The sequence below is a fragment of the Streptomyces sp. AK08-02 genome, assembly GCF_033795085.1.
Classification (GTDB): domain Bacteria; phylum Actinomycetota; class Actinomycetes; order Streptomycetales; family Streptomycetaceae; genus Streptomyces; species Streptomyces echiniscabiei.
This window is the reverse complement of the sequence record NZ_JARAZV010000021.1, coordinates 113,694-170,422: the sequence shown is the minus strand read 5'-3', so window position 1 is coordinate 170,422 and position 56,729 is coordinate 113,694. Positions and strand designations below refer to the sequence as shown.

Here is a 56,729-nt window from a genome sequence, read left to right as displayed (position 1 = left end):
GGATGATCGCGAACATGACGAGCAGCGGCATGGTCTTCTCGGAGGTCTTCACCAAGGAGGAGATGACCAGACCGAACATCATCGACGAGAAGCCGAGCGCCATGATCGGGATGGAGAGTTCGAGCAGCACGAACTTGCCGAAGATCAGGCCCTCGTCGGGAATCGTGCGGCTGGAGAAGCCGATCGCGCCGACCATGAGCCCCTGCAGCACCGTGATGAAGCCGAGGACGATCACCTTGGACATCAGATACGCGGAACGCGACAGGCCGGTCGCGCGCTCCCGTTCGTAGATGACCCGTTCCTTGATCAGCTCACGGACGGAGTTGGCGGCTCCGGCGAAGCAGGCGCCGACCGCGAGGATGAGGAGAACGGTGGTGGCCGTGCCGTTCGGGACGTTGAGGCCGCTTCTGTTGATCTTGCCGGGCAGCAGTGTCTTGTCCGGGTCGATGAGCAGGCTCACCGCGCCGAGCACCGCGGGCAGGATCACCGTCAGCGCCAGGAAGCCCTTGTCCGAGGCGATGACCGTCACGTACCGCCGGATCAGGGTCATCAGCTGGGAGCCCCAGCCCTGTGGCTTGGGCGGGCGCATGGCCTGTGCGGGCGGCATGTCTACGGACTGCGGGGCGACGGCGTCGATGTCCGCGGCGTACATCTGGTAGTGCTGCGAGCCCTTCCAGCGTCCCGCCCAGTCGTAGTCGCGATAGTTCTCGAAGGCGGAGAAGACGTCGGCCCAGGTGTCGTAGCCGAAGAAGTTCAGCGCTTCCTCGGGCGGGCCGAAGTACGCCACGGCGCCGCCCGGTGCCATCACCAGGAGTTTGTCGCAGATCGCCAGTTCGGCCACGGAGTGCGTGACGACCAGGACCGTACGGCCGTCGTCGGCGAGGCCGCGCAGCAGCTGCATGACGTCACGGTCCATGCCCGGGTCGAGGCCGGAGGTCGGTTCGTCCAGGAAGATCAGCGACGGCTTGGTGAGCAGCTCCAGGGCCACCGAGACGCGCTTGCGCTGGCCGCCGGAGAGGGAGGTGACCTTCTTCTCCTTGTGGATGTCGAGCTTCAGCTCGCGCAGCACCTCGCCGATGCGGTGCTCGCGCTCCTCCGTCGTGGTGTCGGCGGGGAAACGCAGCTTGGCCGCGTACTTGAGGGCCTTCTTGACGGTCAGTTCCTTGTGCAGGATGTCGTCCTGCGGGACCAGACCGATGCGCTGGCGCAGCTCGGCGAACTGCTTGTACAGGTTGCGGTTGTCGTAGAGGACGTCGCCCTGGTTGGCGGGCCGGTAGCCGGTGAGCGCCTTCAGGAGCGTCGACTTGCCGGAGCCCGACGGGCCGATGACCGCGATCAGCGACTTCTCCGGGACGCCGAAGGAGACGTCCTTGAGGATCTGCTTGCCGCCGTCCACCGTGACCGTCAGATGGCGGGCCGAGAAGGAGATCTCGCCGGTGTCGACGAACTCCTCCAGACGGTCGCCGACCAGGCGGAACGTGGAGTGGCCGACGCCGACGATGTCGCTCTGGCCGAGCAGCGCCGTGCCGCCCTTGGCGATCGGCATACCGTTGACGTACGTGCCGTTGTGCGAGCCCAGGTCGCGGATCTCGAAGCGGCCGTCGGGCGTCGCGTGGAACTCGGCGTGGTTGCGGGAGACCTGGAGGTCGGAGACGACCAGTTCGTTCTCCAGGGCGCGGCCGATGCGCATCACCCGGCCGAGGAGCAGTTGGTGGAAGGTGGTCGGGCTGCGGTCGCCGTACACCGGCGCCGCCCCTGCCCCTCCCCCCGCCGCCTCCGCGCCGGGGCCCTGCTGCTGCGGGATCGCGCCCGCCTGCTGCTGCGGTTCGGACTGCGGCCAGCTCTGTTCCGGCGTCTGCTGCTGGGGCGGCTGGGCCCAGCTAGGGCTCGCACCCTGAGCCGCGAGCGGCTGCTGCCGCACCTGCGCCACCTGTGGCGTCGCCACCGAGGCGGCACTGCTGGAGAGGCTCAGACGCGGACCGTCGGTCGCGTTGCCGAGATGGACGGCCGAGCCCGGCCCGATCTCCATCTGGTGGATGCGCTGCCCCTGCACGAAGGTGCCGTTGGTGCTTCCGTGGTCCTCGATGACCCAGCTGCGGCTGCCCCAGCTGATCGTGGCGTGCCGCCAGGAGACCCTGGCGTCATCGAGCACGATGTCCCCCTGCGGATCACGTCCGAGGGTGTAGGGCCTGGACGAATCGAGAGTCCAGGTCCGTCCGTTCAATTCCAGTACGAGTTCCGGCACTCCATGCCCCACTGAGTTGTCCCCCGATATCTGCCCCAACACGGGGAGTCTAGGGATGTCGAACATCGTGGGGAACTATTTCAGGCTCAGCCCCCTGACCGAAAGTCGGGCCTTGCGCGCGGGGCGTGGAAGCGGACGGCGACGCGCCGTTGACGGGGTGGAAACCGGCCCGGAGAGTGGTAATCCCACGCGAGGGGGGACACGCGCGGTGCACCGCCGTCGCGCGGATCGGGGGCTGACGATGAACATCGAGACGGCCGAGCAGCGCGGGAGGGTGCCGTGGGGGAACGTGCTGCTCTCCGCGATCTCCGCTGTGAGCTGGGCGTTGATCGCAATGGCGGGCACGGCGGCACTCGGTCTGCATCTGCTGGAGGCGGACGCCACCGCCTCGCTCGGGCCGATGACCGCGGCGGTTGTGGTCCTTGGGGCGGGTGGTTCGGTCACACCGTCCGGTGATGTGTCGGCCTTCGGCCTGAAAGGAGCGGAGGCGGCCACCGCCGTCGAGATCGCGCCACTGGGGGTCGGCCTGGTGGGCGCGGTGCTTCTGTCGTGGTTCTTCCTACGGTCCCTGCGCGGGGCGGGGGCGGTGATCTCCCCGTCCGAACTACTCGCGCGCGCGGGTGCGGTGACCGCCCTCTTCGTGGCCACGCTGGGCGGGCTGGCCTGGGCGGGGCACGACGTCATCACGATCGACGGCGGCGCTCTGGGCCTCGACGACCTCCCGGGCACGGGCGGCGGCGGGGGCTCGGGGGGCGGCGGTATCGACATCCCGGGGCTCGGTGACATCAGCGGGCTGCTGCCCGACCGGGTCGGCGACCTGATCGACGCGAAGGCGGCGGTCGGCTTCACCGTCGACACGCTCCCCACGCTGCTCGGCGGCCTGGTCTGGGCGGCCGGAGTCCTGACGATCGCCCTGCTGGCCTCACGCCGCACTCCCCTGCCGCGCGGCTGGGAAACGGTCCATCGCGTCGTACGTCCGGCGGCTTCCGCCCTGGTCACCGTGGCGCTGGTGGCGGTCGCGGCGGGGTTCGCGGCTGCCGGGTACGCGGCGATCGGCGACGCCCACCCCAAACGCATCGCGGGCGCGGCCCTGCTCGGCGCCCCCAACGGGGTCTGGCTGGGTGTCACGATCGGTCTGTTCGTCCCGTTCGACGGCAGCGCGTCCGGGGTGCTGGTGAACGTCCTCCCGGATCCCCTGGACCGGCTCCTCAGCTCGGCGGACGACCAGTCGGTCAGCCTCGGCAGACTGGCGGAACTGGACAGCCGGGTGTGGCTGCTGGGGGTCGCGGCGGCCTTGATGATGCTGCTGGCGGGCATCCTCGCGGCGGCACGGACACCGCTGGCCCGGGGTGTCGCGCCGGACGACGTCGGGGCGCGGGTGCCCCTCGCCGTACGGGATCCAGGTGCCCTGCGTTTCGCCGGCCGGTGCGCGTTGCGGCTGGGGGTGGTGACCGCGGTGGCGCTGCCGCTGGTCGCCTGGCTGGCGGAGGTGTCCGTGGACGCCTCGATCTCGGTCCTGGGCTTCGACGCGTTCGGCGCCGGAATCGAACTGCGCGGGCAGTTGGTCGCGGCCGTGCTGCTGGGTGCGGTGTGGGGGGCGGGAGCGGGAGCCGTCGGAGCGCTGCTGGCGTATGTGAGCGGGGCGGCCGGGTGGCGGGCGGTGCCGTTGGCTCTGGGTGATGTGTGGACGGGCGGTGACGTGGGGGCGGGCGCGCACGGGGCGGGGGCGGCGAGGGGGCTGACAGTCGCGGCGACCGGGGAAGGGGAAGCGGGGTACGGCGTTCACGAGCAGGTCGGTGGCCGGGGTCCGTATGCCGGCCCGTACGCACCCGGTTCGCCGTACCGGCCGCCCAACCGCGACACCAATCCGTATCTACGGCTGCCCGGCGGGCTTGTGGAACCCGAGGACGCGCGGCCGGCCGAGGCCGGGCAGCCCTACGGAAGCGGGTGGGGCCCGGACGGGCGGTCGCCCTACGAGGGCGGCCGGGCGCCCGATGCCCCGTCCACGGAGGCGCGGTCGCCCGACCGGAGCAGCGCACCCGAATCGGCCGGTTCCGGCGAGGGAGAGGGCGAAGGAGAGGGACCGCCGGAGAACCTGTACGGGCTTCCCACCATGGCCAGGCCGCTCTCGCCGCCTCCGCGACGGCCCGGGCGGCGTGGAGGGAGTTCGTCGGGGCCCGTACCGGAGAAGCGGACTCCTCCCCCGCCACCGCCACCGCCTGCACCGCCCCCGCCGGGCACACCCAAGGGACGGCGCTGACCTGCCCGTAAGGTCTTCGCCATCCTCACGAAACGTACTGTTCGCCGTCCGTCAGGCGGACCGCATGCGCGGGAGGCACTGGGTGCCGGATACGGTGGAAACACCATGAACGCTACGCAGACCGCTGACGTACCCACCCTTCTCGTCAAAATCTTCGGCAAGGACAGGCCGGGCATCACCGCCGGTCTGTTCGACACCCTTGCCGCCTACTCCGTGGACGTCGTCGACATCGAGCAGGTCGTCACGCGTGGCCGCATGGTGCTGTGCGCGCTGGTGACCCAGCCGCCCGCCGGTATCGAGGGTGATCTCCGGGCCACCGTCCACAGCTGGGCGGAGTCGATGAAGATGCAGGCGGAGATCATCTCCGGCCTCGGCGACAACCGGCCGCGTGGGCTCGGGCGTTCCGTCGTCACCGTGCTCGGGCATCCGCTGACCGCCGAGTCGACCGCGGCGATCGCCGCCCGGATCACCCGCACCGGCGGCAATATCGACCGTATCTTCCGGCTCGCCAAGTACCCCGTGACAGCGGTCGAGTTCGCCGTCTCCGGTGTGGCGACCGAGCCGCTGCGCACCGCTCTGGTCACCGATGCGGCGGCACTCGGTGTCGACGTCGCGGTGGTCGCGGCCGGGCTGCACCGGCGGGCGCAGCGTCTGGTCGTCATGGATGTGGACTCGACACTCATCCAGGACGAGGTGATCGAGCTCTTCGCCGCGCACGCGGGCTGCGAGGACGAGGTGGCCGAGGTGACCGCCGCCGCGATGCGTGGGGAACTGGACTTCGAGCAGTCGCTGCACGCGCGTGTGGCGCTGCTCAAGGGACTCGACGAGTCGGTGGTGGAGAAGGTGCGCAGCGAGGTACGGCTCACGCCGGGTGCGCGCACGCTGATCCGTACGCTGAAGCGGCTCGGGTTCGAGGTCGGCGTCGTCTCGGGTGGGTTCACCCAGGTCACGGACGATCTCAAGGAGCGGCTCGGGCTGGACTTCGCCCAGGCCAACACGTTGGAGATCGTCGACGGGAAGCTGACGGGCAGGGTCGTCGGCGAGATCGTGGACCGGGCGGGCAAGGCCCGGCTGCTTCGGCGGTTCGCGGCGGCGGCCGGGGTGCCGCTGGATCAGACCGTGGCGATCGGCGACGGGGCGAACGATCTGGACATGCTGAACGCGGCGGGGCTCGGCGTCGCCTTCAACGCCAAGCCGGTCGTGCGGGAGGCCGCGCACACCGCGGTGAACTTCCCCTTCCTCGACACCGTGCTGTATCTGCTGGGTGTCACTCGGGAAGAGGTCGAGGCGGCGGACACCCACGAGTAGCCCTGGGTACGGGCCGCAGGCTGTGAGACGGCCCGTTCCCCTTCGTTCTTGCGGAACGTCTGCCCACAGCCTGTGCCGCCCGTTGTCGCCGGGGCCTACTCCGTCGGTGCCCAGAAGTCGAGCAGGGTCGCCGTTTCCGGCTCCAGTGCCTTCCAGGAGCCCGTGAAGGAGAGCACCGCGAAGGCCGCCGCCGGGAAGCCGCGGTCGGTCAGCCTGGTGCGGGGGTCGTCCTCGGATTCGCCGGCCAGGATGTCGGTGAGGGCCTGCACTCCTGGGTTGTGGCCGATCAGGACCACGTTCCGCGTGTCGTCCGGCGTTTCGTTGAGCAGGGCGATGAGCTCGCCGGGTGAGGCCTCGTAGATCCGCTCCTCGTAGACGGTCTTCGGCCGTTGCGGGAGTTCGTGGACTGCGAGTTTCCACGTCTCGCGGGTCCGGGTGGCGGTGGAGCAGAGAGCCAGATCGAGAGGGATACCGCTGTCGGCCAGCTTGCGTCCGGCGACGGCGGCGTCCTTGCGGCCCCGGTCGGCTAGTGGCCGCTCGTGGTCGGTCACCTGCGGCCAGTCGGCTTTCGCATGCCGGAAGAGGACGATCCTGCGGGGTTCTGCGACGCTCATGGCATCCAGCTTCGCATGAAACACGCCATCGGGCGCAGGGAGTTGACGTGCGGCTCCGCAGGTGGGAATGGGGCGTTCACGGCGCTCAGCGTGTCACCAGATCCCGGGCGCGCTCAAGGAAGTGGGCGATCAGGGAGCCGCCCGTCGCCGCCTGTGCGTCGGTCGGGTTCAGCATCAGCGCGAGCAGCGCGACGAACGCGAGCGTCGGCAGGGCCAGGGCCCACCACGGCAGCCGTATGTCGACTCCACGCGTGGTCGCCGGAAGGGGCCGGGAGTGCGTGCGGGCGGACATAGTGCCTCCGTGGGTCCTCGAGCGGTCCGTGGCCCGCGTCTCGCGGCCACACCTCGAAGTTACGGAACCGGGGGGCCTCAACCCATCCGGCGATCCACCCACTTGACCCTGAGACTCGCCCCCTAGGGGATGGTGGGGATACCCCCACCAACGGCTCTCATGGTGAGGCGATCGTCGCGACGACGGCGATGATCACGAAGATGGCGAAGAACGAGCCGAAGACGAGCAGCATCTTCTTCTGGCCGTTCTGGGGATTCGGGTCGAGCACTGGCATACGGGCAGTCTCGCACCCGTGCCGCGCGCCCATCGCCTCGGGGTGCCGGCACCCGGCGGCCGGGGATCCGCATCAGGCGGAGGTGAGGTCAGCGGGCGGACGTGGGGTCAGTGGGCCGCCGCCTCGTCCTCCACGGTGCGGTCACGTCCCGCCAGTACGCCCACGACCATCTGCGGCAGCATCAGGCCGGCCATGAGCGCGAGCGGGAGCCCCCAGCCGCCGCTGTGCTGGTAGAGGACGCCCACGACGAGCGGCCCGGGGATGGATATCAGATAGCCGGCGCTCTGGGCGAAGGCCGACAACTGGGAGACGCCCGCGCCCGTCCTGGCTCGCATCCCGACCATCGTGAGGGCCAGCGGGAAGGCGCAGTTGGCGATGCCGAGCAGTATCGCCCAGGCCCACATGCCGCCGGCCGGCGCGAGGTACAGGCCCGCATAGCCGAGAAGTCCGCAACCGCCGAGCGCGATCACGATGGGCCCCTGACTGGGCAGGCGGGTGGCGACGCGCGGGATGACGAAGGCGAGGGGCACGCCCATCGCCATGGTCACGGCGAGCAGCAGTCCGGCGGTTTGGGCCGGGACTCCCGCGTCCCGGAAGATCTGCGCCATCCAGCCCATGGTGACGTAGGCGGCGGTGGCCTGGAGTCCGAAGAACACGGCGAGCGCCCAGGCGGTACGGCTGCGGGTGATACGCAGTGCGCCGGCCCCCTCCCCCCTGGAGGGTGTCCCGCGCGCGGGGGACGCCTCGCGGCCCGGCCCGGCCGCGCTCCGGTCCCGTAGCAGGGGGACCCAGGGGATCACGGCCGCCGCCGCGAGTACCGCCCATACGGTCAGTCCCCGCTGCCAACTCCCGCCCAGCGCCTCGGTCATGGGCACGGTGACCGCCGCCGCGGCGGCGGTGCCGAGGGCGAGTGCCATCGAGTACAGGCCCGTCATGGAACCGACCCGGTCCGGGAACCAGCGTTTGACGATGACCGGCATCAGGACGTTGCTGACCGCGATGCCCATGAGGGCGAGCGCACTGGCGGCCAGGAAGCCGGCCGCGGTGCCCGCCCAGGGCCGGATCGCCAGGCCGGCGGCGATGGCGACCATCCCCGCGCAGACGACCGCGCCGGCGCCGAAGCGGCGGGCCAGGCGCGGTGCCATGACGCCGAAGAGGGCGAAGCAGAACGGGGGTACGGAGGTGAGCACGCCGGCCGTGGTTCCGCTCATGCCGAGTCCGTCGCGCACCTCTTCGAGGAGGGCGCCGAGGCTGGTGATGGCGGGGCGGAGGTTGAGGGCGGACAGCACGATGCCGACGACGACCAGCCGTGTGACCCACGCGCGCGTGCCCGCGGTCCCGGTATCGGCCCCGGCCTCCTTCCAGGCCTCGTTCCCGGCCTCGTTCTCGTTCTCCGGCTCGGATGTACCGCGTACGGGCCCGGTCGTGGACGTCGTCGTCCCGGTTTCGTCGCTCACCATGACACCCAGCATAAAATCATAGGATGATTGGTTGTAATCCCCCGTGCGAAAATGGGCCATGCCGCCGCTGAGTCATCCCCGCCGATCGGCCCTGTCCGAGCAGGTCATCGCAGCACTGCGGAACCAGATCACCTCGGGCGAGTGGCCCGTCGGCTCCCGGATTCCGACCGAACCAGAGCTGGTCGCGCAGCTCGGAGTGGCCCGGAACACGGTCCGTGAGGCGGTCCGGGCCCTCGCGCACAACGGGCTGCTGGACATCCGTCAGGGCTCGGGCACCTACGTCGTGGCGACCAGTGAGCTGGCCGGTGTGATGCACCGCCGGTTCGCCGACGCGGACCGCCGGCACATCGCCGAGCTGCGGTCCACGCTGGAGTCCGGCGCGGCCGAGCTGGCGGCGCTGCGGCGCACCGAACGTGACCTCAAGCAGTTGGACGCGCTTCTGGCACGCCGGGAGGAGGCCTGGGCGTCCGGCGACGCGGAGGCGTTCGTGACGGCCGACGCGAGCCTGCACATGGCGGTGGTGGCCGCGTCCCACAACGACGTCATGACGGCGATGTACGCGGACCTGGGCGAGGTGCTGCGGGACTGGCTGCGCGACGACGTGGGCGGAAAGCTGACCCCTCAGTCGTACGTGGACCACGCCCCGCTCGTCGAGGCGATCCGCGCGGGCGACGCGACGGCCGCCGCCAGGGAGGCGGCCGGCTATCCGTTCGTGTGCCGGCTCAGGGCGTCCGCTTCTGGTGGCTGACCCACACCGAGCGGACCTCCTTCCAGCAGCGGCCGGTGAGCCGTACCGTCTGGGCGGGCCCGGCCTCGACCGAGGAACCGTCGCTGTCGAGGTCCCACCAGCGGTCGCACTCGATGTGCAGACGTACCCGGTCGGCGGCCACGTAGGGGTTGTGGCAGTACGCGGTCACCTTGGAGCCGGTGACCTGGGTGTAGCAGGTGGAGCCGAAGGGCTCGGGCCGCTCCCCTTGTCGTTGCTCCACGCGCGCGTGCGAAACGGCCGGAACGGCCTCGTAGGGAAGCGTCGTTATGAGAGCGACGGCGACGAGCAGCGGGGCGAAGCCGCGGGACAGACGCACAAGGGGACCTCCTCGTGCTGGGGAGGGAACGCGAGGTGAACGCGTAATCCAGAGTGCCCGGTTACCCCGCTCCCCCGCCCGGCCTGATGAGCCGAACGGGTGATGACTCAGCGGCATGCCGAGGGCCCGCGCCGGAACGGAACGCGGGCCCTCGGAATGTCGGCCGAGCCTGGACGGCGGCGGCAGCGGTCACGCGCCGATCGCGTGCAGCCCGCCGTCCACGTGGATGATCTCGCCGGTGGTCTTCGGGAACCAGTCGCTGAGCAGGGCGACGACACCGCGGCCGGCCGGCTCGGGGTCCTTGAGGTCCCACTCCAGGGGTGACCGGGCGTCCCACACGGAGGCCAGCTCGCCGAAGCCCGGGATGGACTTGGCGGCCATGGAGCCGAGCGGGCCCGCGGAGACCAGGTTGCAGCGGATGTTCTGCTTGCCCAGGTCGCGTGCCATGTAGCGGCTGGTGGCCTCCAGTGCGGCCTTGGCCGGGCCCATCCAGTCGTACTGCGGCCAGGCGTACTGGGCGTCGAAGGTGAGCCCGACGACGGAGCCGCCGTTCTGCATCAGCGGCAGACAGGCCATGGTCAGCGACTTCAGGGAGTACGCCGAGACGTGCATGGCGGTGGCCACGGACTCGAACGGGGTGTTGAGGAAGTTGCCGCCGAGGGCGTCCTGCGGGGCGAAGCCGATGGAGTGGACGACGCCGTCGAGGCCGCCGAGCTCCTCACCGACGAGGTCGGCCAGCCGGGCCAGGTGCTCGTCGTTCGTGACGTCGAGCTCCAGGACCTTGGTGGGCTTGGGGAGCTTCTTGGCGATGCGCTCGGTCAGCGTGGGCCGGGGGAACGCGGTGAGGATGATCTCCGCGCCCTGCTCCTGGGCCAGCTTGGCGGTGTGGAAGGCGATGGAGGCCTCCGTGAGCACACCGGAGATCAGGACACGCTTGCCCGCGAGAATTCCGCTCATGGTGATCAGTGACCCATTCCCAGTCCGCCGTCAACAGGGATGACGGCTCCAGTGATGTACGAGGCGTCGTCCGAGGCGAGGAACCGCACCGTTGCGGCGATCTCCTCCGGCTGCGCGTACCGGCCGAGCGGCACCTGCGAGACGATGCCCGCGCGCTGCTCGTCGGTGAGGATCTTGGTCATGTCGGTGTCGACGAAACCGGGCGCGACCACGTTGAAGGTGATGTTGCGCGAGCCCAGCTCACGCGCGAGGGAGCGGGCGAACCCGACCAGGCCGGCCTTGGAGGCGGCGTAGTTGGCCTGCCCCGGCGAGCCGTACAGCCCGACGACCGACGAGATCAGGACGACGCGGCCCTTCTTGGCGCGCAGCATCGCGCGGTTGGCCCGCTTGACGACACGGAAGGTGCCGGTGAGGTTGGTGTCGAGGACGGACGTGAAGTCCTCCTCGGACATCCGCATCAGGAGCTGGTCCTTGGTGACGCCGGCGTTGGCGACGAGGACCTCGACCGGGCCGTGCTCGGCCTCGATCTCCTTGTAGGCCTGCTCCACCTGCTCGGTGTCGGTGATGTCGCACTTGACGGCGAGGCAGCCCAGGTCCGTCAGGACGGCCGGCGGCTCGCCGGAACGGTATGTGATGGCGACCTTGTCGCCGGCTTCGGCGAACGCGCGGGCGATGGCGAGGCCGATGCCCCGGTTGCCTCCGGTGACGAGAACCGAGCGGCTCAACGGATCACCCTTTCGTTAGCTGTCTCCACACCCGTCCGACCACGGCTGACAGGCGACTTCCCCGAAAACCTATCGGGCCCGTCCCGCCCGCGGACATTCGGGCACCGACAGTGGCTCACCCCTTGTCCTGTGGGGTCCCTACAGTCGAGTGCTACGGATCAGCACGCCATGCCCGGCGCTGCGCAGGCGGTCCGGCCTCGCGGGCCGCGTCGGGCAGCCGACCTTGTCGAGACCGCCGAGGCGGGCACGGGAGCTGGTCCCGGGGCCCGTCCTTCGGTCTGTGCGGTCGCGTCCGAAACTCAGTCAGCGGGCATGGTCGACTCGTACATACTTCGTGCAACGGCCATCGCACGAGAGCACTCCGAAGGGATCCCACCCGTGCCCCACGAAGTCGATCAGTCATTTCTGGCGCTGCCCCTACGCGCCCTGGCCGACGCCGCCCTGGCACGCGCGCGTGCGCTCGGTGCCGACCACGCGGACTTCCGGTTCGAGCGGGTGCGCAGCGCGTCCTGGCGGCTGCGGGACGCCAAGCCGTCCGGCACCTCGGACACCACGGACCTGGGGTACGCGGTGCGTGTCGTGCACGGTGGGACCTGGGGGTTCGCGTCCGGGGTGGATCTGAGCATGGACGCCGCCGCGAAGGTCGCCTCGCAGGCCGTGGCGATGGCGAAGCTCTCCGCGCAGGTGATCAAGGCGGCGGGGTCCGACGAGCGGGTCGAGCTGGCCGCCGAGCCGGTGCACTCCGACAAGACGTGGATCTCGTCGTACGAGATCGATCCGTTCACCGTGCCCGACGAGGAGAAGGCCGGGCTGCTGGCCGAGTGGAGCGGTCGGCTGCTCGCGGCCAACGGCGTCGACCACGTGGACGCCTCGCTGCTCACCGTCCACGAGAACAAGTTCTACGCCGACACCGCGGGGACCGTCACCACGCAGCAACGGGTGCGGCTGCACCCGCAGTTCACGGCCGTCTCGGTCGACGAGTCGAGCGGTGAGTTCGATTCCATGCGTACCATCGCGCCCCCGGTGGGGCGGGGCTGGGAGTACCTCACGGGTACGGGCTGGGACTGGGACTCCGAGCTCGAACAGATCCCTGAGCTGCTCGCCGAGAAGATGCGGGCGCCGAGCGTCGAGGCGGGGCTGTACGACCTGGTCGTCGACCCGTCCAACCTGTGGCTGACCATCCACGAGTCCATCGGCCACGCCACCGAGCTGGACCGGGCGCTCGGCTACGAGGCGGCGTACGCGGGCACGTCCTTCGCCACCTTCGACCAGCTCGGCAAGCTCAGGTACGGCTCCGAGCTGATGAACGTCACCGGGGACCGCACCGCCGAACACGGCCTGGCGACCATCGGGTACGACGACGAGGGCGTCGCCGGTCAGTCGTGGGACCTGGTGAAGGACGGGACGCTGGTGGGCTACCAGCTGGACCGGCGGATCGCGAAGCTGACCGGCTTCGAGCGGTCCAACGGGTGCGCGTACGCCGACTCGCCCGGGCATGTGCCGGTGCAGCGCATGGCCAACGTGTCGTTGCAGCCCGATCCGGGCGGGCTGGCGACGGAGGATCTCATCGGCGGGGTCGACCGCGGGATCTACGTCGTCGGGGACCGCTCCTGGTCCATCGACATGCAGCGCTACAACTTCCAGTTCACGGGGCAGCGGTTCTTCAGGATCGAGAACGGCCGGATCACCGGGCAGTTGCGGGACGTGGCCTACCAGGCGACGACCACCGACTTCTGGGGCTCCATGGCGGCCGTCGGCGGTCCGCAGACGTACGTCCTCGGTGGCGCCTTCAACTGCGGCAAGGCCCAGCCGGGGCAGGTCGCGGCCGTGTCCCACGGATGCCCCTCGGCCCTCTTCAGGGGCGTCAACATTCTGAACACCACGCAGGAGGCCGGTCGATGAGCGCTCACTCCAACAAGGCGATCAAGCCGCACGAGATCGTCGAGCGGGCCCTTGAGCTGTCCCGGGCCGACGGGTGTGTCGTCATCGCCGACGAGGGGTCGACCGCCAATCTCCGCTGGGCGGGCAACGCCCTCACCACCAACGGGGTCACTCGCGGGCGCACGCTCACGGTCGTCGCCACCATCGCCGGCAACAAGGGCACCGCCTCCGGGGTCGTCTCCCGCGCCGCCGTCACCGCCGACGAGCTCGAACCGCTCGTACGGGCCGCCGAGGCCGCCGCGCGCGGTGCGGGACCCGCGGAGGACGCCCAGGAGCTGGTCGCGGGTGTGCCGGAGTCCCCGGACTTCACGGACGCGCCCGCCGAGACCTCGTCCGCGGTGTTCGCCGACTTCGCGCCGGCACTCGGTGAGGCGTTCGCACGCGCGCGTGCGGGCGGCCGGGAGCTGTACGGCTTCGCCAACCATGAGCTGGTGTCGAGCTATGTGGGTACGTCGACGGGGCTGCGGCTGCGCCATGACCAGCCCAACGGGACCCTGGAGCTGAACGCCAAGTCCCCGGACCGTACACGGTCGGCGTGGGCCGGGCGGTCGACGCGGGACTTCAAGGACGTCGACCCGGCCGCCCTCGACGCCGAGCTCGCCGTACGCCTCGGCTGGGCGGAGCGGCGCATCGAGCTGCCCGCCGGACGGTACGAGACGCTGCTGCCGCCGACCGCCGTCGCCGACCTGCTGATCTATCAGCTCTGGTCGGCGTCCGCGCGGGACGCCGCCGAGGGACGCACGGTGTTCTCGAAGCCGGGCGGCGGGACGCGCATCGGCGAGAAGCTCACCGAGTTGCCGCTGACCCTGCGCAGCGACCCGAACGAGCCCGGTCTCGAGACCTCCCCGTTCCTGCTCGCCCACTCCTCCGGCGACGACCAGTCGGTGTTCGACAACGGGCTGCCGCTGAGCGCCACGGAGTGGATCCGTGAAGGCGAACTGAACCGGCTGATCACCTCCCGGCACACCGCCGGACTGACCGGCCTGCCCGTGACGCCGGCGATCGGGAACATCGTCCTGGACGGGGGCGAGGACAAGTCCCTGGAGGAGATGATCGCGAACACGGAGCGTGGGCTGCTGCTGACCTGCCTCTGGTACATCCGCGAGGTCGACCCGGCGACCCTGCTGCTGACCGGGCTGACCCGCGACGGGGTGTACCTCGTCGAGAACGGCGAGGTCAGCGGGGAGGTCAACAACTTCCGGTTCAACGAGTCGCCGGTGAACCTGCTCGGGCGGGCCGTCGAGGCGGGGCGTACGGAGAAGACACTGCCCCGGGAGTGGAGCGACTGGTTCACCCGGGCCGCGATGCCGGCGCTGCGGGTGCCGGACTTCAATATGAGCTCTGTCAGTCAGGGCGTATAACCTCGTTGCCGGCGGCCGCTCGGCTGCCGTAGAACTGAGTGAAGACCATCCAAGGAGATACGAGAACCGTGACGGACATCGTCGACGAGCTGAAGTGGCGGGGACTGTGGTCCCTGTCCACTGACGAGGACGCTTTGCGCAAGGCGCTCGCGGACGGTCCCGTCACGTTCTATTGCGGTTTCGATCCCACGGCGGCCAGTCTCCACGTCGGTCACCTGGTCCAGGTGCTCACCATGCGCCGTCTCCAGCAGGCAGGCCTGCGTCCGCTGGCTCTGGTGGGCGGGGCGACCGGTCAGATCGGCGACCCGCGCCCCACGGCGGAGCGCACGCTGAACGACCCGGAGACGGTCGCGAACTGGGTGAACCGGCTTCGCTCGCAGATCGAGCCGTTCCTGTCCTTCGAGGGCGAGAACGCCGCAGTGATGGTGAACAACCTGGACTGGACGGCCGGGCTGTCGGCCATCGAGTTCCTCCGGGACATCGGCAAGCACTTCCGCGTCAACAAGATGCTGACCAAGGACTCGGTCGCCCGGCGACTGGAGTCCCAGGAGGGCATCAGCTACACGGAGTTCAGCTACCAGCTACTCCAGGGCATGGACTTCCTGGAGCTGTACCGGAGGTACGGCTGCACGCTCCAGCAGGGCGGCAGCGACCAGTGGGGCAACCTCACGGCGGGCCTGGACCTGATCCACAGGCTGGAGCCCGACGCCGAGGCGCACTGCATCGCGACGCCCCTGATGGTCAAGGCGGACGGCACCAAGTTCGGCAAGACCGAGGGCGGTGCCATCTGGCTCGACCCGGAGATGACGACCCCGTACGCGTTCTACCAGTTCTGGCTGAACGTCGACGACCGGGACATCTCGACGTACATGCGCATCCTGTCCTTCCGGTCCCGGGAGGAGCTGGAGGCGATGGAGGCGCAGACCGCGGAGCGTCCGCAGGCGCGGGCCGCGCAGCGCGCGCTCGCCGAGGAGCTGACGACGCTGGTGCACGGCGCCGAGCAGACGGCAGCCGTGATCGCCGCGTCCAAGGCCCTCTTCGGCCAGGGTGAGCTGGGTGAGCTGGACGAGCGGACGCTGAGCGCGGCGCTCTCCGAGGTGCCGCACATCCGGGTCGCCGAGGCCGGGCCGGTCGTCGACCTGTTCGCCGAGGTCGGCCTGGTGGCCAGCAAGTCGGCCGCCCGGCGCACGGTGAAGGAGGGCGGCGCCTACGTGAACAACGCGAAGGTCACCGCCGAGGACGCGGTTCCCGCGAAGGAGGACCTGCTGCACGGTCGGTGGCTGGTTCTGCGCCGGGGCAAGAAGAACCTCGCGGCGGTGGAGGTCACCGGCTGACCGGGCCGCAGGTGTCCGTGTACGTATGAACATGAATACGTGTGAAGGGTGGGCCCGGTCGACCGGGCCCACCCTTCACACGTACACGTGCCGGTGCCGCTAGGCCCGCTGTCTCCTGCCGCGCATCATCGAGTACGCCATGTCGCCCAGGAACACGATCACGACGGCCGCCGCGAGCTGGAGCGCGTGGCGGCCCCAGTCGATACCGCTCGTCTCGTCGATGCCGATTCCTCGCGCGATCGCGTTGCCGACGATGGCGCCGATGATGCCGAAGACGGTCGTCAGCCAGAGCGGGCTGTGCTGCTTGCCCGGAATGATCGCCTTGGCCAGCAGACCCAGCACGAATCCCACGATGATCGCCCACAACCAGCCCATGGATGCCTCCTCGTACGGCTCTACGTGAGCATTACGCCCAGTGTCGGCCCGTTCGCGCTACGGCGCATGTCGGGGACGTCGGTACGCGGTACGGCGCAGGCGGGTCACCCCGCCGGAAGGTGCCCCGGTCTCGTAGGCGACGCAGACGCGGCGTAACGTGGAAAGTGTCCGGGTCCGGTTACCCGACCTGGTTTCGTGCGGGGTACGGGCCGGGGCGGGTCCGATTCGGGTGGATGGTGGAACGTGATGCGGAAGCAGAGCAGTAGGGGCGGCGCCCAGGTCTTCCGGATCACCGGGGCCCGGCAGGGGCTCGCGGACGATGTCCGGGCCAGACAGCGCCGGTACATCATCTCGATGTCCGTGCGCACGGTCGCGGTGATCCTCGCGGCGACGCTCTGGAACGTCGAACGGCACGTCGCGTTCGTGGCGCTGGTGCTCGGCATGATCCTGCCCTACATCTCCGTGGTGATCGCCAACGCCGGCCGCGAGAACGCGCCGGGGCTGCCGTCGACGTTCGTGACGGCTCCGGTGCGGCCGATGATCGCGCCGCCCGGGCCACGAGAGGGCTTCGCGGAATCCCCGGCGGAGGACACCGGGGGCGATCGGACGGCCGGTACGGGGGGCGATCCGCGCGAGCGGGCCTGACCAAAAGTCAGTGCGGAGGGTGTCTCCAAGCTCAAGAAAAGCTCAGATCAATCACGCTGTTCCATTGCCGGGCGGACGGTCTCCCGTGGCATACTTCGTACGCGCTCCGCATCCCCCGTCGGAGCGACAGACCGACGCCGGGCAGCTCCCCCCGTGGCTGCTCGGCGTCGCCTTTTTGAACGCTCTTCGCTCCAGGTTTTCGCGCCAGGTTAGGGTCGCAGGATGATCGGCCCTGACCCTGAATCCCCCATCTGTTCCGCCAAGGCATGCCGGGCGGACGCCGAGTGGGTGCTCGCCTGGAACAACCCGAAGCTGCACACGCCCGAGCGGCGGAAGACGTGGCTGGCGTGCGAGGAGCATCGCGAGCACTTGTCGCAGTTTCTCGGGGTGCGGGGGTTCCTCAAGGACGTCGTGAAGCTGGAGGAGTGGGAGTCGCCTCCGGCGGGGTGAGCGGAAGCGACGGGGGGATCGCTTTTCGTCTGCGGGTCGTATGTGGTTGGTCGCGCGGTTCCCCACGCCCCTTTGGGGCCGGCCTCGATTTCCTGTTAGCCGTATTAGCCGCCGATTGCCGACATCGGTCTGTCCGGCTGGACGAAGGTCGGGTCGTCCAGGCCCGCGCCGGCCTTCTTGCCCCACATCGCCTCGCGCCAGACGCGGGCTATGTCCTCGTCGGGGGCGCCGGAGCGCAGGGCCGTGCGCAGGTCGGTCTCCTCGCGGGCGAAGAGACAGTTGCGGATCTGGCCGTCGGCGGTCAGGCGGGTGCGGTCGCAGGCGGCGCAGAAGGGGCGGGTGACGGAGGCGATGACGCCCACGCGGTGCGGGCCGCCGTCGACCAGCCAGCGCTCGGCGGGGGCCGAGCCGCGTTCGCCGGTGCCTTCCTCCGTCAGGTCGAAGCGGGTGCGCAGGGACTGCAGGATGTCGCCGGCGGTGACCATGCCCTCGCGTTTCCAGCCGTGCTGGGCGTCCAGGGGCATCTGCTCGATGAAGCGCAGTTCGTAGTCGTGCTCGACCGCCCAGGCCAGGAGGTCGGGAGCCTCGTCCTCGTTGAACCCCGGCATCAGGACCGCGTTGACCTTCACGGGGGTCAGACCTGCCTCGCGGGCGGCTTCCAGGCCCGCGATGACGTCCTTGTGGCGGTCCCGGCGGGTGAGGGTCTTGAAGACGTCGGGGCGCAGGGTGTCCAGGGAGACGTTGACGCGGTCCAGGCCCGCCGCCTTCAGCGCGGTCGCCGTGCGGCCCAGACCGATGCCGTTGGTCGTCAGGGACATCTGGGGGCGGGGGGCCAGGGCGGCGACCCGCTCCACGATGCCGACCAGGCCCGGGCGCAGCAGGGGTTCGCCGCCGGTGAAGCGGACCTCCTCGATGCCCAGGAGGCGGACGGCTATGTCGATGAGGCGGACGATCTCGTCGTCCGTGAGCAGGTCAGGCTTGGCCAGCCACTGCAGGCCCTCCTCGGGCATGCAGTAGGTGCACCGCAGGTTGCAGCGGTCGGTCAGCGAGACCCGCAGGTCGGTGGCCACTCGGCCGAAGGTGTCGATGAGCACGTGGGCCCCCTCCCTCGTAGCGGATCGCATGGACAGAATTTCTTCCTGCACCTGCGAGCCTACGTGACCCCACTGACAACGAGGCAGGCCCGATGCCACAGGATGCGGCGCGGGGCCGCCGTAGATCCCTACGACGGCCCCGCGCGATGCCTTGTCCGCGAACGGACGACTGACGCTAGTGCGCTCCGGTGCCCGTGAGGGACCGGACCTCCAGCTCGGCGTACTTGCCGGTGTCGGGCTCCTCCTTGGAGAGGACCGTGCCGAGCCAGCCCATGAGGAAGCCGAACGGGATGGAGATGATGCCGGGGTTCTTCAGCGGGAACCAGTGGAAGTCGACGCCCGGGAACATCGCCTTCGGGTCGCCGGAGACGACCGGCGAGAACAGCACCAGGCCGACCGCCACGATCAGGCCGCCGTAGATCGACCACAGGGCGCCCTGGGTGGTGAACTTCTTCCAGAACAGGCTGTAGAGGATCGTCGGCAGGTTGGCGGACGCGGCGACCGCGAACGCCAGTGCGACCAGGCCGGCCACGTTGAGGTCGCGGGCGAGGGCGCCCAGGGCGATGGAGACGATGCCGATGAAGACGGTCGACCAGCGGGCCGCCTTCATCTCCTCCTTCTCGGTGGCCTTCCCCTTGCGGATGACGTTGGCGTAGATGTCGTGCGCGAAGGACGACGACGAGGCCAGCGTGAGGCCGGCGACGACGGCGAGGATCGTCGCGAAGGCGACCGCCGAGATCGTCGCGAGCAGCACCGCACCCCAGGTCGAGTCGACGCCGCCGATGTGCAGGGCGAGCAGTGGCGCGGCCGTGTTGCCCGAGGGGTTGGAGTCGGTGATCTCTTTCGGGTCGATCAGTGCGGCCGCGCCGAAGCCGAGCGCGATCGTCATCAGGTAGAAGCCGCCGATGATGCCGATCGCCCAGTTCACGGACTTCCGGGCGGCCTTGGCCGTGGGCACCGTGTAGAAGCGGATCAGGATGTGCGGCAGGCCGGCGGTGCCGAGGACCAGGGCGATGCCCAGGGAGATGAAGTCCAGCTTGGTGGTGCCGGTGGCGCCGTACTGCAGGCCGGGCTCCAGGAAGGCGTCGCCCTTGCCGCTGCGTTCGGCGGCGGTGCCGAGCAGATCGGAGATGTTGAAGTTGAACTTCAGCAGCACCAGGAACGTAATGAGGATCGTGCCGCTGATGAGCAGCACGGCCTTGACCATCTGGACCCAGGTGGTGCCCTTCATGCCGCCGATGGAGACGTACACGATCATCAGCACGCCGACGAGGGCGACGATGGCGACCTTGCCCGCGTCCGAGGTGATGCCGAGGAGGAGCGACACGAGGACGCCCGCGCCAGCCATCTGGGCGAGCAGGTAGAAGATCGAGACGACGATCGTCGACGTGCCGGCGGCCGTGCGGACCGGGCGCTGGCGCATGCGGTACGCGAGGACGTCACCCATGGTGTAGCGGCCCGAGTTGCGCAGCGGCTCGGCCACCAGGAGCAGGGCGACCAGCCAGGCGACGAGGAAGCCGATCGAGTACAGGAAGCCGTCGTACCCGAAGAGGGCGATCGCCCCCGCGATGCCGAGGAAGGACGCGGCGGACATGTAGTCGCCGGAGACCGCGAGGCCGTTCTGGAAGGCCGTGAACTGGCGCCCGCCGGCGTAGAAGTCGGCGGCGCTCTTGGTCTGGCGGCCCGCCCAGACGGTGATGACGAGGGTCGCGACGACGAACACCGCGAAGAGGGTGATGATCAGCGGCCGGTGCTCGCCGGCCTCACCGGCGGCGAGAACACTCTGCTGTACGGGGCTCATGCGCCGCCCTCCATCCGGGACTTGATCGCCTCACCCTTGGGGTCGAGGTTGGCGGCGGCGTGCCGCGAGTACCACCAGGCGATGAGGAACGTGGTGACGAACTGGGCGATGCCGAGGACGAAGGCGACGTTGACGTGGCCGACGAGCTTGGTGCCCATGAAGCCGCCCGCGTAGTTCGACAGCAGGACGTACAGCAGGTACCAGATGATGAAGCCGACAGTGAGCGGGAAGGCGAAGGAGCGGTGGGCGCGGCGCAGTTCACCGAACTCGGCGCTCTGCTGCACCTCGACGAACTCCTCCGTGGAGGGGAGGTGGCGTTCTTCTGTCTTCGAGGGGGGCGGTGCGTCGGTAGCCACGGAGTCTCCTCGCGTTGCGGGTGCGGTCACGACAGTGGACGGGGGTGCGTGGTCGTTCGGGGACGGGGTCGGGCTCGGTACGGACATGACTCTTCTCTGACCTCGCGGTGATCTGGATCACAGGGGGTCGGCTCGCGATGGTAGGCCCCCACGCGTGATCCGACAGGGGCCCGATGGTCCTCGCGCTCCCTGCCCAAGGTCCACGGCGCCACGCGAGGACCGGTTCAACTCGTCGCGCTTCTTTCCGAACTGATCTCCGGAAGTCATTGCTGGCCAGCGGCGATGCGGGATAGCTTCGCCCTGTACCACCCGTCATGTACCTGCAAATTTGGAGGTGCGGGCCTTGCGCCCGTGCCCGCCTTTTCGCGCGTACTCACTTTTTGTCCATCCCTGCTACGCGCTTGCCCGGCAACCATCCTTGTCCGGGCGAGCCCCGTTTCCGGATGATGTGGAGAACCCATGGCTCATCTGCGCTCCAGACGTCGGCTCGCTCTCGCGGTGCCGGTCGTGCTGTCCCTGACCGCCTCTCTCGGCTTCCTGCCCGTGGCCGCTTCGGCCGCCGAACCGGCCGCCGTCGCCACCCGGGCCGCCGACGGTCCGAACCTCGCGTATGTCGTCAACACCAAGAGCAACGACCGTCACACGATCGGGTCGGTGACCAAGGCCATCTCCAAGGCCGGCGGCACGGTCGTGATCACGTACGGCAAGATCGGTGTGATCGTCGTCCACTCCGCGAACCCCTCCTTCGGGGCGGAGATCCGCGCCGCGCGCGGTGTGCGGTCCGCCGGTGCCACCCGGACCACGCCGCTGGTGGCCGCCGGGACGACCGACGAGGGCGCCGCGGACTATCTGACGGCCGCGGAGGCAGCCAAGGTCGAGGCCGTGTCGGCCAGGACCCCCGAGAGCGAGCCCCTCGAAGCCGACCAGTGGGACCTGCGGTCGATCGGCGCCGACAAGGCCGCGAAGATCAACCCGGGCAGCCGCAAGGTCACCGTCGCCGTGATCGACACCGGCGTCGACGACACCCACCCCGACCTCGCCCCGAACTTCTCCGCGTCCCAGTCGGCGAACTGCGTCGGCGGCGTCGCGGACACCAGCGCGGGTGCGTGGCGCCCGTACACCGCCGAGGACTACCACGGCACCCATGTCGCCGGTGAGATAGCCGCCGCCCGCAACGGCATCGGAGTGGCCGGCGTCGCGCCCGGTGTGAAGGTGTCCGGCATCAAGGTGAGCGACCCGAACAACGGGCTCTTCTACCCGGAGAGCGTGGTGTGCGCCTTCGTGTTCGCCGCCGACCACGGCGTAGAGATCACGAACAACAGCTACTACGTCGATCCCTGGCTGTACAACTGCGTCGCCGACCCCGACCAGCGGGCCATCGTCGACGCGGTCAACAGGGCGCAGCTGTACGCGACGAAGAAGGGCACCCTCAACCTGGCGTCGGCGGGCAACTCCAGCCACGACCTGGCCTCCGACGCGATCGTCGACGAGTCCAGCCCCGACGACTCGCCGCCGGTCACGCGGACGATCGACCCGCACGAGTGCTTCGACGTGCCGACCCAGCTCCCGGGTGTCGTCACGGTGAGCGCCACGGGCGTCGACAACGTCAAGTCGTACTACTCCACCTACGGCAACGGCGTCATCGACATCGCGGCCCCCGGCGGCGACCGCAAGTACCAGATACCGGACACCCCGTCGAAAAACGGCCGCATCCTGTCCACCATGCCGAACGGCGAGTACGCCTTCCTGCAGGGCACCTCGATGGCCTCGCCGCATGCCGCGGGCGTCGCCGCGCTGCTGAAGTCGAAGCACCCGAAGGCGACCCCGGCCCAGCTCCAGACGCTGCTCAAGATCCAGGCGAACAACCCGGGCTGCCCCGCGTCGTACGACCAGGACGGTGACGGCACGCCGGAGGCGGTGTGCGAGGGCGGCAAACGGGTCAACGGATTCTTCGGGTTCGGGATCGTCGACGCGCTGCGCGCGGTGGAATAGCCCGAACCGGGCGGCGCGGCCTCGACGGGCCGCGCCGCCCGCACTTCCCGCACACCCTCACGGCCTTCGTTCTGATTAGTGCGCCTTGGCCGCGCGCCGCAGGTCTCGCCGCGCGGCTCCCGTAACCACTGTCCACAGCAGTGATCGAAGGACGGAGTGTGTGCGGTAGCCGCAGTGACCAGGACAACCAGGGTCAGGCCGAGCGTGCCGGTGACGATGCTGCGCTTCCGGCCGCTATCTTGCCCGCGCCAGAGCTCGCGGCAGGCACGCTCGTGCACGACGTCTTACGCTCTGTGCATCGATCATCCAGGCCGAGGGGGCTCCCGACAAACCTGCCGTTGCCGTACCGGCTTCAGCAGCAGGCCGGGCCGGTGCGGGGCGGTGACGCCCCGCACCGGTGTCAGGATCCGTCGATCAGTTTCTGCACCTCGGGTGGCAGTTCCTTGTTCGAGTAGACGGCGACGAGTCGCGCATCCGCAGGCGTGTCGCCGACCGCGATGGCCATCTCGGTTGGGACGCCGTCCACCTCGTAGGCCGTCATCGTGTCCGCCGGCAGGGTCTCGTCCTGACCGCCGGTGTCGTCGCACGCTGGGTGGGTGGCGGTGCCCAGCTTCCCGCCTGCCTTGAACGTCACGTCCGTGACGTCCTCGTACGTCCGGTCCTGGTACAGGATCCGATAGACGCAGGACGCCGACCCGTCGCCGTCACTACTGCTGCTCGTCGTGCACGCAGCAGCCGCCACAGCCAACGCCGTCAATATCAGTGGCAGACCCGCGGATCGTCCGGACCATCTCATCGACGCCTCCATGGGGTTGCCTAGTAGATACTGCGCAGCGCCAGGATCTCGCCCTTGCCGAGGGTCCTGGCGATCGTCTTGCATTTGAACGAATCCGTATACATGGTGAGGTTCTCGTGCCCCGCCCCGACATGACCGAGTCCGAAGATATGCCCGGCCTCATGCGTACCGACGGAGCGGACGTCGAAGTACCTGTTCGCGCAACTACTGGTCGGCTTGTTCGTGAAGTCGTGGTTGTACGTGTTGAAACGGACGTCGGCCTCACGCAGGTCGTTCTTCACCCCCGGCATCGACCAAGTGTACGAACATGTCGTGGCGACGGCGGAGTCCTTGATGTCCCCGGCGTCCCACACGCTCAGTCCGTCCTGGCCCGTGCAATGGCTGCTCTTGTTGACACTCGCCTCACGGCTGGTGTCGGCCAGGTAGTTCTCCTTGGCGCCGACGTAGTCGCCGAAGCCGCAGTTGTTGTAGCTCTCGGTGATGTTGTCGAGGGCGTCCATGAACGCCCACTTGGCGTCCGTCTTGGACAACCCGGCGGGCATACCGCCGTCGCCGATGTACCAAGTGTAGGTGCCGTACTCCTTACGGTCGTCCGTCTTGTACGCACCGTCGCTGCATGCCGACGGGGAGGCAGCGACGTCCGCATCGGCCACCTCGGCCTCGATAGAGGAGTCCGCGGCGTCGGTGACCGTGTCCGGCTCCGACGGGACGCCGGACTCCGGGTCGGGTGTCGTCGGCTCGGGCACGTCGTGGCCAGCGGTGGAGGAGTCCGCGGTGGCTCCCTCGATGAGGTAGGAAACCTTGCCGTCTGCTGCGACCTCCAGCGTGAATCCGTGTGACTCGCCGTCCACGGTGAGCATGTCGACGCTCACGGCCATGCCCGGCTCGGGGACCGTCACACCGGCACCGTCGTAGACGACGACCCGCCCGACCGCGCGGCATGTGATCACGGACGATCCGGTGGGCAGTTGCTCGACGCCCAGCTCCCCCGTCTCGGGAAGCTTGCAGTCGGCTGTACCCGCCTGTGCGCTGCCGCCGAAGACCGACAACCCGGCCACGAGAGCCAACGCCATGATCGATCTTCCTGCGAGTCTTGGGTTTCTCCCAGCCACTCTTTACCCCCTGAAACCGGTCCCGCCGTACGGGACTTGATCAATTTCAATGAAGAGTACTGGTCAATTAATCATAAATTCTGCACAGTTCAAGACAAATGATCACGCAGCGAAGGATGACCTCGGCTGCGGGGCCTATGCGCCGGATGGCCGGTCCACGACGGTGCGCCGACGTGCGGAGGCATCGCTGATGCCCAGTCGTCGTCCACAAGCTCGAATGCTCTGCTGTCTGCAGTTGGTTCCGGTTGGTGTTCCGCTGCTTCCCTTTCCGCCCGCGGGTCGCCCGTGCCGACGTACAGGGCGGGTTCCGGAACATCCCGGACTAGGGGAGGCAAGGCAGCATGCTGGAACGGCCTGTTCTCCACTGACGCAATGCCGCTCCGGCATGCTTGCCCTGGCTTGCCGGTGACCGCTCGCAAGGGTGCGCTCGAGGCGCGGCTGCCTGTTCTGGAGTTGGTGCGGGAATGGGCGGGCGCGTGTGCGCTGGCCGCCGCCGAGTCGGGGGCACGTACAGTCGACGCTGGCGGAGTGGCTGGATGAATGGGGTCGGCCTGCCGGGCCGGACGAGTGGCTGCCCCACACCGACAGTGCGCTGGGGCGGCTGCGGTATGCCCTGTCGCAGGTCTCCTTTGAGAGCGGCCCGGCTGAGTGGGCACGGCCGGGCGGGCCCTGGCGAGCGGACGCGCCGCGCTGGAGCTGAGTCACGGTCGGGCCGCGAACGTACCGATGGGCGGAATGCCGTACCTCCCAATCGTTTTCCTTGACTTGCCCTGATCTTGACAAGGCCCACGCCCGTGGTGCCAGGCGCGAGCGAGCCCGTGCGGCCCCCCGGAGCCGGCCGGGGCGTCGCCGTACGGGTCCTGGTGCTCCTGGCCGCGCTGATACTGCTGCTCGGCCCGTCTGCCGCCCTGGACGGCACTGGGGAGGCCGCCGCGCCCGGCGTGGGCGGGATCGGGCTGCTGCGGACGGCGCTGTTCGCCGCACTGTGCGTTCCGGTGGGCGAGCTGTTCGCGCACCGGCTGGCCGACAGGCTGCCCGGGGCGCCGTCGGAGCGGGCACGCAGTTGGGCACCGTATGCAGCCGGTGGTCGACAACGTCAAGTCGTACTACTCCACCTACGGCAACGGCGTCATCGACATCGCGGCCCCCGGCGGCGACCGCAAGTACCAGATACCGGACACCCCGTCGAAGAACGGCCGCATCCTGTCCACCATGCCGAACGGCGAGTACGCCTTCCTGCAGGGCACCTCGATGGCCTCGCCGCATGCCGCGGGCGTCGCCGCGCTGCTGAAGTCGAAGCACCCGAAGGCGACCCCGGCCCAGCTCCAGACGCTGCTCAAGATCCAGGCGAACAACCCGGGCTGCCCCGCGTCGTACGACCAGGACGGTGACGGCACGCCGGAGGCGGTGTGCGAGGGCGGCAAACGGGTCAACGGATTCTTCGGGTTCGGGATCGTCGACGCGCTGCGCGCGGTCAAGTGACCCGCACTCCGCGCCACGTTTTCCAGGTTTTCCGCACGGTCCGCACGGTTCGCACGTCCACGAACGAAGGAACTGGAGACCCTCTATGACAGCGCCCCACTCGCGCTCCCGTCGCGCCGTCGCCATCCCGGTCGGGATGGTCATGGCGTCGGCGTTCGCCTTCCTGCCGAACATCCAGGCCGCCGCGTCCGACGCCGAGGCGGCCCCCGCCGCGGCCGTCACGGCCGACGCGACCTCGCTCAGCTATGTCGTCAACGTGTTCCCCGGGTTCGGCCCCTCACAGCACGTCAAGAAGGCCATCGCGAAGGCCGGCGGCACCATCGTGACGTCGTACGACCGGATCGGGGTGGTCGTCGTCCACTCGGCGAATCCCGACTTCGCCAAGATCGTCCGCAAGGTGCCGGGCGTGCAGTCGGCCGGCAACACCCGCAACGCGCCGCTGCCCGCGCAGTCGACCACCGACGAGGGCGCCCCGAAGGTGCTCTCCGCGGCGGAGATAGCGAGCGCCACCGCCGGCGCCACCGCGGCCCAGGACCCCCTGGAGCCGCTGCAGTGGGACCTGCCCGCCATCAAGGCGGACAAGGCGCACGAGAAGACGCTGGGCAGCCGCAAGGTCACCGTCGCCGTGATCGACACCGGCGTCGACGACACCCACCCGGACATCGCGCCGAACTTCGACCGCGCCGCCTCGGTCAACTGTGTGACGGGCAAGCCCGACACGACCGACGGGGCCTGGCGGCCGACCACGGGCGAGAGCCCGCACGGTACGCACGTCGCCGGTGAGATCGCCGCCGCCAAGAACGGCATCGGCGTCACGGGCGTCGCGCCGGGCGTGAAGGTGTCCGGCATCAAGGTGTCGACCACGGCCGGCTACTTCTACACGGAGGCCGTCGTCTGCGGCTTCGTATGGGCGGCCGAGCACGGCGTCGACGTCACGAACAACAGCTATTACACGGACCCCTGGTACTTCAACTGCAAGAACGACCCGGACCAGAAGGCCCTGGTCGACGCCATCACCCGGGCCACGCGGTACGCGGAGCACAAGGGCGTCGTCAACGTCGCGGCGGCCGGCAACGAGAGCTACGACCTCGCGGCCGACGAGATCACCGACCCGGTCTCCCCCAACGACGCGACGCCCTCGGACCGGGTCGTCGACCCGTCCGAGTGCTACGACATCCCGACCCAGCTCCCGGGTGTGGTGACGGTCTCCTCGACCGGCGCCAAGGGCATCAAGTCGTCCTTCTCCAACCACGGCCTGGGAGTCATCGACATAGCCGCCCCCGGCGGCGACTCGACCCGCTACCAGACCCCCGCCCCGCCCGCCACCAGCGGCCTGATCCTCGGCCCGCTGCCCGGCGGCACCTGGGGCTACATGGCGGGTACGTCGATGGCGACCCCGCACGTCGCGGGCGTGGCCGCACTGATCAAGTCGACGCACCCGCACGCCTCGGCCGCCCTGGTGAAGGCGCTCCTGTACGCCGAGGCGGACGCCACGCAGTGCACGGACCCGTACGACATCAACGGTGACGGCAAGGTCGACGCGGTGTGCGAGGGCCCGAAGAACTACAACGGCTTCTACGGCCACGGCGTCGCGGACGCCCTGGACGCGGTGACGAAGTAGCTCCTCCCGGGCATTGATCCTCTTCGGTGGGCCGGTCGGCGTCGCGCCGTCCGGCCCACTGTGTTGATCCCGTGCAGCTGTCGACCCGGTGCACACGGCATAGTGCGCCTATGACTGTGTTGAGCACGGAGTACGCCTGGGCCGCGCTGGGCGGCGATCCGGCCGCCCCCGCCCGGATCTCGACGGTGGTGCGCACCGGAGTGCTCGCGTCACGGCTTCCGGTACGGGAGTTGGCGCGCGCCTGTGTGGGTGCGTGCGCGCTGGCCGGCGCGGAACTGGGCGCCCTCCGGGCCGGGCTGCCGGAGGTGCCCGGGGTTCGCCTGGACGACGGCGCGATCGCCACGGCCCTCGTCAGCGAGCGGCACCTGCTGGTCGACGGACGCGCACCGGTCTCCTTCGCACCGCTGTCGCGCTTCTGGCCGACGGCGGACGGCTGGGTGCGCACCCATGCCAACTACCCGCATCACCGAGCACGTCTGCTCGCCGCCCTGGGCACCTCCGAGGACCCGGCGTCCGTCGCCGCCGCGTTCGCCGAACGCTCCTCGGCGGAGGTCGAGGAGACCGTGTACGCCGCCGGGGGCCTGGCCGTAGCGCTGCGTACGGCCGGGGAGTGGGCCGCGCACGAGCAGGGCGCGGCGGTGGCCGCGCGGCCCCTGGTCGAGCGCGGGCGGCTGGACTCGGCACGCGCGCGCGTGCTCGCGCCGATCGGCACCGACCCCCTGCTGCCCGCCGCCGGAGTCCGGGTCCTCGACCTGACCCGGGTCATCGCGGGCCCTGTCGCCACCCGCACGCTCGCCCTGCTCGGCGCGGACGTGCTGCGCGTGGACGCGCCTCAGCTGCCCGAACTGCCGGACCAGCACACCGACACGGGGTTCGGGAAGCGGTCGGCGGTGCTGGACCTGGCGGCGGACCGGCGGGCCTTCGAGGAACTCCTCGCCGGCGCCGACGTCGTCGTCACCGGCTACCGGCCCAGCGCCCTGGACGCCTTCGGGCTCTCACCGGAAGCGCTGGCCGAGCGCAGGCCCGGAGTGGTCGTGGGGCAGTTGTCGGCGTGGGGTACGTACGGGCCCTGGGGTGAGCGGCGGGGCTTCGACAGCCTGGTGCAGGCCGCCTCGGGCATCGCGGCGATCGAGGGGTCGGCCGGGAGACCGGGCGCCCTGCCCGCACAGGCGCTCGACCACGGCACGGGGTATCTGCTGGCGGCGGGGGTGCTGCGGGCTCTGAGCGACCAAGTGCGGGAGGGCGGCAGCCGGTTCGTACGGCTGGCGCTGGCCCGCACGGCCGGGTGGCTGATGGACGGGGCGGAGCCAGGGCAGGGGGCGCCCGTGGTCGACCGCGCCTACGACGGGCCGGAGGCGTGGCTCGCCGAGCGGGACAGCGCGCTGGGGCGGCTGCGGTACGCGCGACCGCCGGTCTCCCTCACCGGCGGGCCGGTCGACTGGGCACGGCCTCCCGGCGTTTGGGGGACCGATCGGGCGCGCTGGGTGTATTGAGACATACACAGCGTCGAGGACGTGGGGAGGGTGCCGAGGCGAGTCACCGGGCGACCGGCGACGCGCCCACGGCCCTACGGCCTTGCGGCCGGTGAGGAACTTGGGGTGGGGTTGACACGACCGACTGACGGGCCGTCCGGCGAGGACGGGCCCGCGAGAACGCCCGACGGCTCACGCCCCGGCATCGGCGGGGCCGTCGCCGTGCTCCTGTTGGTGTTGTTGGCCGCCCTGATTCCGTTGCTCGGGCCGTCCGTCGCGCTGGACGGCACCGGGGAGGCCGTCGCGCCCGGCGTGGGCGGGATCGGGCTGCTGCGGACGGCGCTGGTCGCCGCGCTGTGCGTTCCGGTGGGCGAGCTGTTCGCGCACCGGCTGGCCGACAGGCTGCCCGGGGCGCCGTCGGAGCGGGCGCGCGCGTGGGCGCCGTACGCGGCCGGTGTCGGTTTCGTCGCCGCGCTGGGACTCGCTTCGGTGGTGTCGACCGGCAACCTCGTGCCGCACAGCCTGGCCGCGATCGATGTGGGCGGCCTGTACGACTCTCGGGACGGCAAGCTCGCGCTGCTCGAGGTCAACGGGTTCGCCGCGGCGGGCCTGTGCGCCCTCTCGGCCCGCCCGGCCACACAGGTCTGGCCGTTGGCGGCGGTGGCCGTGGCGGAGGCGCTGCGGGCCCACCCGGCGCCGGAGCTCGATCCGCTGACCGGCTCGGCGCTGACCTTCGTCCACCTCGTGTGCGCGGCGCTGTGGGTGGGCGGACTGCTGTACGTCCTGCGGACGTTGCCCCTCTGGGGGGCCGCCAGGGAGGCGCGCGTGGCGTTGCTGGGCCTCTACGCGCGCGTGGCGGCCGTTCTGCTCGCCCTGATCACCGCCACCGGCATCTGGAGCACGCTCCGCCGCATGCCGCCCGACACGGTTCTGGACCAGCTCACGTCGACGGCGTACGGTCGCACGCTGCTCGCCAAGGTGATCGTCGTGGTAGCCGTCGCCGCGCTCGCCCTGTGGGCGCGGTTGCGGCTGAGCCGGGCGGCCGACCCGCTGACCGCCTGCTCCCCCGCGCGCGCCGAGGTCGTCGCGCTGGGGCTGGTCGTCGCGGTGTCGGGGCTGCTCACCGCGTTGCCGGTGCCGATCCGCTGGACGTGACGGGTGGGGGCGTCGCGGTTCCCGCCGCCGCGAGGACACCGCAGGTCAGGAGCGACTGGGCCGCGAGGTACGTGAGCATGATCCAGAAGTCGGGGGCGGGGAGCTGGGGCAGGTCCGCGACGCCGGTCGCGATGAGGGTGTCGGAGACCAGGAAGAGCGCGCCGCCCGTGCCGGCGAGGAGGCCGAGTGCCGTGGCCCGGTAGGCCATCGCGGTCAGCAGGAGGCTGTAACCGGCGACGGGGACGCGGAGTTCGGCGGGGAGGCCGGACCAGAGGACGGTGAGCATGCCGACCAGGGCCAGGGCGTAGGCCCCGGCGAGCCGGCCAGGTGCGGCACGCGCGCGTGGGGGGCCGTTCGGCGTGCGGTCCTGGCCGCCGTACGTCCTGAAGAGGGCGAGGTAACAGACGTGACCGGCCGCGAAGGAGGCCATGCCGGCCAGGAACGCCGGGTCGGCGTCGGAGAGCAGCAGGACATCGCCGGCCCAGCCGAGCAGAAGGGCGGCGAGGAGGAGTCGCGGGGCGCCACGAAGGTGTGCGTGGGCGGCCAGAAGGGGCATCAGGAAGGGCTTGGCGAGGGCGTGTCCGGTGTCGGAGCCGACCGCGAGGGAGATCAGGTCGACGGCGGCGGTGAGGGCGAAGGCGGCGAGGAGAACCCGGGCCGGCCTCACGCGCCGACGGCCTCTTCGGCCGGCCGCTCCCGGCGCAGGTGGGCGGGCTGCCAGCCGGGCCCCCGGAACACCCGCCCGGCGCGCTCACGCCAACTGCCCGCCGCCTTGATGTCCTTGACGATCGCGACGTACTCATGGGTGGCGACCTTGACCGGGTTGAACGTGTCGATGTTCTTCGTCAACCCGTAGACAGGCCGTTCGGTCTCGGCGGTGAACGAGCCGAAGAGCCGGTCCCAGAGGATGAGGATTCCGCCGAAGTTGCGGTCCAGGTAGCCGCCTTGGGAGGCGTGGTGGACGCGGTGGTGGGAGGGCGTGTTGAGGACGTACTCGAACCACCGGGGCATGCGGTCGATCCGCTCGGTGTGGATCCAGAACTGGTAGACGAGGTTCACGGAGGAGCAGAAGGCGAGCGCCGCCGGGTGCACACCGAGGGCGACGAGGGGGACGTAGAACGGCCAGACGGTGAGCGTGGTCCAGGGCTGGCGCAGAGCCGTCGTCAGGTTGAAGCTGCGGCTGGAGTGGTGGACGACGTGGCAGGCCCAGAGGATGCGGACGACGTGGTGGCCGCGGTGGGACCAGTAGTAGAAGAAGTCCTGGGCGAGCAGCATCAGCGGGACGGTCCACCACAGGACGGGGACGCGCAGCGGGGTGAGTTCGTAGACCGCCGTGTAGACGGCGAGGATCGGGATCTTCCAGAGGAAGTCGAAGGCCAGGCTGCCGAGTCCCATGCCGACACTGGTGGCGGCGTCCCTGGTCTCGTACCCGGCGGCCTCCTCTTCGGGGTGTATCCGGACACTGATCATCTCGATGACGGTGAGCAGCACGAAGGCGGGTATCGACCAGGCCACGACGTCGGGGAGGTTGGGCATGACTGCACGTTAGGACGCCGCACAGACGACGCATAGACGTTGTTACTGACAAGTATTCAGCACGGTACGCGCTTGCTTGTTGGCCATCTCCACCAATGGGCGGGCGACGGACTGTCAGTCGCGGCCCGTATTCTCTGGGACCATGCTCGAAGACCTGACGCCCACGCCGTCCCCCGCCCCGTGGCCGACCGCATATCCCCAGGGATACGCGGTCGTTGACGTCGAGACGACCGGTCTGTCCCGGGACGACCGGATAATCTCCGCCGCGGTCTACCGGCTGGACGCACGCGGCGAGGTCGAGGACCACTGGTACACAACAGTCAATCCGGAACGTGATCCCGGGCCGGTGTGGATCCACGGACTGACGAGCGAAGCCCTGGAGGGCTCACCTCTCTTCGTCGACATCGCCGAGGAGTTCGCGTCCCGGCTCGCCGACCGGGTGCTCGTCGCGCACAACGCCGTCTTCGACTGGTCGATGATCGCCCGGGAGTACGCGCGCGCGGAGCGCGAGGCGCCGGTGCGGCAGCGGCTGTGCACCATCGCGCTGTCGAAGGAGCTGGGGCTGCCGCTGCCCAACCACAAGCTGGAGACCCTCGCCGCGCACTACGGGGTGGTCCAGCAGCGGGCCCACCACGCGCTGGACGACGCGCGGGTGCTCGCCGAGGCGTTCCGGCCCAGTCTGCACGCGGCGGCCCGGGGAGGCGTACGGCTGCCCCTGCTGGAGTGCCGGCCGCTGACGGAGTGGTCCGGGTCGGCGGCGACCGGCGGCTCCACGCGCCCACAGATCGGGCGGCAGGCCTCCGGGGGGTACGGGAGCTATCAGCCGACCAGTTGGCGCCCGTCCCGCAAGCGGCCCGCTTGCCCGCACCCCAACCCGGGGCGCTACGAGGACGGCCGTCCGCTCAGACAGGGCATGCGGGTGGCCTTCTCCGGGGACACCTCGGTCGAGCGCGACCTGCTGGAGGACCGGGCCGTCGAGGCGGGACTGCATGTCGCGACGAGCCTGTCCCGGCTGACCAGCCTGCTCGTCACCAACGACCCAGACTCCATGACCTCGAAGGTGGTCAAGGCCCGGCAGTTCGGCACACCGGTCATCGACGAGGCGGCCTTCGGGCAACTCCTGCGGGACGTGGAACCCGCGGCGGAGGGATGACCGTACGGACGGGTGATTGGCGCCCGACTCGCCCGGCGCCGTCTCGCTCGCACGGCGCCGACGGCCCACCCTGTGGCCCATGGCGACCTGTGAAGTTTGCGGCAACAGTTACGGCATGACCTTCGAGGTGCACGCGCAGGGCTCGGTGCACGTCTTCGACTGCTTCGCCTGCGCGATCCACCGCATGGCACCCATCTGCGAGCACTGCCGGGTCCAGATCATCGGGCAGGGCGTCGAGGCCGAGGGCCACTGGTACTGCGGGGCGCACTGCGCACGCGCGGAGGGGAGGGTGGGGATCGTCGACAGGGTCTGAGACGGTCCGGAAGCGGCCGGAAGGGTCTGAGAGGGCCCGCGTCCGAGTCCGTACCCCCCTGAACGCACCCCACGGGCGAGTTGTACCGTCAGTGGGGTGTACCGCTTCCTCTTGTCCCGGCAGTGGGTGATCCTCACACTGGTCGCCCTCGTCCTCGTCCCCACGATGATCAGGCTGGGCATCTGGCAGATGCACCGCTACGAAGAGCGCAGCGCCCGTAACCAGTTGGTCGCCGACGCGCTGTCCGCCGATCCGGTGCCCGTGGAGCAGCTGACCTCTCCCGGCCACACCGTCACCACCGGCGAGCGGTACCACACCGTCAGCGCCAAGGGCCGGTTCGACACCGCCGACGAGGTCGTGGTCCGCCGCCGCACCAACTCCGACGACGAGGTCGGCTACCACGTCCTGACTCCCTTCGTGCTCGCCGACGGCAAGGTCCTGCTGGTCAACCGGGGCTGGATCCCCTCGGACGGTCCGAGCCAGACCGCGTTCCCCACGATCCCGGCGCCCCCGAAGGGCGAGGTCACCGTCATCGGACGGCTGATGCCCGCCGAGACGACCGCAGCGAGCGGTATCAAGGACCTCAAGGGGCTGCCCGACCGGCAGGTCATGCTCATCAACAGCGAGCAGGAGGCCCGGCGGCTCGGCGCCGAGGTGCTCGGCGGCTACATCGTGCTGACGACGCCCGCGCCGAAGGGCGACACCCCGGAGCTGCTCGGGAAGCCCGGCGACGAGAACGCGGCGCTGAACTACGCCTACGCCATCCAGTGGTGGCTGTTCTCCGCGGGTGTGCCCCTGGGCTGGGTGATCCTGGTGCGCCGTGAACGCCGGGACCGCGCGGAGGCCGAAGCCGCGGCACGTGAGGCGCCGGCCTCGCCGGACACCGAGCCCGCCGCCGTGTGACGAGCCCCGTGTGACACACCCCCGTTCGGCGTGAACGGCCGTGTGACGTAACCGGGAGATCTCGGCGTGTGACAGGACGGCTTCGCCCGAATGCCGGGGCCGTACACCGGGAACCCGCCCCTCGTGCACCCTCATCAGAATCACCGCATCCCTCGTATCGAGGACTACGCCCTCGTCGGCGACCACCAGACCGCCGCGCTCGTCGGCATGAACGGTTCCGTCGACTGGCTGTGTCTGCCCCGCTTCGACTCGGCCGCCTGTTTCGCCGCGCTGCTCGGCGACGAACGCAACGGGCACTGGCGGATCGCACCCGAGGGTGCCGACCGGTGCGTACGGCGTTCCTACCGGCCCGGCACCCTCGTCCTCGACACCGAGTGGGAGACCGACGACGGCGCCGTACGCGTCACCGACCTGATGCCACAGCGCGACCGCGCCCCCGATCTGGTACGGATCGTCGAGGGTGTACGCGGCGAGGTGACCGTCCGCAGCACGCTGCGGCTGCGCTTCGACTACGGGGCGATCGTGCCCTGGATGCGCCGGACGAACGGACACCGGGTGGCCGTCGCCGGGCCGGACTCGGTGTGGCTGCGCACCGAGGAAGGGGTGCGCACCTGGGGCCGGGACTTCACCACGTACTCGGAGTTCACCGTCGCGGAGGGCGAACGGGTCGCCTTCGTGCTGACCTGGCATCCCTCGCACGAACCGCATCCGCCGTTCGTCGACCCCTACGAGGCACTGGACACGGCCGTCTCGGACTGGGAGGACTGGTCGGCGCGCTGCACCTACGACGGACCGCACCGGGACGCCGTCATGCGCTCGCTGATCACCCTCAAGGCGCTGACGTACGCGCCCACCGGCGGGATCGTCGCCGCCCCCACCACCTCGCTCCCGGAGGAACTGGGCGGCGTACGCAACTGGGACTACCGCTACTGCTGGCTGCGCGACTCCACGCTCACCCTGAACGCGCTGCTGTCGGTGGGCTACCACGAGGAGGCCGAGCGCTGGCGTGACTGGCTGCTGCGGGCGGTCGCGGGCGACCCGGCGGACCTCCAGATCATGTACGGGCTCGGCGGTGAGCGCAGGCTGCCCGAGTTCGAGCTGGACTGGCTGCCCGGGTTCGGCGGCTCGGCCCCGGTGCGCGTCGGCAACGCCGCGGTACGGCAGCTCCAGCTCGACGTGTACGGCGAGGTGATCGACTCGCTGGCGCTGGCCCGGCGTTCGGGGCTGCCGTCCAAGCCGCACATGTGGCGTCTGCAGTGCGCGCTCATGGAGTTCCTGAAGACGGCGTGGCGCCTGCCCGACGAGGGACTGTGGGAGGTGCGCGGCCCACGCCGGCACTTCGTGCACTCGAAGGTGATGGCCTGGGTCGCCGCGGACCGCGCGGTGCGTCAGCTGGAGCTCAACCCGAAGCTGAGCGGCGGCGACCTGGAGGGCTGGCGGGCGATGCGCGACGAGGTGCACCGGGAGGTGTGCGAACGCGGCTACGACCCGGAGCGCAACACGTTCACCCAGTTCTACGGCTCCCGCGAACTCGACGCCGCTGTGCTGCTCATGCCCCGCGTCGGCTTCCTGCCGCCGGACGACCCGAGGATCGTCGGCACCGTCGACGCCGTCAGGGACGAGCTGGGACACGGCGGGTTCGTCCGCCGCTACAGCACGGACGGTCCCGTGGTCGACGGGCTGCCCGGTGACGAGGGCGTGTTCCTGGCCTGCTCGTTCTGGCTGGCCGACGCCCTGCACATGATCGGCCGTACGAAGGAGGCGCGCGCACTCTTCGAACGCCTGATCGCTGTCACCAACGACGTGGGGCTGCTGGCGGAGGAGTACGACCCGGTCGCCGAACGTCAGCTCGGCAACTTCCCCCAGGCGTTCAGCCACATCGGCCTCGTCAACACCGCCCTCGCCCTGTACGGCGAGGACCGGGCAGGATAGGGACCATGGATCTTGGACTGAAGGACCGGGTGTACGTCGTCACCGGAGCCACCCGTGGACTGGGCAACGCCGCCGCGCGTGAACTCGTCGCCGACGGCGCGAAGGTGGTCATCACGGGGCGGGACGAGAAGACGGTCACGGAGGCGGCGGCAGCCCTGGGTCCCGGGGCGGTGGGTGTGGCCGCGGACAACTCCGACCCGGAGGTCGGGGAGCGGCTCGTCGCGGCGGCCCGCGAGCACTTCGGGCGCTTCAACGGCATCCTCGTCAGCGTGGGCGGTCCGGCGCCGGGGTTCGTCGCCGACAACACGGACGAGCAGTGGCGGGCCGCGTTCGACTCGGTGTTCCTGGGGGCGGTACGGCTGGCCCGTACGGCGGTGGCGCAGCTGGAGGCGGGCGGCGTCGTCGGGTTCGTGCTGTCCGGTTCGGTGCACGAGCCGATTCCGGGGCTGACCATCTCCAACGGCCTGCGGCCGGGGCTCGCCGGGTTCGCCAAGTCGCTCGCCGACGAGGTGGGGCCGCGCGGTATCCGGGTGGTGGGCCTGTTGCCCGCACGCATCGACACGGATCGCGTGCGCGAACTGGACGGGCTGTCGGCCGACCCCGCGGCCACCCGGGTCGCCAACGAGTCGCGGATTCCGCTGCGGCGGTACGGGAAGCCGGAGGAGTTCGGGCGGACGGCGGCGTTTCTGCTGTCGCCCGCGGCGAGCTATCTGACGGGGGTCATGGTGCCCGTTGACGGGGGGATGCGGCACGGCTTCTGAACGGCCCTGCGGCAGGGTGTCAACTCACCCTTTCCGCCCGGTGCTTGACCGCCCTCAGCTCCACTTCCGTCGGGAGGGACCCGAGACCCGCCGAGTCCCGGGCGTTGGTCAGGGCCTCCGCCGCAAGGCGGAGTACCGCCTCCTCCGGGGCCGCGTGCGGCTGGAGGAGGAGCTGGACTCGGGCCTCCGGGGAGGTACGGCTGCCCGTCAGGGTCACATGGGCTCGTTCCACGCCGTCCAGACGGGCGGCCTCACCCGCGACCGCGCTCTCCATGGCGCGGCCCCGCAGAAGGGCGCCCTCGTTGTCGCCCGTGTCCACCAGGACCTCGGTGAGGCGGCGTCGGCGGAGGGTCGCGGCCAGCCACCACAGGGACAGGAGGACCAGGGCCGCAAGAACGGCCAGGACCGTCGGCCACCACCAGCCGGCGTCCCGGTAGTGGGTTCGTTCGGCGTCGCTCAGCAGTACGTCGTGGCGGTCGTCGTGGATCCACCACGTCGGCCATCGGACACCGAGTCCCACGGCCAGTACCGAGCCGCCGACGACGATCAGGGCCAGGCCCGCCAGGCCCAGCAGTACACGGTTGACGATGCGCGGCATCCGTCCTCACCCCTTCCGGCCGGGGCGGGCGACACGCACCGACAGGGCCGGCGGCCGGGACAGGCCGAGGCTCCTGATCGCGTGGGCGAGCACGTCGTCCAGATCGGCCCGTACGTCGTCGAGTTCGCGGAAATGGGAGACCGCGTGGACGTCGGCCCTGGTGCGGGTCATCCGGACCCGGACCGACTGGACGCCGGACACCTCCACGGCCCGGTCGCGCAGCACCATCGCGGCGGCGGCCCGGTGCAGGCCCGCCCGGACATCGGCGTGGGTGCGCCGCATCGGCAGGACGCCCCGCAGGCCGGGCGTGACGGCGAGGACGAGCAACCAGACCCCGAGGACCACCGCGACGCCGGCACCGACCAGCACCCAGATGTCGTCGAGGGGACGTTCCGCCAGTTGTTCGGCCAGTGACCTCCGCCAGTCCATGGCCCGACGGTGGGCTCGTACCGCGGTGATGTCGTAGAGGAACGCGCCCGAGACGAGAAGCAGCAGCAGGGCGAGGACGGCCGCCGGGACACGGCGCGCCGACCAGAAGCGGCCGTTCCGGTCCTCCCCGTCACCGAGGACGGGCAAGGGGTCGTAGGCGGCGGTGGACGAGGACTGCCCCGAACCCGCGGTGTCGGTCGTCGCGTCGTCCGGTTTCTCCAGCACTGGCAGTCTTCGGGTGTTCCCGGAGCCGTCGAAGCCCTGGGGCTCGCTCATCGCGTCCTCCCCTGTGCCTTCCCTGGTGCCGCACCGTGCGGCGGTGCCAGATGCAGCCGCTCGATCTCGACGGCGACCTCCGGCACGTCCATTCCCGCCAGTGCGTGTACCCGCGAAGCGACCTGATGACGCACTGTCGCGCACTGGCCACCGATATCCGAGGGGTACGGGAGTTCGAGGATCACGCGGACGCGGGCACGGTCGTGGTGGACTACGACCGTGGCGTGCGGGGGAACCGCGTCCGGGGGCAGCTCGGCCAGCGCCTCGCGGGCCGCCTGCGCGGCGATCTTCGCCACGACGCGGTCGGCGATCCGGGTGGCGCCGCGTTCACCCGGCGGCACGGTCGTCATGGCCTCGCGGGGTGTACGGGCCCGACCCGACCGCTCGTCACCGGACAGCTCCTCGGCCACCGGGCGTCACCGCCGCCGGTCGTCGCGGCGGAAGAAGTCACCCGGGTCCAGGTCACCCTCCAGAAACCGGCCGACGACGAAGCCGAGGGCGCCCAGGGCGGCCACCAGCAGAAACGCGCCGAAGCCGCCGAAGTACCCGGCGAATCCCAGCGCCATTCCGGCGATCATGCCGATCACGGCGATGCTCATGCTGCCCTGCCTTCCCGGTACGTTGCCGATGCCCCGAATCCGTCACTGCAGCCGGGGCTCGGGTTCTTCTTCCTCTTCTTCGGGCAGCTTGACGTCCGTCACCGCGATGTTGACCTCGACGACCTCCAGGCCGGTCATGCGTTCGACGGCCGCGATGACGTTCTCGCGCACGGCCCGGGCCACGTCGCCGATCGAGACGCCGTACTCGACGACGATCTCCAGGTCGAGAGCCGTCTGCACCTCTCCGACCTCGGCCTTCACTCCACGGCTGACGGACTTGGAGGCGCCGCCCGGCACCCGGTCGCGGACCACGCCGAAGGTCCGGGACAGCCCGCTGCCCATCGCGTGCACACCGAGAACGTCCCGGGCGGCGAGCCCGGCGATCTTCTCGACGACCCCGTCGGCGATCGTGGTGCGCCCACGGTCGGCGGGGTCACCGCCGCCGCGTCTGATGGCGTTCGGCTTCCTGAGCTGGGCGGCCGGCGGGTCGCCGCTCTGGTCGCCGGACTGCTCCGGCCGGCTGGGCTGGGTCATGTCGGTCATCGCCGTACATCCCTTTCGGTCGTCCTCCAGGACCCACAGTAGGCGTGGCCGGGCGGACCCGCGCCGGGGATGCGGCAGGCAGGGGACACGTGAGGGGCCGCTGCCGTCCTGGGGCAGCGGCCCCTCACGCGCGTGCATGCGCACGGACCGCCAGTCGTGTGTCCGGACTGTCAGTCGCCGACGCCGGCCAGGTCCCGCAGCCTGCGGGCCTGGGCGGCGCGCTCGGCGGTGCGCTGTTCGTCGTAGGTCCGGCCCTGGACACCGCGCAGCAGCGCCTTCGTCTCGACGAGGGCGTCCCGGGGCGCGGCGAGCAGCGCGGTGAGCAGCTCGCGTACGGCGTCGTCGAGCCGGTCGGCCGGTACGGCGATGTTGGCGAGGCCGGTGTTCACGGCCTCCTCGGCCTGGACGAAGCGGCCGGTGGCGCAGATCTCCAGCGCGCGGGCGTAACCGACCAGGTCGACGAGCGGATGGGTGCCCGTCAGGTCGGGGACGAGACCGAGGCTGGTCTCGCGCATGGCGAACTGCACGTCGTCGGCGACGACACGCAGGTCACAGGCGAGCGCGAGCTGGAAACCCGCACCGACGGCATGCCCCTGGACAACGGCGATGGACACCAGGTCGGTGCGCCGCCACCAGGTGAAGCCCTCCTGGTACTCGGCGATGATGCCGTCCAGCGTGGCGTCGTCGCTGCGCGCGAGCTCGATGAACGACGGCTCGCCGTCGAACCCCTCGGGCGTGAACGCCTGACGGTCGAGTCCGGCCGAGAACGACTTACCCTCGGCGCGCAGCACGACGACCCGCACGGTGCCCGGCAGCAGCCGGCCCGCCTCCGCCAGCGCTCGCCACAGAGCGGGGCTCTGCGCGTTGCGCTTGGCCGGGTTGGCCAGTGTCACCGTGGCTACCGCGTCGTCGACGGTGAGCCGTACGCCGTCCTTGTCGAGTACGGAAACTTCGGGACCTTGACCAACAACGTCCTGGTCGAACGAAGCCATGGGGCGCCTCCGATGAGTGCGGTCGGATCAGGTGCCTGCCCCCTACGGGACACACCTAAGTGACTGCACAGTAACCACCCGACCGGTCAGCGGACCGACCGGGTGGTCACCATCGAAGCCGACGAGTCGACGGGGGTCAGGCCGAAGCGGCCTTCTTGCCCCTGGTCGCCCCGCCCCGTCCACGGAGCGTGACGCCCGACTCGCTGAGCATCCGGTGTACGAAGCCATACGAGCGACCGGTTTCTTCGGCCAGCGCTCGAATGCTCGCACCGGAGTCGTACTTCTTCTTCAGGTCTGCCGCGAGCTTGTCGCGCGCGGCGCCGGTTACCCGGCTGCCCTTCTTCAGAGTCTCGGCCACCCGTGCCTCCTCGTGGGAAGTGCGCTCTGGTCCTCTCATGATCACCCCTCAAGCGCGTCATGGCCACCCATTCGGCAAGGTCCGTGAGACAAGGTTTTGACGACAGGAGCGCATCCCCACAAGCGGAATTCGATATTCCGCACGTACGCGTCCGTACGGCCGAACGAGTTGTTCCGTGAATTGCCTGGTCAGGAACGCGCGACGGCCGGGCCCTTGTCGATGAAGGGCCCGGCCGCGAAATGGATGTAGGACACACCTCGGTATGAGGAGATCTCACACAGATGATGGATCACGGATCGGCCGAATGATCCAGAGGAAGTGGATCAGCGATTCGATCACGGGCCCGTGATCCCGCCGAGCGGTCAGGCGAGGGCCACCAGATCCGCGTAGTCGGCTCCCCACAGGTCCTCGACGCCGTCCGGCAGCAGGATGATCCGCTCCGGCTGGAGCGCGTGTACGGCGCCCTCGTCGTGGGTGACGAGGACGACGGCGCCCTTGTACGTGCGCAGCGCGCCGAGGATCTCCTCGCGGCTGGCCGGGTCGAGGTTGTTCGTCGGTTCGTCGAGGAGGAGCACGTTCGCGGAGGAGACCACGAGGGTCGCGAGCGCGAGGCGGGTCTTCTCGCCGCCGGAGAGGACTCCGGCGGGCTTGTCGACGTCGTCGCCGGAGAACAGGAACGAGCCGAGCGTCTTGCGGACCTCGACCAGGTCCAGGTCGGGGTTGGCGGAACGCATGTTCTCCAGGACCGAGCGCTCGGGGTCGAGGGTCTCGTGCTCCTGCGCGTAGTAGCCGAGCTTGAGTCCGTGGCCCTCGATGACCTCGCCGGTGTCCGGCTTCTCGGCTCCCCCGAGCAGCCTCAGGAGGGTCGTCTTGCCGGCGCCGTTCAGGCCGAGGATGACGACGCGCGAGCCCTTGTCGATGGCCAGGTCGACGTCGGTGAAGATCTCCAGCGAGCCGTACGACTTCGACAGGCCCTCGGCCATCAGCGGGGTCTTGCCGCAGGGGGCGGGCTCCGGGAAGCGCAGCTTGGCGACCTTGTCGGAGACCCGTACCGCGTCGAGCCCGGCGAGCAGCCGGTCGGCGCGCTTGGCCATGTTCTGCGCGGCGACCGTCTTGGTGGCCTTGGCGCGCATCTTGTCGGCCTGCGCGTTCAGTGAGGCGGCCTTCTTCTCGGCGTTCTGGCGCTCGCGCTTGCGGCGCTTCTCGTCGGCCTCACGCTGCTGCTGGTAGAGCTTCCAGCCCATGTTGTAGACGTCGATCTGGGCCCGGTTGGCGTCCAGGTAGAACACCTTGTTGACGACCGTCTCGACCAGGTCGACATCGTGGGAGATCACGATGAAGCCACCGCGGTAGGTCTTCAGGTAGTCGCGCAGCCAGACGATCGAGTCCGCGTCGAGGTGGTTGGTCGGCTCGTCGAGCAGCAGGGTGTCCGCGTCCGAGAACAGGATGCGGGCCAGCTCGATACGGCGGCGCTGACCGCCGGAGAGCGTGTGCAGGGGCTGGCCGAGCACCCGGTCGGGCAGGTTGAGCGCGGCGGCGATGGTGGCTGCCTCGGCCTCCGCGGAGTAGCCGCCCTTGGTGAGGAACTCCGTCTCCTGGCGCTCGTACTGCCGCATGGCCTTCTCGCGGGTGGCGCCCGAGCCGCTGGCGATGCGCTGCTCGTTCTCGCGCATCTTGCGGATCAGGGTGTCCAGGCCGCGCGCGGAGAGGATGCGGTCGCTCGCCAGCACGTCCAGGTCGCCGGTGCGGGGGTCCTGGGGGAGGTAGCCGACCTCGCCGGTGCGGGCGATCTGGCCCGCCGCGGGGATGCCCTCGCCCGCAAGGACCTTGGTGAGGGTCGTCTTGCCGGCGCCGTTGCGGCCGACCAGACCGATGCGGTCACCCTTGGTGATGCGGAAGGTCGCGGACTCGATGAGGACACGTGCGCCGGCGCGCAGCTCGATACCGGAGGCGGAGATCACGGACAGACTCCAGGGCGGGGTTGTTGGCGGGGTGGGCGGCTGAGGACGTTCCCGCCGTCTAATGCGCGAGGAGAATGGCCATGGGACAAGTCTAACGGGGTCGTGCAAGCACTTTCTCTGCGCGCGGGTGTTCGGGACGGGTCACCCGTTCGGCCCGCGGTCCGGCGCCGCAGCTCAGGTGATGGGTCGGCGTGCTGCCGGTCTGCCCGTCGACGCGGCTCGGCGGGGTGTTGTCAGTGGCCGGTGCAAGACTGGGCGCAGGCCGTTCTCACGGCGGTTTTCCGGCAGCGGGACCCGAGGGAGTGATGGGCATGGCAGGCACGGGCGGCGGGCGTCCCAGCGTCTACCCGACACTGGTGTACGCGGACGCGAAAGCGGCGATCCGGCAGCTCACGGAGGCTTTCGGCTTCACCGAGGCGTCGGTGTACGAGGGGGAGGACGGCTCGGTGCTGCACGCCGAGCTGGTGCAGGGCAACGGCGCGGTGATGCTCGGCTCGAAGGGCCGGGGCGGCGTCTTCGACACGGCGATGAAGGACGCGGGCCCCTGCGGGGTGTACGTCGTCGTGAACGACGTCGACGCGCACCATCAGCAGGCCCTGGAGCACGGCGCGGAGATCCTGATGCCCCCGACGGACCAGGACTACGGCTCGCGCGACTACATGGCACGCGACATCGAGGGCAACATCTGGAGCTTCGGCACGTACGCGCCCGAGATACAGGCCTGACCTTCTTCTCCCGCTCGTCCCGCTTCTCCCGTCCGCTCCGGGTCAGTTGCCTCCGGTGTGCACCTGGAAGGCGGCTCGGCGTACGGCCTTGGCGAGCGCCGGGTCGGGGTGGGCCGCGGCGAGGGCGACCAGGACCTGGACGGTGCGGGGGTGGCCGACCGCGCGGACCTCGTCGAGGAGCGCGGGGATGGTGGGCTGCACCGCGGACTCCAGATGGCGCACGAGCAGCGGCGCCTCGCCGTGGTCGGCGACGGCCGCGGCGGTGTCGACCCACATCCAGGTGGCCTCCTCGCGGGTGAGCACCTCGTGGGCGTCCTCCGGGTCGATCCCGTCGTGCTCGGCAAGCCACAGCAGGGCGTACGGCCGCAGCGGGGTCTTCTCCGTCACGGCCCGTACGTCGGGCTCGGCGGGGCCGCCGACCACGCGGAGCGCCTCGAAGGCGAGACCGCGCAGCAGGGCGTCCTCGCCACGGGCGGCGTCGAGGAGTTCGGCGACGGCGCTGCCGACGGGGCGGGCGGCGAGCCAGGCCCGGTACTCGGCGCGGGCCGCGTTGGGACGCAGCTGGGAGCAGCCGCGCAGCATGTCCTCGGCGTTCTGCTCGATGTTGCCGGCCGGGCTCTGGGCGGCGACGCAGATCTGCTCCAGCTTGACCCACACCGCCCAGCTGCCGAGCGGAGTGAGCGTGGCCTGGCCGTCGCCGTAGGTGAGGGCGCCGACGGAGGCCAGGGCGTGCAGGGCCCAGTCGAGGAGGGGGGCGAGCGGGGTGTCGACGACGGCGACGGCCTCGGGCTGCTGGGTCAGCGGCTCGGGCCGGGGGCCGTAGGGGATCTCGCAGCGCTCGGTGCGCAGTTCCGTGACCCGCTGCTCCAGGAGGTCCAGGAGCTGCTCCATGGGGACGGGTCCCGCGGACAGCTGGAGGAAGGAGAGCACCTGGGGCATCGCGGAGACGACCTCGGCGACAGCGGCGGGCTCGTGGTCCGCCTCCTCCGGGTGGGCGATCGACCAGGCGTCGAAGAGCGCGACCCAGCCGCGCAGTACGGCGCTGTCGTCACGGTTCCAGGCGCGCAGCCGCCAGCCGGGGCGTGCGACGTCGCCGTGCACCTCGACGAGGCCGGCGAGCCGGGCGGTGTCCCAGTCGTGGCGGACCTGATCCGGGGTCAGCCCCAGTTCGGCGGCCGCCCGTTCGGCGGTGGCCCGGGACAGGGTGCCCCTGCCGTCGGAGGACCCGCCGTCATGGCCGGGCCGCAGGGCGGGGTCGGCCCAGCGGGCGACGCGGGCCGCGCCGGCGAGACCGGAGCGGGCCATTCTGGCCAGTTCCGCCGGGGCGGGTGTGCCCTCGGGCGGACGGGGGGCGGGTCGGCGCGAGCGCCGCTGGTTCATCGCTCGTGGGGCGGCGGCCAGGGGTCGCGGGCGGACGAGTCGAAGCCTGGAGTCGCGCGGGATACGGGACGTCACGGGTGCAGTCTTCCGGTTGACGGTCCGAAAACCCAAACGGAATGCCAGGAGGGGCTCCGGGGCCGACCAGGGGAGGGGGTGCGGGCGGGGGTCCAGGGGGCTGTTCAAGCCAGTGGTCCAGCCTTAAACGGAAGGGGGTGCGGAGGGGCGCCGCCCGTGGTTGGCGGTTGCGGACCAGGCGTTTCCCGGGGCAAGCGGCGGATGTGAGCGCCGAGGCGGAAGGGACTGCTGCGAGGAGAGGGGACGACGGAAGTCTGCTGGGGCAGGCGGGATGAACAGGGCCAGGGAGATGGACGGGACCACCGGGAAGCCCCGGGGCCGGGCGGCACCGCCGGGAGCGAGCAATCGGCAGAGCCGCAGGAGACGGGCAACCGGCGGGAGCACGCGGGAACGGACAGGACCACCGGAGGCGGGCACCCCACCGGACGACCGAACCGGCGCGAGCACCCACCCGGCGGAAGCCGGAACGGACGGACCGCAGGGAGCGGCCGACCGGCCGGAACGGACGGAACCCTCGACGCAGGCAACCCGCCGGAGCACCCACCCGGCGGAAGCACCCGGAACGGACGGACCGCTTGGGAGCGGCCAACCGGCCCTGGACACCCGGAACGGACGGAACCCCGGGCGCAGGCAACCCGCCGGAGCAGCGCCCGGGACCACCCGATCGGCGACAACACCCGCAACCGACGGACCACCGGGAGCAACCGACCAGCCCGGAACCCCCGGGACGGACAGACGGGCCGAGGCGGGCGACCGGAGGAGGCAGACATCCTGCGGGGCGGGTGACACCCGGAGCGGCTACATGAGCTGCATGAGCTACATGAGGGGGGTCAGGAAGCGGCGGAGGGTTTCCTCGTAGGTTTTCGGGTTCGCGTTCCACATCGCGCCGTGCGGGGCGTCGGGGACCTGGTGCAGGGTGAGCAGGTCGGGGCGGCGGGCGGCGAGGCGGCGGGAGGGGGCCCAGGGGGCGATCGTGTCGGCGGGGCCGTGGATGATCAGTGCCGGGACGGTGAGCCGGGCGGGGTCGGCGGCCTCGTCGATGCGGTCGCCGTGCAGCCCGGTGCGGCCTTGGGCGGCCCGTACGGCCAGCGGGAGCAGCGCGCCGGGCGTGCGGCGTGCCGTGGCGAGGGCGCGCAGGGTGGTCTCCCAGTTGAGCACCGGCGAGTCCAGGACCAGCCCGGATACCCGGTCGCGCAGCGAGGAGCGGGTGGCGGCCCGCAGGGCCATGGTGGCGCCGGTGGACCAGCCGTAGAGGACGACGTGCTCGGCGCCGTGGCTCAGGGCGTACCGGATGGCCGCGTCGAGGTCGCGCCACTCGGTCTCGCCGAGGTGACCGAGGCCGTCCGAGGGCCGGGGCGCCCCGGGATCGCCCCGGTAGGCGATGTCGAGGACGGGGAAGCGCTGGCTGTGCAGGAAGGGCAGCACGTTCAGCGGGTGCTCGCGGGTGGTGCCGAGGCCGTGCACGGTGATCACCCAGGTGCTGCGGGCTCCGGGCACGAACCACGCGGGCAGGGCGCCGAGTTCGCCGGGGATCTCGATGTCGAGGTGGTCGAGCCCGAGAGCGGTGCCGGGGTCGCCGACGTGGACGTTCGGGGTGAGCCAGACCTTGTCGCGGGGTTCCAGGGTGCCGTGGCCGACCCGTTCGAGGCGGCGTACGACGGTGTCGGCGGAGTGGGTCGCGTGGTTCAGGACGGGACCGACGACGGCGTGGGTGCCGTCACCGGCGAGGCCGTAGGTGCCGGGACGCTGGGAGGCCAGGGCGCGGGTGAGTACGACCCGGCCGGCGGCGGTGGAGTGCACGGTGAGCAGGGGTTCGGTGGGCAGGGGCCTGCCCGGCGGCGCCTTGAGGGCGGCGTCGCTGGCGTAACGGCCGGCGGCGACACTGGCGGCGCCTGCTGCCAGAGCTGCGGTGACGGCCGCGGCCGTCGCGGTGACTGGACGCACGGACCCAGTGTCCTTGCGGAGCGCTCCGAGGGCCAGCGGGAGGAGGCCGCCGGATGTGGCCTCCTCCCCCACCGCACCCGTGACCGGTGGCCCTCCCTACCCCCGCTGCCCGTACCCCTTGAGCCGCTCCGCCGCCTCTCCCACCTGGGCCTCCGAGAGAAGCGTCGGGGACAGCCCGGGTACGGACGACGCCGTCAGCCAGACGCGGCACATCCACTCCAGCTGAGCCGTGCGGTCGTACGCCTGGTCGAGGGTGGCGCCGTGGACGATCGTGCCGTGGTTCTGGAGGAGGCAGGCTGCGCGGCCGGCCAGGGCCCGGAGCATGTTCCCGGCCAGTTCCTCCGTGCCGTAGGTCGCGTACGGGGCCACTCGGACGGGTCCGCCGAGGTCGCCTGCCATGTAGTGGATCAGCGGCAGCTCTCGTACGAGTGTCGAGACGGCGGTCGCGTGGACGGCGTGGGTGTGGACGACCGCGCGGGCGTCGGTGGCGCGGTAGACGGCGAGATGCATGGGCAGTTCGCTCGTCGGGGTCAGGGTGCCGAGGATCTGGCGGCCGGTCAGGTCGACGCCGACGACTCCCTCGGGGGTGAGCCGGTCGTACGGAACACCGGACGGGGTGACCAGGACGGTGTCCCCGACCCGCACGGAGACGTTGCCGGAGGTGCCGACCACCAGACCGTCGGCCACCGTGCGGCGGGCCGTCGCGACGAGCTCCGCCCAGGGGCGCGCCAACTCGTCCCGCATGTCACGTCCGTCCCGTCGTAGCTCAGCCATGTGCCGATCCTGCCAGGCACGGCGAGCACGCGGCGGACACGGGCGAGACGCTGGGTGACCAGAACCTCTTCAGCGGGTCATCGGCCCAGCTCAAACCGTTCGCGGAGGAGCAGTGGGCACAGGCACCGCTCGTCCGGTGGCCCCGGAGGAACGGCGCTCCGTTTCCGGCCATCCGGCATCCCCCACCAGTTCATCTTCCGTTCATCCAGGTTGCCTACGGTCCAATAGCCAATACCGTACGGAAGAAATCTGGGTAAATGGAAAGCTTCTCGCTGATCCTCGCGATCGTGGTCGTCACCGCGCTTGCGTTCGATTTCACGAACGGTTTCCACGACACCGCCAACGCGATGGCCACCACCATCTCGACCGGTGCGCTCAAGCCCAAGGTCGCGGTCGCCATGTCGGCCGTGCTCAACCTCGTGGGCGCCTTCCTTTCCGTCGAGGTCGCCAACACGATCTCCAAGGGCCTCGTGGACGAGAGCGGTATCCGTCCCGAGGTGATCTTCGCGGCACTGGTCGGAGCGATCCTCTGGAACCTGCTGACCTGGCTGGTCGGGCTTCCGTCCAGTTCCTCGCACGCCCTCATGGGCGGCCTGATCGGCGCGACCATCGCCTCGGCGGGCACCGGCGCCGTCCACGGCGACGTGCTGGTGACGAAGGTGCTGATCCCGGCGATCGCCGCCCCGCTGGTGGCCGGCATCGCGGCCATGCTGGCAACGCGGCTGTCGTACACGCTCGGCGCCAAGCGGGCCGAGGGCAAGGCGGCCGAGAAGGGCTTCCGGGCCGGCCAGATCGCCTCCGCGGGCCTGGTGTCGCTGGCCCACGGCACGAACGACGCGCAGAAGACGATGGGCATCATCACCCTCGCCCTGGTCGCCGGCGGCGCGGTCGCTCCCGACTCCGATCCCCCGGTGTGGGTCATCCTCTCCGCGGGCATGGCCATCGCGCTCGGCACCTACCTGGGCGGCTGGCGCATCATCCGTACGATGGGCAAGGGTCTGACCGACCTTCAGCCCCAGCAGGGCTTCGCCGCCCAGACCAGTGCGGCGACGGTCATCCTGGCCTCCTCCCACCTCGGCTTCTCCCTCTCCACCACGCACTCGGTGTCCGGCTCGGTGATGGGCGCGGGCCTCGGCCGCAAGGGCGGCGTGGTCCGCTGGTCGACGGCGACCCGGATGTTCGTGGCCTGGGGACTGACCCTGCCCGCCGCGGCCCTCGTGGGCGCGCTGGCGGAGTACGTCACCGGTTTCGGCAACTGGGGCACAGCCCTGGTGGCCCTCTTCCTCATCGCGTCGAGCACGGCGATCTGGGTCGTGTCGCGCCGCGAGGTCATCGACCACACCAACGTCAACCACGTCGAGGACGGGGCCGTGGCGAACACCGAGCCCCCCGGTGTCGTCACGACGGCCATCGCCGCCGTGACCCCGCCTCCGGCAGGCACCGTCGTCGACGACCTGACGGCCACCATCCCGGCCCCGGCCGAGGTCGCGGTCCAGCCGTCGGCCACGGCCCTCTGAGTCCGGTCCCGAGTCAAGGTCCTGGTCCGAGCAAGAAGGAAGCAACATGAAGATCGACTGGGCGGCCCTCGGCTCCGTCTTCGGCGTCAGTCTCGTCATCACCGTGGCCATGGTGGGCGTGTTCACCCTGGGCATCATCGGACTCTCCGTCCGCGAACGGGCGGTCGCGCAGGGCGGGTCGGCCGGGCTGGCGGTCACCGGCGCGTACGCGTGCTTCGCCGCCTGTGCGGCAGTGGTGGCGTACGGCATCTATCTGATCGTGGCCTGAGGGCCGCGTACGTCCTCCTCGCCCGCCGTGACCGTGGCCGCCTCGCTGGTGGTCAGGGACGCGGCGGGCGTTTTTTCGTCGCCCCGATCCGGTCGTGGTGTGGGGCTCAGCACAGTCCTCCTTTCCAGGTCAACGGCAAGTTGACGGGTGTTCCGGGCCCGTGGTGGACTGCCGGAGCCATGTACGGCGGCAGAAGAGGAAGCCGGTGTGAATCCGGCGCGGTCCCGCCACTGTCACCGGGGTAGGTAACCCCGGGAGCCAGGAACTCTTGCCGCCGGTCTCGTCGAACCAGGGCGTGGACACCCTGAGTGAGGACATATCGCCATGCTCGGCTGCCGTTCGCGTTCGAGGTACAGCACCGGATCGCTGCCCGATCCCACGGCCGGCTGAGCCGATGCGTGCCGATCGCGTCTTCGCGTACGGCGCCACCGCCGGACTCCTCGCTGATCTGATCCTGGGCGACCCTCGCCGCGGGCATCCGGTCGCCGCGTTCGGGCGGGCCGCCGGCGCCGTCGAGCGGGTCCTGTGGCGGGACCATCGAGGGTGGGGCGCGCTGCACACCGCCGTGTGTGTGGGAGGCGCCGTCTCCCTCGCCGCCGCGGCCGATCGTCTCGTACGTCCTTCCCGTACCGCTTCCGTCGCTCTCACCGCCGCCGCCACCTGGGCCGTCGTCGGCGGCACCTCCCTGGGCCGGGAGGCGCGGGCCGTCGGCCGGTCGCTGGAGACCGGGGACGTCGAGGGTGCGCGGGAGCGGCTGCCCCATCTCTGCGGACGGGATCCGCAGGCTCTCGACTCCGCCGGGATCGCCCGGGCGGTCGTCGAGTCCGTCGCCGAGAACACCTCCGACGCCGTGGTGGGCGCGCTGGTCTGGGGCGCCCTGGGTGGCGTGCCCGGGCTGGTCGGGTTCCGGGCCGTCAACACCCTTGACGCGATGGTGGGTCACAGGTCGGACCGGTACCGGCGCTACGGGTGGGCCTCCGCCCGCCTGGACGATGTGGCGGGGTGGCCGGGGGCGCGGCTCACCGCCGTACTGGCCGCACTCACCGGTGGTGATCGCCGGGCTGCCGTACGGGCCTGGCGGGACGACGCCGGCAGACATCCGAGTCCCAACGCCGGGCCCGTGGAGGCTTCTTTCGCGGGCGCCCTGGGCGTCCGGCTCGGCGGGACCCTGTCCTACGGCGGGCGGGTCGAGCATCGGCCGGTGCTGAACCAGGAGGGGCGTGCCGTGGAGGTCCACGACATCGAACGGGCCGTTCGGCTGTCCCGTCGGGTCGGTGTGCTCGCGCTCGGCGTCGGTGTCGCCGCGCGGGCCCTGCTGAAGGGGCGCGCCTCATGACACACCTCGGGAGTGGCGGGGCCCTCGGTGGTGGGCTGCTCGTCGCGGGGACCACCTCCGACGCAGGCAAGAGCGTCGTCACCGCCGGGATCTGCCGGTGGCTGGTGCGACAGGGGGTCAGGGTCGCGCCGTTCAAGGCGCAGAACATGTCCCTCAACTCCTTCGTCACGCGGGAGGGCGCCGAGATCGGACGGGCGCAGGCCATGCAGGCGCAGGCGTGCCGGGTGGAACCCACCGCCCTCATGAATCCCGTGCTGCTGAAGCCGGGGAGCGACCAGAGCAGCCAGGTCGTGCTCATGGGCAAGCCCGTCGGGGAGATGAGCGCCCGTGGGTATCACGGGGGGCGGCAACAACGACTTCTCGGGACCGTGCTGGAGTGCCTCGCCGAACTGCGGGGCACGTATGACGCGGTGATCTGTGAGGGGGCCGGGAGCCCGGCTGAGATCAACCTCAGGCGGACCGACATCGTCAACATGGGAATCGCGCGCAACGCCCGGCTCCCGGTGCTCGTCGTCGGCGACATCGACCGTGGCGGTGTGTTCGCCTCCTTCTTCGGGACCGTCGCCCTGCTGTCTCCCGAGGACCAGGCGCTTGTCGCCGGGTTCCTCGTGAACAAGTTCCGGGGGGACGTGTCCCTGCTGGAACCCGGGCTCGACATGCTCCGTGGGCTCACCGGACGGCCGACCTACGGTGTGCTGCCCTTCCGGCACGGCCTCGGCATCGACGAGGAGGACGGGCTGAGGGTCTCGCTGCGGGGGACCGTGCGGGAGTCGAACGTCTCGCCGCCCGTCGGGGAGGACGTGCTCCGGGTGGCCGTGTGCGCGATCCCGCTGATGTCCAACTTCACCGACGTCGACGCGCTCGCCGCCGAACCGGGCGTCGTGGTGCGGTTCGTGGACCGGCCGGAGGAACTGGCCGACGCCGACCTCGTCGTCGTTCCGGGTACGCGGGGGACGGTGAAGGCACTGGCGTGGCTGCGGGAGCGCGGCCTCGCCGACGCCATCGCCCGCCGTGCCGCCGAGGGGCGGCCCGTGCTCGGTGTCTGCGGTGGCTTCCAGATCCTCGGCGAGCACATCGAGGACGAGGTCGAGAGCCGGCAGGGCCATGTCGAGGGGCTCGGGCTCCTACCCGTCCGGGTGCGGTTCGCCCGGGAGAAGACCCTCACCCGGCCCGTCGGCACCGCCCTCGGCGAACAGGTCGAGGGGTACGAGATCCATCACGGGGTCGCCGAAGTCCTGGGTGGGGAAGCCTTCCTGGACGGGTGCCGGGTCGGGAGCGTCTGGGGTACGCACTGGCACGGCTCGCTCGAATCCGACGGGTTCCGGCGGGCGTTCCTGCGTGAGGTGGCCGCCGCCGCGGGCCGCCGCTTCGTGCCGGCCCCCGACACCTCCTTCGCCGCGCTGCGCGAGGAACAGCTCGACCTGCTCGGCGATCTCGTCGAACAGCACGCGGACACCGACGCGCTCTGGCGGCTCATCGAGTCGGGCGCGCCGCAAGGACTGCCCTTCATTCCACCGGGAGCACCCGCATGAGCACAGTGTTGTTGTTGTCGACCGCCGACACGGACCTGCTGGCGGCCCGGGCCGCCTCCGGTGTCTCGTACCGGATCGGCAATCCGACCCGGGTGGATGTCGCGGAGGAGTTGCCCGCGCTCGTCGAGGGCGCGGACATCGCCGTCGTACGACTGCTGGGCGGCAAGCGCGCCTGGGAGGACGGGCTCGCCTACCTCAAGTCGTCCGGTGTGCCCACCGTGCTGCTCGGCGGGGAGGCCGTACCCGACGCCGAGTTGATGGCCGAGTCGTCGGTGCCCGCCGGTGTGGTCGCGGAGGCGTTGCGCTATCTGGTCGAGGGCGGGCCCGCCAACCTCGTGGAGCTGGCCCGGTTCCTGTCCGACACCGTGCTGCTGACCGGCGAGGGGTTCGTCGAGCCGCAGAAGATGCCCGAGTTCGGGACACACGGCTCGTACGCCCGCGAGAGTGGCCGTCCGACCATCGGGGTGCTCTTCTACCGGGCCCACGAGCTCAGCGGCAACACCGGGTTCGTCGACACACTGTGCGAGGCGATCGAGGCGCGGGGCGCCAACGCCCTTCCCGTGTACTGCGGTTCACTGCGCGGAGCCGACGCGGGACTGTACGAGCTGCTCGCCGGCGCGGATGCCCTCGTCGCCACCGTCCTCGCCGCCGGCGGTACGCATGCCTCGGACGCGTCGGCCGGGGGTGACGAGGAGGCCTGGGACATCGGGGCGCTCGCCGACCTCGATGTCCCTGTGCTGCAGGGGCTCTGCCTCACGTCGTCGAGGAGTACGTGGGACGGTTCCGACGCCGCCCTCTCCCCCATGGACGCGGCGATGCAGGTCGCCATCCCCGAGTTCGACGGCCGGCTGATCACCGTGCCGTTCTCCTTCAAGGAGGACGGCCCCGACGGCGTCCCCGTGTACGTCGCCGACCCCGAGCGGGCCGCGCGCGTCGCCGGAATCGCCGTACGGCACGCCCGGTTGAAGTACAAGCCGAACGCCGAGAAGAAGCTCGCCCTCGTCTTCACCGCCTACCCGACCAAGCACTCCCGTGTCGGCAACGCGGTGGGCCTCGACACGCCCGCGTCGGCGGTACGGGTGCTGGACGCGCTGCGCGCCGCCGGGTACTCGCTCACCGAATACCCCGACAACGGGGACGAGTTGATCCACCGGCTCATCGCGGCCGGCGGTCACGACGTGGAGTGGCTGACGGAGGACCAGCTGGCCGCCGCGCCGGCGCGGGTGCCGCTCGCCGACTATCAGGCGTGGTTCGACAAGCTGGACAGCGGGATGCGGGACGGGATGCTGGAGGCGTGGGGCGAGCCGCCCGGCTCCCTGTACGTCGACGGGGACGACATCGTCCTGGCCTCCCTGCGGTTCGGGAACGTCGTCGTGATGATCCAGCCGCCGCGCGGCTTCGGCGAGAACCCGATCGCGATTTACCACGACCCCGACATGCCGCCCTCCCACCACTACATGGCGACCTACCGGTGGTTGGAGAATTCGTTCGGCGCGGACGCCATCGTCCACATGGGCAAGCACGGCACCATGGAGTGGCTGCCCGGCAAGGGACTCGGGCTGAGCGCGGGGTGCGGGCCCGACGCCGTGCTCGGTGAACTCCCCCTGGTCTACCCCTTCATCGTCAACGACCCGGGCGAGGGCACCCAGGCCAAGCGGCGCGGACACGCCACGGTCGTCGACCACCTCGTACCGCCGATGGCGCGCGCGGACACCTACGGCGACCTGGCGAAGCTGGAGCAGCTCCTCGACGAGTACGCGCTCGTCTCCGACCTGGACCCGACGAAGGCTCCGGCGGTGCGCGCGCAGATCTGGACGCTGGTCAAGGCGGCCGAGCTGCATCACGACCTGCATGTGGACGACCAGCCGGACGACGACGCGTTCGACTCGTTCGTCATGCACATCGACGGCTATCTGTGCGAGATCAAGGACGTGCAGATCCGTGACGGGCTGCACATTCTCGGCGGCGGCCCGGAGGCCGAACCGCGCGTGAACCTCGTCCTGGCCGTGCTGCGCGCCTCGCAGGTGTGGGGCGGCACGGCGAACGCCCTGCCGGGGCTGCGGGCCGCGCTCGCCGTTCATTTCGGGCTGGTGGAGAAGGAGTTGCTGGCCGAGCCGGGGGCTCCGGTGAAACTGCCGGTCGAGCTGACGGATCTGGTGGCAGGGCCCTCGCGTTCGGCCGCCGACGCGATCGATCTGCTGGAGCAGCTGTGCCGCCGGCTCGCGGAGGGCATGGAGGAGCGGGCGTGGGACGCCGCGACGGTTCCCGCGCTCGTACGGGACGTACTGGGTCTCGAACTGGCCGATGCCGTAGCGGTGTTGGAGTTCGCGTGCCGTGAGGTGGTGCCCCGGCTGGCCCGTACGACGGACGAGATCACCCACATCCTCAAGGCACTTGACGGCGGTTACATCCCGGCGGGGCCCTCGGGTTCACCCACGCGTGGACTGGTGAACGTCCTGCCGACCGGCCGCAACTTCTACTCGGTCGACCCCAAGGCCATCCCGTCCAGGCTGAGTTGGGAGGTCGGACAGGCACTCGCCGACTCACTCGTGCAGCGCTACCTCGCCGACAACGGCGAGTACCCGACCTCCGTCGGCCTGACGGTCTGGGGTACGTCGGCCATGCGGACCCAGGGTGACGACATCGCCGAGATCCTGGCGCTGCTGGGCTGCCGTCCGGTGTGGGACGACGCTTCGCGCCGCGTGACCGGGTTCGAGGTGGTGCCGGTCGAGGAACTGGGGCGGCCTCGTATCGACGTCACCGTCCGTATTTCCGGGTTCTTCCGGGACGCGTTCCCGCACGTGGTCGGGCTGATCGACGACGCGGTGCGGGCGGTCGCGGAACTGGACGAGCCTGCCGAGTCCAACTTCGTGCGGGCCCACGTGGACGCCGACGCGGCGGAGCACGGTGACCGGCGACGGGCCACGGCTCGGATCTTCGGGTCGAAGCCGGGGGCCTACGGGGCCGGGCTGCTTCCGTTGATCGATGCGCGGAACTGGCGCAGCGATGCGGATCTCGCCGAGGTGTACGCGGTGTGGGGTGGTTACGCGTACGGGCGTGGGCTGGACGGCCGGGCTGCTCGGGGGGACATGGAGACGGCGTTCCGGCGGATCGCTGTGGCGGCGAAGAATGTCGACACGCGTGAGCATGATCTTGTCGACGCGGACGACTACTTCCAGTACCACGGCGGCATGGTCGCGATGGTGCGGCATCTGACGGGGGCCAGCCCCGAGGCGTACGTCGGGGATTCGGCGACTCCCGACCAGGTGAAGACCCGGACCCTGGGCGAGGAGACCCACCGGGTGTTCCGGGCGCGGGTGGTCAACCCGCGCTGGATGGCGGCGATGCGGCGGCACGGCTACAAGGGTGCGTTCGAGATGGCCGCGACCGTGGACTACCTGTTCGGGTACGACGCCACGGCGGGGGTTGTGGACGACTGGATGTACGAGAAGTTGTCGGCCGAGTACGTCTTCGACGCCGAGAACCGGGACTTCATGAAGACATCCAATCCCTGGGCGCTGCGCGGGATCACCGAACGGCTGCTGGAGGCCGCCGACCGCGGGTTGTGGGCCGAGCCCGACGCCGACACGATCGAGCGGCTGCGCGCGACCTATCTGGAGCTCGAAGGCGACCTGGAGGGCGACGACAAGTGAGTACCCCCTTTCCGTTCACGGCCGTCGTCGGCCAGGACGACCTGCGGCTCGCACTGCTGTTGAACGCCGTCTCGCCCGCGGTGGGCGGTGTGTTGGTGCGCGGCGAGAAGGGCACCGCCAAGTCCACCGCCGTGCGCGCTCTTTCGGTGCTGCTGCCCGGCGTCGACGTCGTCGCCGGGTGCCGGTTCTCATGCGATCCGGGGGCGCCCGATCCGGCCTGTCCCGACGGGCCGCACGAGGGCGGGGCCTACGAGACCCGGGCCGCCCGCATGGTCGAGCTGCCCGTCGGCGCCTCCGAGGACCGGCTCGTCGGGGCGCTCGACATCGAGCGGGCGCTCGCGGAGGGCGTGAAGTCCTTCGAGCCCGGACTGCTCGCCGACGCGCATCGCGGGATCCTGTACGTCGACGAGGTCAACCTGCTGCACGACCATCTCGTGGACCTGCTGCTGGACGCCGCCGCGATGGGCGCCTCCTACGTCGAACGCGAGGGTGTCTCCGTACGGCACGCGGCGAAGTTCCTGCTCGTCGGGACCATGAACCCGGAGGAGGGTGAGCTGCGCCCGCAGCTGCTCGACCGGTTCGGGCTGACCGTCGAGGTCGCGGCCTCGAGGGAGCCCGACCAGCGGGTGGAGGTCGTGCGGCGGCGGCTGGCGTACGACGACGACCCCGCCGGGTTCACCGTTCGGTGGGCCGACGAGGAGGCCGCCGTACGAGCCCGGATCGTCGCCGCGCGGGAGTTGTTGCCGTCGGTCCGGCTGGGCGACGGGGCGCTCAGGCAGATCGCCGCGACCTGTGCCGCCTTCGAGGTGGACGGGATGCGCGCCGACATCGTGATGGCGCGGACAGCGGTCGCGCTGGCCGCCTGGGCGGGGCGTACCGACGTGCTCGCGGAGGATGTCCGGCAGGCCGCGCTGCTCGCTCTGCCCCACCGGCGGCGGCGGAATCCCTTTGACGCGCCCGGACT

At 70.7% G+C, this 56,729-nt stretch carries 51 protein-coding genes, 2 pseudogenes and 1 riboswitch (2 of these 54 cut by a window edge); of the genes and pseudogenes, 26 read left to right on the top strand and 27 right to left on the bottom strand.

All coding sequences use genetic code 11. The features are described from left to right. Positions 1-2,245 carry the 5' portion of an FHA domain-containing protein gene (locus PV734_RS37520; RefSeq protein WP_319293862.1) on the bottom strand. The gene continues 287 nt to the left of window position 1, outside the view, so only the first 2,245 of its 2,532 coding nucleotides appear in the window; its start codon is at positions 2,243-2,245; its stop codon lies beyond the left edge, outside the window. A 241-nt stretch (positions 2,246-2,486) separates the two neighbouring features. Between PV734_RS37520 and PV734_RS37515 the strand changes: the two genes are divergently transcribed. Then, positions 2,487-4,505 (top strand): streptophobe family protein, encoded by a 2,019-nt coding sequence (locus PV734_RS37515; RefSeq protein WP_319093872.1) that lies wholly within the window; start codon positions 2,487-2,489, stop codon positions 4,503-4,505. A 105-nt stretch (positions 4,506-4,610) separates the two neighbouring features. After that, positions 4,611-5,813, top strand: a complete 1,203-nt coding sequence (serB, locus tag PV734_RS37510) for a phosphoserine phosphatase SerB (protein WP_319093871.1) — start codon at positions 4,611-4,613, stop codon at positions 5,811-5,813. 95 nt (positions 5,814-5,908) lie between these two features. Here the strand turns inward: serB and PV734_RS37505 are convergent, their stop codons facing one another. The 4 genes from PV734_RS37505 to PV734_RS37490 all read right to left on the bottom strand — a co-directional run bounded on the left by PV734_RS37505 (position 5,909) and on the right by PV734_RS37490 (position 8,453). Next, positions 5,909-6,427 (bottom strand): histidine phosphatase family protein, encoded by a 519-nt coding sequence (locus PV734_RS37505; protein ID WP_319293860.1) that lies wholly within the window; start codon positions 6,425-6,427, stop codon positions 5,909-5,911. Positions 6,428-6,512: 85 nt separating this feature from the next. After that, positions 6,513-6,719, bottom strand: coding sequence for a hypothetical protein (locus PV734_RS37500; RefSeq protein WP_319093869.1), 207 nt, complete (start codon positions 6,717-6,719; stop codon positions 6,513-6,515). A 157-nt stretch (positions 6,720-6,876) separates the two neighbouring features. Then, positions 6,877-6,993: an SGM_5486 family transporter-associated protein gene (locus PV734_RS37495; protein ID WP_319093868.1), complete on the bottom strand. Its 117-nt coding sequence runs from the start codon at positions 6,991-6,993 to the stop codon at positions 6,877-6,879. 107 nt (positions 6,994-7,100) lie between these two features. Further along, on the bottom strand, positions 7,101-8,453 hold the full coding sequence (locus tag PV734_RS37490; RefSeq protein WP_319293858.1) for an MFS transporter: 1,353 nt from the start codon (positions 8,451-8,453) through the stop codon (positions 7,101-7,103). A 58-nt stretch (positions 8,454-8,511) separates the two neighbouring features. Here PV734_RS37490 and PV734_RS37485 point away from each other — a divergent pair, with 58 nt between their 5' ends. Then, positions 8,512-9,201: a FadR/GntR family transcriptional regulator gene (locus PV734_RS37485; RefSeq protein ID WP_319093866.1), complete on the top strand. Its 690-nt coding sequence runs from the start codon at positions 8,512-8,514 to the stop codon at positions 9,199-9,201. On the opposite strand, the gene PV734_RS37480 is transcribed toward PV734_RS37485, so the two are convergent. The 3 genes from PV734_RS37480 to fabG form a co-directional block, all read right to left on the bottom strand. Beyond that, the gene (locus tag PV734_RS37480; protein ID WP_319093865.1) at positions 9,176-9,538 is read right to left on the bottom strand and encodes a hypothetical protein; all 363 of its coding nucleotides are present in this window, start codon (positions 9,536-9,538) and stop codon (positions 9,176-9,178) included. The genes PV734_RS37485 and PV734_RS37480 overlap by 26 nt on opposite strands. A gap of 189 nt (positions 9,539-9,727) precedes the next feature. Continuing rightward, the gene (fabI, locus tag PV734_RS37475; RefSeq protein ID WP_319093864.1) at positions 9,728-10,495 is read right to left on the bottom strand and encodes an enoyl-ACP reductase FabI; all 768 of its coding nucleotides are present in this window, start codon (positions 10,493-10,495) and stop codon (positions 9,728-9,730) included. A 5-nt stretch (positions 10,496-10,500) separates the two neighbouring features. Then, the gene (gene fabG / locus PV734_RS37470; protein ID WP_319093863.1) at positions 10,501-11,220 is read right to left on the bottom strand and encodes a 3-oxoacyl-[acyl-carrier-protein] reductase; all 720 of its coding nucleotides are present in this window, start codon (positions 11,218-11,220) and stop codon (positions 10,501-10,503) included. A gap of 378 nt (positions 11,221-11,598) precedes the next feature. Here fabG and PV734_RS37465 point away from each other — a divergent pair, with 378 nt between their 5' ends. The 3 genes from PV734_RS37465 (at position 11,599) to tyrS (ending at position 15,856) form a co-directional block, all read left to right on the top strand. Continuing rightward, complete coding sequence (locus PV734_RS37465; RefSeq protein ID WP_319093862.1) at positions 11,599-13,122, top strand: TldD/PmbA family protein; 1,524 nt, start codon at positions 11,599-11,601, stop codon at positions 13,120-13,122. Next, a complete protein-coding gene (locus tag PV734_RS37460) occupies positions 13,119-14,522 on the top strand; it encodes a metallopeptidase TldD-related protein (RefSeq protein WP_319093861.1) in 1,404 nt (467 codons plus the stop codon). The genes PV734_RS37465 and PV734_RS37460 overlap by 4 nt, the downstream gene beginning before the upstream one ends. Positions 14,523-14,590: 68 nt before the next feature. Beyond that, the gene (tyrS, locus tag PV734_RS37455; RefSeq protein ID WP_319293856.1) at positions 14,591-15,856 is read left to right on the top strand and encodes a tyrosine--tRNA ligase; all 1,266 of its coding nucleotides are present in this window, start codon (positions 14,591-14,593) and stop codon (positions 15,854-15,856) included. A gap of 99 nt (positions 15,857-15,955) precedes the next feature. Here the strand turns inward: tyrS and PV734_RS37450 are convergent, their stop codons facing one another. Continuing rightward, on the bottom strand, positions 15,956-16,231 hold the full coding sequence (locus PV734_RS37450) for a GlsB/YeaQ/YmgE family stress response membrane protein (protein WP_319093859.1): 276 nt from the start codon (positions 16,229-16,231) through the stop codon (positions 15,956-15,958). 246 nt (positions 16,232-16,477) lie between these two features. Here PV734_RS37450 and PV734_RS37445 point away from each other — a divergent pair, with 246 nt between their 5' ends. Next, positions 16,478-16,876: a DUF3099 domain-containing protein gene (locus tag PV734_RS37445; RefSeq protein WP_319093858.1), complete on the top strand. Its 399-nt coding sequence runs from the start codon at positions 16,478-16,480 to the stop codon at positions 16,874-16,876. 222 nt (positions 16,877-17,098) lie between these two features. Beyond that, positions 17,099-17,326, top strand: coding sequence for a hypothetical protein (locus tag PV734_RS37440; RefSeq protein WP_319093857.1), 228 nt, complete (start codon positions 17,099-17,101; stop codon positions 17,324-17,326). A gap of 104 nt (positions 17,327-17,430) precedes the next feature. On the opposite strand, the gene moaA is transcribed toward PV734_RS37440, so the two are convergent. From moaA to PV734_RS37425, 3 genes are all read right to left on the bottom strand, one after another. Further along, positions 17,431-18,420, bottom strand: a complete 990-nt coding sequence (gene moaA, locus PV734_RS37435; RefSeq protein ID WP_319293854.1) for a GTP 3',8-cyclase MoaA — start codon at positions 18,418-18,420, stop codon at positions 17,431-17,433. A 175-nt stretch (positions 18,421-18,595) separates the two neighbouring features. Further along, the gene (locus PV734_RS37430; protein WP_319093855.1) at positions 18,596-20,221 is read right to left on the bottom strand and encodes a cation acetate symporter; all 1,626 of its coding nucleotides are present in this window, start codon (positions 20,219-20,221) and stop codon (positions 18,596-18,598) included. Continuing rightward, positions 20,218-20,577: a DUF485 domain-containing protein gene (locus PV734_RS37425; RefSeq protein ID WP_319293852.1), complete on the bottom strand. Its 360-nt coding sequence runs from the start codon at positions 20,575-20,577 to the stop codon at positions 20,218-20,220. Before PV734_RS37425 ends, PV734_RS37430 begins: the two co-directional genes overlap by 4 nt. 459 nt (positions 20,578-21,036) lie before the next feature. Between PV734_RS37425 and PV734_RS37420 the strand changes: the two genes are divergently transcribed. Then, complete coding sequence (locus PV734_RS37420; protein WP_319293850.1) at positions 21,037-22,569, top strand: S8 family peptidase; 1,533 nt, start codon at positions 21,037-21,039, stop codon at positions 22,567-22,569. Positions 22,570-22,969: 400 nt separating this feature from the next. Here the strand turns inward: PV734_RS37420 and PV734_RS37415 are convergent, their stop codons facing one another. Then, a complete protein-coding gene (locus PV734_RS37415) occupies positions 22,970-23,365 on the bottom strand; it encodes a DUF6281 family protein (RefSeq protein WP_319293848.1) in 396 nt (131 codons plus the stop codon). A gap of 20 nt (positions 23,366-23,385) precedes the next feature. Further along, positions 23,386-24,438 (bottom strand): peptidase M10, encoded by a 1,053-nt coding sequence (locus PV734_RS37410; RefSeq protein WP_319093851.1) that lies wholly within the window; start codon positions 24,436-24,438, stop codon positions 23,386-23,388. A gap of 809 nt (positions 24,439-25,247) precedes the next feature. Between PV734_RS37410 and PV734_RS37400 the strand changes: the two are divergent. The 5 genes and pseudogenes from PV734_RS37400 to PV734_RS37380 form a co-directional block, all read left to right on the top strand. Next, positions 25,248-25,562 (top strand): annotated as a pseudogene (locus PV734_RS37400) (hypothetical protein); the annotation flags it as partial. Position 25,563: 1 nt separating this feature from the next. Next, positions 25,564-25,959 (top strand): annotated as a pseudogene (locus tag PV734_RS37395) (S8 family peptidase); the annotation flags it as partial. Between the two features lie 85 nt (positions 25,960-26,044). After that, positions 26,045-27,580 (top strand): S8 family peptidase, encoded by a 1,536-nt coding sequence (locus PV734_RS37390; protein ID WP_319293846.1) that lies wholly within the window; start codon positions 26,045-26,047, stop codon positions 27,578-27,580. A 110-nt stretch (positions 27,581-27,690) separates the two neighbouring features. Beyond that, a complete protein-coding gene (locus PV734_RS37385; RefSeq protein ID WP_319293844.1) occupies positions 27,691-29,073 on the top strand; it encodes a CoA transferase in 1,383 nt (460 codons plus the stop codon). Positions 29,074-29,178: 105 nt separating this feature from the next. Beyond that, positions 29,179-30,207: a CopD family protein gene (locus PV734_RS37380; protein ID WP_415924326.1), complete on the top strand. Its 1,029-nt coding sequence runs from the start codon at positions 29,179-29,181 to the stop codon at positions 30,205-30,207. Here the strand turns inward: PV734_RS37380 and PV734_RS37375 are convergent. Both PV734_RS37375 and PV734_RS37370 read right to left on the bottom strand, forming a co-directional pair. Further along, the gene (locus PV734_RS37375; RefSeq protein ID WP_319293842.1) at positions 30,173-30,874 is read right to left on the bottom strand and encodes a lysoplasmalogenase; all 702 of its coding nucleotides are present in this window, start codon (positions 30,872-30,874) and stop codon (positions 30,173-30,175) included. The two genes, PV734_RS37380 and PV734_RS37375, sit on opposite strands and share 35 nt — an antisense overlap. Further along, positions 30,871-31,743: a sterol desaturase family protein gene (locus PV734_RS37370; protein WP_319093846.1), complete on the bottom strand. Its 873-nt coding sequence runs from the start codon at positions 31,741-31,743 to the stop codon at positions 30,871-30,873. Before PV734_RS37370 ends, PV734_RS37375 begins: the two co-directional genes overlap by 4 nt. 142 nt (positions 31,744-31,885) lie before the next feature. Between PV734_RS37370 and PV734_RS37365 the strand changes: the two genes are divergently transcribed. The 5 genes from PV734_RS37365 to PV734_RS37345 all read left to right on the top strand — a co-directional run bounded on the left by PV734_RS37365 (position 31,886) and on the right by PV734_RS37345 (position 36,805). After that, the gene (locus tag PV734_RS37365; protein ID WP_319293840.1) at positions 31,886-32,896 is read left to right on the top strand and encodes a DEDDh family exonuclease; all 1,011 of its coding nucleotides are present in this window, start codon (positions 31,886-31,888) and stop codon (positions 32,894-32,896) included. A 79-nt stretch (positions 32,897-32,975) separates the two neighbouring features. After that, entirely contained in the window at positions 32,976-33,209 is a 234-nt protein-coding gene (locus tag PV734_RS37360; RefSeq protein WP_319093844.1) for a hypothetical protein, read from the top strand. A gap of 96 nt (positions 33,210-33,305) precedes the next feature. Continuing rightward, on the top strand, positions 33,306-34,112 hold the full coding sequence (locus PV734_RS37355) for an SURF1 family protein (protein ID WP_319293838.1): 807 nt from the start codon (positions 33,306-33,308) through the stop codon (positions 34,110-34,112). A gap of 123 nt (positions 34,113-34,235) precedes the next feature. Next, positions 34,236-36,044: a glycoside hydrolase family 15 protein gene (locus PV734_RS37350; RefSeq protein WP_319093842.1), complete on the top strand. Its 1,809-nt coding sequence runs from the start codon at positions 34,236-34,238 to the stop codon at positions 36,042-36,044. Between the two features lie 5 nt (positions 36,045-36,049). Then, positions 36,050-36,805 (top strand): SDR family oxidoreductase, encoded by a 756-nt coding sequence (locus PV734_RS37345; RefSeq protein WP_319093841.1) that lies wholly within the window; start codon positions 36,050-36,052, stop codon positions 36,803-36,805. A gap of 19 nt (positions 36,806-36,824) precedes the next feature. Here PV734_RS37345 and amaP read toward each other — a convergent pair whose 3' ends face one another. The 8 genes from amaP to PV734_RS37305 all read right to left on the bottom strand — a co-directional run bounded on the left by amaP (position 36,825) and on the right by PV734_RS37305 (position 42,561). After that, entirely contained in the window at positions 36,825-37,403 is a 579-nt protein-coding gene (gene amaP, locus PV734_RS37340; protein WP_319293836.1) for an alkaline shock response membrane anchor protein AmaP, read from the bottom strand. A gap of 6 nt (positions 37,404-37,409) precedes the next feature. Continuing rightward, a complete protein-coding gene (locus tag PV734_RS37335) occupies positions 37,410-38,108 on the bottom strand; it encodes a DUF6286 domain-containing protein (protein ID WP_319093838.1) in 699 nt (232 codons plus the stop codon). Continuing rightward, entirely contained in the window at positions 38,105-38,458 is a 354-nt protein-coding gene (locus tag PV734_RS37330; RefSeq protein WP_319093906.1) for a hypothetical protein, read from the bottom strand. Before PV734_RS37330 ends, PV734_RS37335 begins: the two co-directional genes overlap by 4 nt. Before the next feature lie 66 nt (positions 38,459-38,524). Beyond that, positions 38,525-38,707: a hypothetical protein gene (locus tag PV734_RS37325; protein WP_319093837.1), complete on the bottom strand. Its 183-nt coding sequence runs from the start codon at positions 38,705-38,707 to the stop codon at positions 38,525-38,527. 42 nt (positions 38,708-38,749) lie between these two features. Beyond that, a complete protein-coding gene (locus tag PV734_RS37320; RefSeq protein ID WP_319093836.1) occupies positions 38,750-39,250 on the bottom strand; it encodes an Asp23/Gls24 family envelope stress response protein in 501 nt (166 codons plus the stop codon). A 170-nt stretch (positions 39,251-39,420) separates the two neighbouring features. Then, positions 39,421-40,242 (bottom strand): enoyl-CoA hydratase/isomerase family protein, encoded by an 822-nt coding sequence (locus PV734_RS37315; RefSeq protein ID WP_319093835.1) that lies wholly within the window; start codon positions 40,240-40,242, stop codon positions 39,421-39,423. A gap of 136 nt (positions 40,243-40,378) precedes the next feature. Next, the gene (locus tag PV734_RS37310) at positions 40,379-40,600 is read right to left on the bottom strand and encodes a helix-turn-helix domain-containing protein (protein WP_006123601.1); all 222 of its coding nucleotides are present in this window, start codon (positions 40,598-40,600) and stop codon (positions 40,379-40,381) included. A 362-nt stretch (positions 40,601-40,962) separates the two neighbouring features. Further along, positions 40,963-42,561, bottom strand: coding sequence for an ABC-F family ATP-binding cassette domain-containing protein (locus tag PV734_RS37305; protein WP_319093834.1), 1,599 nt, complete (start codon positions 42,559-42,561; stop codon positions 40,963-40,965). 311 nt (positions 42,562-42,872) lie between these two features. On the opposite strand from PV734_RS37305, the gene PV734_RS37300 reads away from it, so the two are divergent. Beyond that, positions 42,873-43,286 carry a VOC family protein gene (locus tag PV734_RS37300; RefSeq protein ID WP_319093833.1) on the top strand — a complete coding sequence of 138 codons (414 nt, stop codon included), beginning with the start codon at positions 42,873-42,875 and terminating at the stop codon, positions 43,284-43,286. A 42-nt stretch (positions 43,287-43,328) separates the two neighbouring features. On the opposite strand, the gene PV734_RS37295 is transcribed toward PV734_RS37300, so the two are convergent. The 3 genes from PV734_RS37295 to PV734_RS37285 all read right to left on the bottom strand — a co-directional run bounded on the left by PV734_RS37295 (position 43,329) and on the right by PV734_RS37285 (position 47,459). Beyond that, complete coding sequence (locus tag PV734_RS37295) at positions 43,329-44,741, bottom strand: hypothetical protein (RefSeq protein ID WP_319293834.1); 1,413 nt, start codon at positions 44,739-44,741, stop codon at positions 43,329-43,331. 816 nt (positions 44,742-45,557) lie between these two features. Continuing rightward, the gene (locus PV734_RS37290) at positions 45,558-46,685 is read right to left on the bottom strand and encodes an alpha/beta hydrolase family protein (RefSeq protein WP_319093831.1); all 1,128 of its coding nucleotides are present in this window, start codon (positions 46,683-46,685) and stop codon (positions 45,558-45,560) included. A gap of 96 nt (positions 46,686-46,781) precedes the next feature. Beyond that, entirely contained in the window at positions 46,782-47,459 is a 678-nt protein-coding gene (locus tag PV734_RS37285) for a class II aldolase/adducin family protein (RefSeq protein WP_319093830.1), read from the bottom strand. Between the two features lie 257 nt (positions 47,460-47,716). Here PV734_RS37285 and PV734_RS37280 point away from each other — a divergent pair, with 257 nt between their 5' ends. The 6 genes from PV734_RS37280 to PV734_RS37255 all read left to right on the top strand — a co-directional run. Continuing rightward, positions 47,717-48,976, top strand: a complete 1,260-nt coding sequence (locus tag PV734_RS37280; RefSeq protein ID WP_319093829.1) for an inorganic phosphate transporter — start codon at positions 47,717-47,719, stop codon at positions 48,974-48,976. Positions 48,977-49,022: 46 nt separating this feature from the next. Then, complete coding sequence (locus PV734_RS37275) at positions 49,023-49,244, top strand: hypothetical protein (RefSeq protein ID WP_319093828.1); 222 nt, start codon at positions 49,023-49,025, stop codon at positions 49,242-49,244. 147 nt (positions 49,245-49,391) lie between these two features. After that, positions 49,392-49,535: riboswitch (cobalamin riboswitch) on the top strand. A 103-nt stretch (positions 49,536-49,638) separates the two neighbouring features. Beyond that, entirely contained in the window at positions 49,639-50,580 is a 942-nt protein-coding gene (locus PV734_RS37270) for a cobalamin biosynthesis protein (RefSeq protein ID WP_319093827.1), read from the top strand. Then, positions 50,577-52,112: a cobyric acid synthase gene (locus PV734_RS37265; protein ID WP_319093826.1), complete on the top strand. Its 1,536-nt coding sequence runs from the start codon at positions 50,577-50,579 to the stop codon at positions 52,110-52,112. Before PV734_RS37270 ends, PV734_RS37265 begins: the two co-directional genes overlap by 4 nt. Further along, on the top strand, positions 52,109-55,765 hold the full coding sequence (cobN, locus tag PV734_RS37260; protein WP_319293832.1) for a cobaltochelatase subunit CobN: 3,657 nt from the start codon (positions 52,109-52,111) through the stop codon (positions 55,763-55,765). The genes PV734_RS37265 and cobN overlap by 4 nt, the downstream gene beginning before the upstream one ends. Next, positions 55,762-56,729 carry the start of a putative cobaltochelatase gene (locus PV734_RS37255; RefSeq protein ID WP_319293830.1) on the top strand. 1,081 nt of this gene lie beyond the right edge of the window, so only the first 968 of its 2,049 coding nucleotides appear in the window; its start codon is at positions 55,762-55,764; its stop codon lies off the right edge, out of view. The genes cobN and PV734_RS37255 overlap by 4 nt, the downstream gene beginning before the upstream one ends.

What these genes read in the sequence shown, in the direction of transcription:
- PV734_RS37515 (WP_319093872.1), top strand. Translation starts at nt 2,487, where the DNA reads ATGAACATCGAGACGGCCGAGCAGCGCGGGAGGGTGCCGTGGGGGAAC.
- amaP (WP_319293836.1), bottom strand. Translation starts at nt 37,403, where the DNA reads ATGCCGCGCATCGTCAACCGTGTACTGCTGGGCCTGGCGGGCCTGGCC.
- PV734_RS37265 (WP_319093826.1), top strand. Translation starts at nt 50,577, where the DNA reads ATGACACACCTCGGGAGTGGCGGGGCCCTCGGTGGTGGGCTGCTCGTC.
- PV734_RS37485 (WP_319093866.1), top strand. Translation starts at nt 8,512, where the DNA reads ATGCCGCCGCTGAGTCATCCCCGCCGATCGGCCCTGTCCGAGCAGGTC.
- PV734_RS37280 (WP_319093829.1), top strand. Translation starts at nt 47,717, where the DNA reads ATGGAAAGCTTCTCGCTGATCCTCGCGATCGTGGTCGTCACCGCGCTT.
- PV734_RS37285 (WP_319093830.1), bottom strand. Translation starts at nt 47,459, where the DNA reads ATGGCTGAGCTACGACGGGACGGACGTGACATGCGGGACGAGTTGGCG.
- PV734_RS37490 (WP_319293858.1), bottom strand. Translation starts at nt 8,453, where the DNA reads ATGGTGAGCGACGAAACCGGGACGACGACGTCCACGACCGGGCCCGTA.
- PV734_RS37430 (WP_319093855.1), bottom strand. Translation starts at nt 20,221, where the DNA reads ATGAGCCCCGTACAGCAGAGTGTTCTCGCCGCCGGTGAGGCCGGCGAG.
- PV734_RS37335 (WP_319093838.1), bottom strand. Translation starts at nt 38,108, where the DNA reads ATGAGCGAGCCCCAGGGCTTCGACGGCTCCGGGAACACCCGAAGACTG.
- PV734_RS37445 (WP_319093858.1), top strand. Translation starts at nt 16,478, where the DNA reads ATGCGGAAGCAGAGCAGTAGGGGCGGCGCCCAGGTCTTCCGGATCACC.
- PV734_RS37420 (WP_319293850.1), top strand. Translation starts at nt 21,037, where the DNA reads ATGGCTCATCTGCGCTCCAGACGTCGGCTCGCTCTCGCGGTGCCGGTC.
- PV734_RS37315 (WP_319093835.1), bottom strand. Translation starts at nt 40,242, where the DNA reads ATGGCTTCGTTCGACCAGGACGTTGTTGGTCAAGGTCCCGAAGTTTCC.
- PV734_RS37410 (WP_319093851.1), bottom strand. Translation starts at nt 24,438, where the DNA reads ATGGCGTTGGCTCTCGTGGCCGGGTTGTCGGTCTTCGGCGGCAGCGCA.
- PV734_RS37345 (WP_319093841.1), top strand. Translation starts at nt 36,050, where the DNA reads ATGGATCTTGGACTGAAGGACCGGGTGTACGTCGTCACCGGAGCCACC.
- PV734_RS37370 (WP_319093846.1), bottom strand. Translation starts at nt 31,743, where the DNA reads ATGCCCAACCTCCCCGACGTCGTGGCCTGGTCGATACCCGCCTTCGTG.
- PV734_RS37495 (WP_319093868.1), bottom strand. Translation starts at nt 6,993, where the DNA reads ATGCCAGTGCTCGACCCGAATCCCCAGAACGGCCAGAAGAAGATGCTG.
- PV734_RS37365 (WP_319293840.1), top strand. Translation starts at nt 31,886, where the DNA reads ATGCTCGAAGACCTGACGCCCACGCCGTCCCCCGCCCCGTGGCCGACC.
- PV734_RS37440 (WP_319093857.1), top strand. Translation starts at nt 17,099, where the DNA reads ATGATCGGCCCTGACCCTGAATCCCCCATCTGTTCCGCCAAGGCATGC.
- PV734_RS37360 (WP_319093844.1), top strand. Translation starts at nt 32,976, where the DNA reads ATGGCGACCTGTGAAGTTTGCGGCAACAGTTACGGCATGACCTTCGAG.
- cobN (WP_319293832.1), top strand. Translation starts at nt 52,109, where the DNA reads ATGAGCACAGTGTTGTTGTTGTCGACCGCCGACACGGACCTGCTGGCG.
- PV734_RS37270 (WP_319093827.1), top strand. Translation starts at nt 49,639, where the DNA reads ATGCGTGCCGATCGCGTCTTCGCGTACGGCGCCACCGCCGGACTCCTC.
- fabI (WP_319093864.1), bottom strand. Translation starts at nt 10,495, where the DNA reads ATGAGCGGAATTCTCGCGGGCAAGCGTGTCCTGATCTCCGGTGTGCTC.
- PV734_RS37390 (WP_319293846.1), top strand. Translation starts at nt 26,045, where the DNA reads ATGACAGCGCCCCACTCGCGCTCCCGTCGCGCCGTCGCCATCCCGGTC.
- PV734_RS37500 (WP_319093869.1), bottom strand. Translation starts at nt 6,719, where the DNA reads ATGTCCGCCCGCACGCACTCCCGGCCCCTTCCGGCGACCACGCGTGGA.
- PV734_RS37415 (WP_319293848.1), bottom strand. Translation starts at nt 23,365, where the DNA reads ATGAGATGGTCCGGACGATCCGCGGGTCTGCCACTGATATTGACGGCG.
- serB (WP_319093871.1), top strand. Translation starts at nt 4,611, where the DNA reads ATGAACGCTACGCAGACCGCTGACGTACCCACCCTTCTCGTCAAAATC.
- PV734_RS37460 (WP_319093861.1), top strand. Translation starts at nt 13,119, where the DNA reads ATGAGCGCTCACTCCAACAAGGCGATCAAGCCGCACGAGATCGTCGAG.
- PV734_RS37300 (WP_319093833.1), top strand. Translation starts at nt 42,873, where the DNA reads ATGGCAGGCACGGGCGGCGGGCGTCCCAGCGTCTACCCGACACTGGTG.
- PV734_RS37505 (WP_319293860.1), bottom strand. Translation starts at nt 6,427, where the DNA reads ATGAGCGTCGCAGAACCCCGCAGGATCGTCCTCTTCCGGCATGCGAAA.
- PV734_RS37275 (WP_319093828.1), top strand. Translation starts at nt 49,023, where the DNA reads ATGAAGATCGACTGGGCGGCCCTCGGCTCCGTCTTCGGCGTCAGTCTC.
- PV734_RS37330 (WP_319093906.1), bottom strand. Translation starts at nt 38,458, where the DNA reads ATGACGACCGTGCCGCCGGGTGAACGCGGCGCCACCCGGATCGCCGAC.
- PV734_RS37325 (WP_319093837.1), bottom strand. Translation starts at nt 38,707, where the DNA reads ATGAGCATCGCCGTGATCGGCATGATCGCCGGAATGGCGCTGGGATTC.
- PV734_RS37385 (WP_319293844.1), top strand. Translation starts at nt 27,691, where the DNA reads ATGACTGTGTTGAGCACGGAGTACGCCTGGGCCGCGCTGGGCGGCGAT.
- PV734_RS37320 (WP_319093836.1), bottom strand. Translation starts at nt 39,250, where the DNA reads ATGACCGACATGACCCAGCCCAGCCGGCCGGAGCAGTCCGGCGACCAG.
- PV734_RS37450 (WP_319093859.1), bottom strand. Translation starts at nt 16,231, where the DNA reads ATGGGCTGGTTGTGGGCGATCATCGTGGGATTCGTGCTGGGTCTGCTG.